The sequence below is a fragment of the Mesorhizobium sp. M0590 genome (assembly GCF_040320905.1).
Taxonomy (GTDB): Bacteria; Pseudomonadota; Alphaproteobacteria; order Rhizobiales; family Rhizobiaceae; genus Mesorhizobium.
In genome coordinates this window covers 111,211-168,881 of record NZ_JAMYQN010000014.1, presented here as the reverse complement: position 1 = coordinate 168,881, position 57,671 = coordinate 111,211, and the positions used below count along the sequence as shown (strand labels likewise).

At 57.4% G+C, this 57,671-nt stretch carries 42 protein-coding genes, 1 tRNA gene and 6 pseudogenes (1 of these 49 running past the window's edge); 14 read left to right on the top strand and 35 right to left on the bottom strand.

Annotation, left to right across the window (positions count from 1 at the left end; translation table 11 throughout):
* The 6 genes and pseudogenes from NKI52_RS22765 to NKI52_RS22740 form a co-directional block, all read left to right on the top strand.
* Positions 1-908 carry the 3' portion of a metallophosphoesterase gene (locus NKI52_RS22765; protein WP_502897789.1) on the top strand. It extends 4 nt beyond the left edge of the window, so the window shows 908 of its 912 coding nt (coding positions 5-912); the start codon falls outside the window, past its left edge; the stop codon is at positions 906-908.
* Between the two features lie 642 nt (positions 909-1,550).
* Positions 1,551-1,774, top strand: a pseudogene (locus NKI52_RS22760) (phosphomannomutase/phosphoglucomutase); the annotation flags it as partial.
* Positions 1,775-1,841: 67 nt separating this feature from the next.
* Positions 1,842-4,140 (top strand): annotated as a pseudogene (locus NKI52_RS22755) (AGE family epimerase/isomerase).
* 74 nt (positions 4,141-4,214) lie between these two features.
* Positions 4,215-4,529: a GYD domain-containing protein gene (locus NKI52_RS22750; protein WP_352699715.1), complete on the top strand. Its 315-nt coding sequence runs from the start codon at positions 4,215-4,217 to the stop codon at positions 4,527-4,529.
* Between the two features lie 425 nt (positions 4,530-4,954).
* Positions 4,955-5,899: a PA3715 family protein gene (locus NKI52_RS22745; RefSeq protein WP_352699713.1), complete on the top strand. Its 945-nt coding sequence runs from the start codon at positions 4,955-4,957 to the stop codon at positions 5,897-5,899.
* 124 nt (positions 5,900-6,023) lie between these two features.
* Positions 6,024-6,572 (top strand): class I SAM-dependent methyltransferase, encoded by a 549-nt coding sequence (locus NKI52_RS22740; protein ID WP_352692416.1) that lies wholly within the window; start codon positions 6,024-6,026, stop codon positions 6,570-6,572.
* A 299-nt stretch (positions 6,573-6,871) separates the two neighbouring features.
* Here NKI52_RS22740 and NKI52_RS22735 read toward each other — a convergent pair whose 3' ends face one another.
* Both NKI52_RS22735 and NKI52_RS22730 read right to left on the bottom strand, forming a co-directional pair.
* Positions 6,872-7,105: a DUF6429 family protein gene (locus NKI52_RS22735; RefSeq protein WP_352508779.1), complete on the bottom strand. Its 234-nt coding sequence runs from the start codon at positions 7,103-7,105 to the stop codon at positions 6,872-6,874.
* 166 nt (positions 7,106-7,271) lie between these two features.
* Positions 7,272-7,456: pseudogene (locus tag NKI52_RS22730) on the bottom strand (inositol monophosphatase family protein); the annotation flags it as partial.
* Between the two features lie 323 nt (positions 7,457-7,779).
* On the opposite strand from NKI52_RS22730, the gene NKI52_RS22725 reads away from it, so the two are divergent.
* Entirely contained in the window at positions 7,780-9,366 is a 1,587-nt protein-coding gene (locus tag NKI52_RS22725; protein ID WP_352699711.1) for an adenylate/guanylate cyclase domain-containing protein, read from the top strand.
* A 147-nt stretch (positions 9,367-9,513) separates the two neighbouring features.
* Here NKI52_RS22725 and NKI52_RS22720 read toward each other — a convergent pair whose 3' ends face one another.
* The gene (locus NKI52_RS22720; protein ID WP_254820584.1) at positions 9,514-9,759 is read right to left on the bottom strand and encodes a type II toxin-antitoxin system VapB family antitoxin; all 246 of its coding nucleotides are present in this window, start codon (positions 9,757-9,759) and stop codon (positions 9,514-9,516) included.
* Between the two features lie 445 nt (positions 9,760-10,204).
* On the opposite strand from NKI52_RS22720, the gene NKI52_RS22715 reads away from it, so the two are divergent.
* On the top strand, positions 10,205-11,026 hold the full coding sequence (locus NKI52_RS22715) for a class I SAM-dependent methyltransferase (RefSeq protein WP_352647288.1): 822 nt from the start codon (positions 10,205-10,207) through the stop codon (positions 11,024-11,026).
* 272 nt (positions 11,027-11,298) lie between these two features.
* Here NKI52_RS22715 and cysQ read toward each other — a convergent pair whose 3' ends face one another.
* The 11 genes from cysQ to NKI52_RS22660 all read right to left on the bottom strand — a co-directional run bounded on the left by cysQ (position 11,299) and on the right by NKI52_RS22660 (position 28,141).
* Positions 11,299-12,087: a 3'(2'),5'-bisphosphate nucleotidase CysQ gene (gene cysQ / locus NKI52_RS22710; RefSeq protein ID WP_352647368.1), complete on the bottom strand. Its 789-nt coding sequence runs from the start codon at positions 12,085-12,087 to the stop codon at positions 11,299-11,301.
* 10 nt (positions 12,088-12,097) lie between these two features.
* On the bottom strand, positions 12,098-14,035 hold the full coding sequence (gene cysN / locus NKI52_RS22705; RefSeq protein ID WP_352699709.1) for a sulfate adenylyltransferase subunit CysN: 1,938 nt from the start codon (positions 14,033-14,035) through the stop codon (positions 12,098-12,100).
* A gap of 2 nt (positions 14,036-14,037) precedes the next feature.
* Positions 14,038-14,943 carry a sulfate adenylyltransferase subunit CysD gene (gene cysD, locus NKI52_RS22700; protein WP_352464033.1) on the bottom strand — a complete coding sequence of 302 codons (906 nt, stop codon included), beginning with the start codon at positions 14,941-14,943 and terminating at the stop codon, positions 14,038-14,040.
* 796 nt (positions 14,944-15,739) lie between these two features.
* Positions 15,740-16,810, bottom strand: coding sequence for a dTDP-glucose 4,6-dehydratase (gene rfbB / locus NKI52_RS22695; RefSeq protein WP_352699707.1), 1,071 nt, complete (start codon positions 16,808-16,810; stop codon positions 15,740-15,742).
* A 605-nt stretch (positions 16,811-17,415) separates the two neighbouring features.
* Positions 17,416-18,723, bottom strand: coding sequence for an O-antigen ligase family protein (locus tag NKI52_RS22690; protein ID WP_352699705.1), 1,308 nt, complete (start codon positions 18,721-18,723; stop codon positions 17,416-17,418).
* A 50-nt stretch (positions 18,724-18,773) separates the two neighbouring features.
* Positions 18,774-19,955: a tetratricopeptide repeat protein gene (locus NKI52_RS22685; protein WP_352699703.1), complete on the bottom strand. Its 1,182-nt coding sequence runs from the start codon at positions 19,953-19,955 to the stop codon at positions 18,774-18,776.
* The gene (locus tag NKI52_RS22680; protein ID WP_352699701.1) at positions 19,921-22,305 is read right to left on the bottom strand and encodes a GumC family protein; all 2,385 of its coding nucleotides are present in this window, start codon (positions 22,303-22,305) and stop codon (positions 19,921-19,923) included. The genes NKI52_RS22685 and NKI52_RS22680 overlap by 35 nt, the downstream gene beginning before the upstream one ends.
* Before the next feature lie 46 nt (positions 22,306-22,351).
* The gene (locus NKI52_RS22675) at positions 22,352-23,134 is read right to left on the bottom strand and encodes a polysaccharide biosynthesis/export family protein (protein ID WP_352699699.1); all 783 of its coding nucleotides are present in this window, start codon (positions 23,132-23,134) and stop codon (positions 22,352-22,354) included.
* Entirely contained in the window at positions 23,134-23,943 is an 810-nt protein-coding gene (locus tag NKI52_RS22670; protein ID WP_352699697.1) for a tyrosine-protein phosphatase, read from the bottom strand. Before NKI52_RS22670 ends, NKI52_RS22675 begins: the two co-directional genes overlap by 1 nt.
* A gap of 561 nt (positions 23,944-24,504) precedes the next feature.
* Entirely contained in the window at positions 24,505-24,987 is a 483-nt protein-coding gene (locus NKI52_RS22665; RefSeq protein WP_352699752.1) for a hypothetical protein, read from the bottom strand.
* 820 nt (positions 24,988-25,807) lie between these two features.
* Positions 25,808-28,141 carry a ubiquitin-activating E1 FCCH domain-containing protein gene (locus NKI52_RS22660; RefSeq protein WP_352699695.1) on the bottom strand — a complete coding sequence of 778 codons (2,334 nt, stop codon included), beginning with the start codon at positions 28,139-28,141 and terminating at the stop codon, positions 25,808-25,810.
* A gap of 525 nt (positions 28,142-28,666) precedes the next feature.
* Here NKI52_RS22660 and NKI52_RS32765 point away from each other — a divergent pair.
* Positions 28,667-28,991, top strand: a pseudogene (locus NKI52_RS32765) (hypothetical protein); the annotation flags it as partial.
* Between the two features lie 359 nt (positions 28,992-29,350).
* Here the strand turns inward: NKI52_RS32765 and NKI52_RS32760 are convergent.
* The 16 genes and pseudogenes from NKI52_RS32760 to NKI52_RS22565 all read right to left on the bottom strand — a co-directional run.
* Positions 29,351-30,259: pseudogene (locus NKI52_RS32760) on the bottom strand (IS66 family transposase); the annotation flags it as partial.
* Positions 30,260-30,584: 325 nt separating this feature from the next.
* Positions 30,585-31,538: a UDP-glucuronic acid decarboxylase family protein gene (locus tag NKI52_RS22635; RefSeq protein WP_352699691.1), complete on the bottom strand. Its 954-nt coding sequence runs from the start codon at positions 31,536-31,538 to the stop codon at positions 30,585-30,587.
* 11 nt (positions 31,539-31,549) lie between these two features.
* Positions 31,550-32,383: a glycosyltransferase family 2 protein gene (locus NKI52_RS22630; protein ID WP_352699689.1), complete on the bottom strand. Its 834-nt coding sequence runs from the start codon at positions 32,381-32,383 to the stop codon at positions 31,550-31,552.
* Between the two features lie 544 nt (positions 32,384-32,927).
* Positions 32,928-34,088: a glycosyltransferase gene (locus NKI52_RS22625; RefSeq protein WP_352699687.1), complete on the bottom strand. Its 1,161-nt coding sequence runs from the start codon at positions 34,086-34,088 to the stop codon at positions 32,928-32,930.
* A gap of 121 nt (positions 34,089-34,209) precedes the next feature.
* A complete protein-coding gene (locus tag NKI52_RS22620; protein WP_352699685.1) occupies positions 34,210-35,064 on the bottom strand; it encodes a glycosyltransferase family 2 protein in 855 nt (284 codons plus the stop codon).
* Positions 35,061-36,422: a lipopolysaccharide biosynthesis protein gene (locus tag NKI52_RS22615; protein ID WP_352699683.1), complete on the bottom strand. Its 1,362-nt coding sequence runs from the start codon at positions 36,420-36,422 to the stop codon at positions 35,061-35,063. The genes NKI52_RS22620 and NKI52_RS22615 overlap by 4 nt, the downstream gene beginning before the upstream one ends.
* Positions 36,423-36,435: 13 nt before the next feature.
* The gene (locus NKI52_RS22610; RefSeq protein ID WP_352699681.1) at positions 36,436-37,326 is read right to left on the bottom strand and encodes an FkbM family methyltransferase; all 891 of its coding nucleotides are present in this window, start codon (positions 37,324-37,326) and stop codon (positions 36,436-36,438) included.
* A gap of 28 nt (positions 37,327-37,354) precedes the next feature.
* Positions 37,355-38,125: an FkbM family methyltransferase gene (locus NKI52_RS22605; protein WP_352699679.1), complete on the bottom strand. Its 771-nt coding sequence runs from the start codon at positions 38,123-38,125 to the stop codon at positions 37,355-37,357.
* Positions 38,126-38,180: 55 nt separating this feature from the next.
* Positions 38,181-39,647 carry a hypothetical protein gene (locus NKI52_RS22600; RefSeq protein ID WP_352699678.1) on the bottom strand — a complete coding sequence of 489 codons (1,467 nt, stop codon included), beginning with the start codon at positions 39,645-39,647 and terminating at the stop codon, positions 38,181-38,183.
* A gap of 9 nt (positions 39,648-39,656) precedes the next feature.
* Positions 39,657-40,610 (bottom strand): O-fucosyltransferase family protein, encoded by a 954-nt coding sequence (locus NKI52_RS22595; protein WP_352699676.1) that lies wholly within the window; start codon positions 40,608-40,610, stop codon positions 39,657-39,659.
* On the bottom strand, positions 40,607-41,365 hold the full coding sequence (locus NKI52_RS22590; RefSeq protein WP_352699675.1) for a glycosyltransferase family 2 protein: 759 nt from the start codon (positions 41,363-41,365) through the stop codon (positions 40,607-40,609). The genes NKI52_RS22595 and NKI52_RS22590 overlap by 4 nt, the downstream gene beginning before the upstream one ends.
* 20 nt (positions 41,366-41,385) lie before the next feature.
* Positions 41,386-42,480, bottom strand: a complete 1,095-nt coding sequence (gene gmd, locus NKI52_RS22585) for a GDP-mannose 4,6-dehydratase (protein ID WP_352699673.1) — start codon at positions 42,478-42,480, stop codon at positions 41,386-41,388.
* A 159-nt stretch (positions 42,481-42,639) separates the two neighbouring features.
* Positions 42,640-43,917, bottom strand: a complete 1,278-nt coding sequence (locus NKI52_RS22580; protein WP_352699671.1) for a sugar transferase — start codon at positions 43,915-43,917, stop codon at positions 42,640-42,642.
* 36 nt (positions 43,918-43,953) lie between these two features.
* The gene (locus tag NKI52_RS22575) at positions 43,954-45,285 is read right to left on the bottom strand and encodes a UDP-glucose dehydrogenase family protein (protein ID WP_352699670.1); all 1,332 of its coding nucleotides are present in this window, start codon (positions 45,283-45,285) and stop codon (positions 43,954-43,956) included.
* A gap of 147 nt (positions 45,286-45,432) precedes the next feature.
* Positions 45,433-45,996, bottom strand: a complete 564-nt coding sequence (gene nusG / locus NKI52_RS22570; protein ID WP_352699668.1) for a transcription termination/antitermination protein NusG — start codon at positions 45,994-45,996, stop codon at positions 45,433-45,435.
* 402 nt (positions 45,997-46,398) lie between these two features.
* A complete protein-coding gene (locus tag NKI52_RS22565; protein WP_352699666.1) occupies positions 46,399-46,989 on the bottom strand; it encodes a biotin transporter BioY in 591 nt (196 codons plus the stop codon).
* Positions 46,990-47,103: 114 nt separating this feature from the next.
* Between NKI52_RS22565 and NKI52_RS22560 the strand changes: the two genes are divergently transcribed.
* Positions 47,104-48,012 (top strand): MBL fold metallo-hydrolase, encoded by a 909-nt coding sequence (locus tag NKI52_RS22560; RefSeq protein ID WP_352699664.1) that lies wholly within the window; start codon positions 47,104-47,106, stop codon positions 48,010-48,012.
* 13 nt (positions 48,013-48,025) lie between these two features.
* Here the strand turns inward: NKI52_RS22560 and NKI52_RS22555 are convergent, their stop codons facing one another.
* Positions 48,026-48,811, bottom strand: a complete 786-nt coding sequence (locus tag NKI52_RS22555; protein WP_352699662.1) for a DUF1499 domain-containing protein — start codon at positions 48,809-48,811, stop codon at positions 48,026-48,028.
* A gap of 83 nt (positions 48,812-48,894) precedes the next feature.
* The gene (locus tag NKI52_RS22550; RefSeq protein WP_352699660.1) at positions 48,895-50,523 is read right to left on the bottom strand and encodes a fatty-acid--CoA ligase; all 1,629 of its coding nucleotides are present in this window, start codon (positions 50,521-50,523) and stop codon (positions 48,895-48,897) included.
* A gap of 176 nt (positions 50,524-50,699) precedes the next feature.
* Here NKI52_RS22550 and NKI52_RS22545 point away from each other — a divergent pair, with 176 nt between their 5' ends.
* Positions 50,700-51,086 carry a hypothetical protein gene (locus NKI52_RS22545; protein ID WP_352699658.1) on the top strand — a complete coding sequence of 129 codons (387 nt, stop codon included), beginning with the start codon at positions 50,700-50,702 and terminating at the stop codon, positions 51,084-51,086.
* A gap of 125 nt (positions 51,087-51,211) precedes the next feature.
* Positions 51,212-51,601 (top strand): DUF427 domain-containing protein, encoded by a 390-nt coding sequence (locus NKI52_RS22540; RefSeq protein ID WP_352699656.1) that lies wholly within the window; start codon positions 51,212-51,214, stop codon positions 51,599-51,601.
* Here NKI52_RS22540 and NKI52_RS22535 read toward each other — a convergent pair whose 3' ends face one another.
* From NKI52_RS22535 to ppdK, 3 genes are all read right to left on the bottom strand, one after another.
* A complete protein-coding gene (locus tag NKI52_RS22535; protein WP_352699655.1) occupies positions 51,602-52,339 on the bottom strand; it encodes a polysaccharide deacetylase family protein in 738 nt (245 codons plus the stop codon).
* A gap of 140 nt (positions 52,340-52,479) precedes the next feature.
* The gene (locus NKI52_RS22530; RefSeq protein WP_352699653.1) at positions 52,480-53,583 is read right to left on the bottom strand and encodes a glycosyltransferase family 9 protein; all 1,104 of its coding nucleotides are present in this window, start codon (positions 53,581-53,583) and stop codon (positions 52,480-52,482) included.
* A gap of 135 nt (positions 53,584-53,718) precedes the next feature.
* Entirely contained in the window at positions 53,719-56,397 is a 2,679-nt protein-coding gene (ppdK, locus tag NKI52_RS22525) for a pyruvate, phosphate dikinase (RefSeq protein WP_352699651.1), read from the bottom strand.
* Positions 56,398-56,583: 186 nt separating this feature from the next.
* Here ppdK and NKI52_RS22520 point away from each other — a divergent pair.
* Both NKI52_RS22520 and NKI52_RS22515 read left to right on the top strand, forming a co-directional pair.
* A pseudogene (locus NKI52_RS22520) lies at positions 56,584-56,929 on the top strand (VOC family protein).
* Between the two features lie 114 nt (positions 56,930-57,043).
* Positions 57,044-57,118, top strand: a tRNA-Gln gene (locus NKI52_RS22515).
* Positions 57,119-57,671: the final 553 nt, after the last annotated feature.

The window sequence follows — 57,671 nt, the reverse complement described above, 5'->3', positions numbered from 1 at the left end:
CGTCGCGGCGCTCATTCCTGAAGCTCTTTGGCGCCGTGTCGCTCGCGACATTCGGTCTGGTGAGTTATGCCCTCGCGATTGAGCCTCGGTTTCGACTGCGTGTCACTCACTACAAGCTCCTTCCGCCGCGCTGGCCGACGACTGCCAAGCCCCTGCGCATCGTCGTGGTCGCTGACATCCACGCCTGCGAGCCTTGGATGCCGGTTTCCAGGATCGATGAGATCGTCGCTGTTTCCAATAGCCTGCAGCCCAATATCATCCTTCTCCTTGGCGACTATGTGATGGGCGTGCTGCCGCGCTATGCCACCGGGATCGTGCCCGACACTGTTTGGGGCAATTCACTTTCGAAACTTTCCGCGCCACTCGGCTGCCACGCCATTCTCGGCAACCACGACTGGTGGCACGGTGTCGATAGCGTCCGCGCAGCCCTCGTCGACAATGGCATTCCGGTCCTCGAGAACACCGCCACGCTTATCCGTCAGCAGGATGGCCCAGCATTCTGGCTCGCCGGTCTTGGCGACCAGTGGGCCATGCAGTTTTCTCGCGGCGTGTACAAGGGCGTCGACGATCTGCCTGGAACAATGGCCGGAATACCCGACGACGGCAATCCGATATTGCTCCTTGCGCATGAACCGGACATCTTCATTACTGTCCCTGACCGTGTCAGCCTGACGTTATGCGGCCATACACATGGCGGACAGGTCCGCTTGCCATTCATCGGCCCCCCCATCATCAATTCAGCCTACGGACAGCGCTTCGCCTATGGGCATATCGTCGAGGGTGGGCGGCACATGATCGTATCCGGGGGTTTGGGCGTATCGTGGCTGCCGGTGCGCTTCGGCGTGTCGCCGGAGATCATGGTCGTCGATATCGGCCCCAAAACGTCCTCTCGTCCTGTCGACGAATGACATCTGCTGTCCCCAGAGAGACCTGCCGTCCGCGGACCGTTTCGCGTGAGGGTATTGATGGTCGTGTACATGCGGTCGGGGTTTCGCCGTGTTCCCATCGCCTCCAAGACGAACGCGGCGCAGTCCGTCATCCTTTCTCCGGCGGACGGAGTTCCGCTGATCCCTCTCGATTCCATTTGAATGCCATTGAGAAGGCGAGCCAGGCCCTCCGAAACGCCTTTCGTCGACATTCTCGGGACGGCCGTGCTTGGACGAAACCTCGTTTCGCGGATCGGCGGGCATGCTCCTATCGGGTGAGGCGGCGCGCGAACCAGCGTGTTAGGACTACCCCGAATTCCTGAAGGGGCCTGCGCCCGGCAGCGTGCTAGGACTGTTGCGCGCAATAGCGGATCAAAACCGTGACCCTGGACATACTCGGCCAGGCCAGGCCGAACACATTCGTTTTCGAAAACGGTGCTCTCATCAAAGCCACTGGCTTTCGGGAATACGACGCACGCTGGTGGTTTGGGCATCCAGACTGGGAGAAAGAGCCCGAACTCAACCTGATGCGCGTGCAGGCGATCGCATTGGGGCTTGGCACCATGATCCGACGAACGGGTGTAGCCCCAATCACCATCACTGGGCACTACCTCTGTAGCTCCCATCAAGAGGCGCGTTGCCGAACTCGTCAATGCCATAGCTGGCTTCGAGAAGTCGGGGCATTTCATCTTCAACCCGCCGATCGGGCGCGGCTAGGACGACGGCGCCTCACGGCGATAGCCGTTTGCGAGATGCTCGACCGCAGCTTGGGCAAGACACTCGCCGACCTTTACCGCGATCTGCCGCTGACCTTCAGCAGACCGACAATGTCGCCCCACTGCCCAGAGGGTGCCGTGCTGCGCCGCAATCCAGAGATCGGAGCCTACGACCAGACATTCTGAGAGGGACTGGACCATGTCGGACCGGATCATAAGTTTTGTCATGAGTGGCGGCGTCGGCTCACGGCTGTGGCCGCTCTCGCGCGAAGACAATCCCAAGCAATTTCACGATCTTTCGGGCGACGGTTCCATGCTCGCGAAGACTGTCGGACGCCTCAAGGCGCGGCCGGACGGCGAGCTGCCGATCTACCTGCTAGCTTCCGAACGGCATGCAGACCGCGTTCTATCGGATATCGGTCCGCTCGGTCTGAACGGCGGCAGGCCGATTTTCGAACCCGTCAGCCGCAATACCGCCGCTGCGGTGGCCATAGCCACCTTGCACACGATCTCCGAATATGGCGAGGACGCGCTTGTGCTCGTGGTCCCCTCCGACCATCAGATATCGACCGAAACGCAATTCTGGGAAACCGTCGAGGCGGGCATGCCTGCCGCCGATTCAGGAAGCATTGTCGTATTCGGCATCAAGCCGACGCACCCCGAAACCGGGTACGGTTACATCGAGGTTGCGGCAACTGGCGACGGAGTGGCCGCCGTTTCGCACTTTGTCGAAAAGCCCAATGCCGAGACGGCCCGCAACTATGTGTCTTCCGGAAGGTTCTACTGGAACGCCGGCATATTCCTGTTTCGTGCCGACACGATGCGGAAGGCATTTCTCGAGTTCCGGCCAGACATCTGGGACACCGCGGAACGGGCCCATAAGACTGCGCGGACCGACGTCTCGGGCATCTACCTGCCCCAGGGCCTCTACTCGGCTGTCCCGTCGACGTCGATTGACTACGCAGTCATGGAGCATGCACGTGGTATCGCCATGGTTACGGCTTCCTTCCGCTGGAACGACCTTGGATCGTGGCAATCGCTGCTCGAAGCCAGCCCGACGGACCGCGACGGCAATGTCGTAATGGGCGACGTTGTCGCCATGGATTGCGGCAACTCCTATCTCCGGAGCCAGGGCGGACTGCTGACAGTCGTCGGAATGAAAAATGTGGCGGTGGTGACGACACCGGACGCGGTTTTCGTCGCTCCTGTCAGCCACAGCCAGAATGTCAAGAAAGTCGTCGAACAACTCGAGATGAGCGGACGACTCGAGACGAAGTTCACGGCGTCGGAAGACCGGGTCATCATCAGCGGGTCATGGCGTAAGCGCGTCGAGCATTGGCTCTTCAACGAAACCCTGCCGCTGTGGTCCACTGCAGGTGTCGACGATGTGTATGGCGGCTTCCACGAGGCTCTCGGTCTCGATGCAAGGCCGCTGGGCAAACCCAAGCGCATGCGGACGATGGCTCGCCAGATTTACGCGTTCGCGGTGGCCAAAGAACGCGGCTGGGCTGGACCGGCCGACAAGCTCATCGACCACGGCATCGAGTTCATCGCCAAACACGGCCGCACCGAACGCGGTGGCTGGGTGCGCACCCTTAATTGCGACGGCAGCGTGGCTGACCCGACGGAGGACGCCTACGACCATTCCTGCGTGCTCCTGGCGCTTGCCCATGCTCACCGATGCGGCCATCAGGATGCCCTGCAGCTGGCACAAGAGACGTTCCATTTCATCGACACCCATCTCGAGGACGTCAGCCTGAACGGCTTCCTCGAGACCCCCGGCTGGAAGGGGGTGCGGTTCTCGAACCCGCACATGCACATGCTGGAATCCTTCCTTGCCTGGCATGGCGTCCGGCGAGCGTGCATATCTCCGTCGGGCGGCACGCGTCGTCGATCTCTTCCGGTGCCATTTCTTCGACCAGGAGAGCTGGACACTTGGGGAACATTTCGATGTCGATTGGCTACCGTTGCCGGGAGAGGAGGGACAGTGGACCGAACCAGGGCACCATTTCGAATGGGCTTCGCTCCTCGTCGAGTTCGCGCGGGCAAGCGGGCAGAAAGACTTGGCAGCCTATGCAAGGAAGCTCTATTCGTCGGCGATCGCCAGCGGATTGAACCGGGCCACGGGCCTGGCTTATGCAGCCGTGTCGCGGCAGGGAATGCCCTTCGACCGGCTCTCCCGCAGCTGGCCGCAATGCGAAGCCGTCAAGGCGGCCGTCGCCCTGGACGGCATCGGCGGGCCTGATCTGAAACCCGAGATCGAAGCTCGTGTCGCCCGCCTCTTCAAATGGCATATCGATCCCGCACCGCTAGGCTTGTGGATCGACAGAATTGACGAGCGCGAAAGGTCACTGGCGACGGAGGTGCCCGCGAGCATTTTCTACCACCTCGTGACGGCCTTGACGCAGTATCTGGACAAGACCGCAGGGCAGGTCGAACCTTTCCCGCTGCCAGCTTTGGATGTGAGCAAGAGCGTTGCGATGCAGGGTTACGGCTGACCCAACTGTCCGCCATAGCTCCGTGTTGGTGAAACGATCAATAACGAAACTAGTACTGATCGGGAGGAATACCCATGAAAGTGACAATCCTGGGAAACTGTCCGCCCCATGCCTACAAGGGATTGATAAAGGGCTCAGACCGGGAAGCTGCAATCAAGGCGGTTTTGGAAAGCGTTGGTGGCAAGGTATCCGGTATGATGTTTACTCGCGGCGCCTATGATATTGTCATCAATGCTGAGGTTCCGGACCAGGCCGATGGGATGGACCTAGCACTGGCGGTCCGGGCAAGCGGCTGGATAAACGACCTGGTTGTCCTCGAAGAACTCGACATGAAGGCGGCGCTCGCAGCTGCCAAAAAGGCTGCCGGCGTTTACAAGCTCGCCGGATGATTGGACTGGCTGTACATTGAAGGCAGCACGGTTCCGATTGAACGCGCCGTGCTGCCAAGTCTCAAGGAAAGACACGCTGGGGTTTCGGAAAGCCGAAGCAGGCGCGGCATTGGTTCTGCTTCAATACCGCGCCGACAGCGAACGCGCCCGGCTCAGGCGGTCAGAAACGGAGGTCATGCCGAGTTAATTTTGGAATGTACACCCTAGAAGGTGCGCTTGACGGATCGGCGAGGTCCGGTTTTGTAGAGGTTTCTTGTCGGAGCGCTTCTTTATCTAATCGGAGCGCGACAAGGCAATCGAGATCACATTGTCAGTATCTGTCTCAGGTAGCTCGAACAGCATTGGCAAAAATTGGCCGCTCGGGCGGCGTTCTCATGATCACCGTCCCTAAGGGAGCTCGGACTTTACGACTTTCCAGGATACCTATGGTCCTGACGCAGCGGGTGGAGCTAGCCGTCACGTCCCTACACCCTGTGCGCCGCCACCAATCTCGCGTAGAAGGGCCCTGGCCGAACCCGGCCCTGCGACGCGAGAACTCCATGCGAATAGTGTTGCCTGTCCTGTTGCTCGGCGCCGCCCTCGCCAGCCTGTCGCCCGCCCGGGCAGCGGCCGGCGATTGCGGCGATGCCGCCGCCCTGGTGCAGCAGGCCTATCCCGAGGCCCGAAAGAGCGCCGACGGCACCTCGTTCACGCTTGAACCTCATACTAGCATCACCTCAACGCTCCCGGAGAGCGATGCGCCGTTCGGCCTGGTCTGCAAGATTTGGCCCGCCGATGTCGACCTGCTGTTGGTCGCAGTGCCGCTGATTGACAGGGCTAACGGCGACCACCTGCATGTCGGCGATATCGAGCTACTGGTCGTCGATAGAAAGAGCCTGCGGGTGCGCCAGCGCCTGCTCCAGCCTGGACTGATGACCGATGACGCGATTGTCATCGAGAAGGTGGAATTCGACACCGGCCGTTATGCACTGGCCCCTGAGGTCACCGCCTTCGGCCTGCGCATCGAAATGGCAAACCATTCGCAGGCCACTCCCTTCACTGAAACCGACCTGCGGCTCTACGCCCTTGCCGACGATGCGCTTCGCTTGGTGCTCGACGGCCTCGTGGTGGCCGGCCATGGCGGCGATAGCGATGCCAGTTGCGCCGGATCGTTTCATTCCAGCCAGGTCAGCCTGGCGATGAGCCCGGCGCGCCATCATGGCTATCACGATATCACCGCGGTCGAGCGGACGGATACCGACAATCCCTCCCCCGACAAGGATGGCGAATGCCATTCCCATCCCGGCAAGGCTGTGAAGCGGACCTACCGGCTGCATTATGACGGCAGCCGCTATCCGGTTCCCGCGGCACTCAAGGTGATGGGGTTGTAACGCCGCCGCACACATCCCTGCCTTGGTTCGTCAATGTGATCAATTCCAGTTGAATGGGTATCGACCATTAATTCTCTCGTGGTAGGAGGCGCTCAAGGGGGCTCTTCCCAAAGGAGCTGATGATTTGTGGTGGTCAAGATTCAAAAGGGGTTTTGCAGGAACGTGGGACGACAGACTTGACGGGCTATTCTCCGCAAAGGTCGACTACGCCGGAAAATCCATTCTCGATGTTGGCTGCAATATGGGTGTTGTCGCCTATGAGATATCCAAGCTGAGACCCAGCTCGATCCATGGGATCGACATTGCCAAGCCGCATATCGAGACTGCAAAAATGTTATTGAGTGGCTCCCCGGTACATGCCAGGTTCGATCGCCTAAACCTCGGCAGCCGGCGCCTCGGCAATATCCTTCTACCGAAATACGATATCGTCCTGCTGCTGGCCGTCTACCAGCACATGCAGCGCAACATCGGCCCAGGCAAGGCGCGAAGGGTGCTTTCCAATATTGTGAGGCGCACCTCAAACGTTGTTGCCCGCGTTCCGCCTGGAACGGATGGCGAATTTATCGACACGCTTTCTGACGAGGGTTTCCAGGTTAGGAGCACTCACACGTCGCCTCTTGGTAGTCATGTGCTGGTGCTTGAGAAACCCACCCTAGGAAATCCGCAGCCATAAGATTTCGCATCGCCAGTGGGAATCTGCCCCACTAACATCCCATGTGTCAGCAGCGGCGCCGACCCGCTGCTGACTGCAACTCGGCCCGGGAACGCCCATTCGCCGGGAGAAGCATGTCGCGGCTGCGGTGTTCCCTGCCACTGCCTTAACAGACTGGCGCCCGTTGGCGTAGGTGACGAAGACGAGTTTGGCCGCCACGGCGAGAGCACTGCCCGTCCCGCCTGCGGTCAGCGCGCCGCCGGTGTTGAAATTCAGCCATGTGCGCTATCAGCTCGCAGGCGCCCGTCCAGCGCTCTGGCTCAGGGCGCCGGGCGAGTGAACAGGGTTCGGAATAGCTCCTCAGCACGCCGCAGTCCTTCATCTGTCAGAACCACTGACTTCGCCTTGTTTGCCGGATTCGCGATCAGCCCCTTCTCGTGCAAGCGATCCAGAGCATTCCAATCCAACCCCTTCCAGGCGCGCCTCTCTTCATGCAGCGTCAGCCAAAGCAGGCCCATAACGGCATCGTCGATCTTGTCGGTGTCGATCTCCATGCAAGCAGTTTAACACGCGAAAGCGCCGCTGCACGATCCACACCGGATGGTTGCTCCCTGCCACGAGCGTTCGCCTGAAAACAAGTGCCTCACTCAGGCGTCGCATCCGCGACGGCGTCATTGGGGGGCGACGAGCCGGGAACGGGATTGGAGTTCATCATGATGCCTAAGCGGCCGTAGCAGCGTTGCCGCTGGCAATGAAATGCGGATTGGCGAAATCCTCGTCGTCGCTCTGGTTGCGCTGCAGGCGAGCGGCTGACCGTCCAGCGTACGCGTCATGCCGCCGGCAGCGCGCAGTACCACGTCACCCGCCGTAGGGTCCCATTCCATAGTGCGGCCGAAGCGCGGATACGTTTTGCGGGACGCTTTCTTTTCCGACCCGCTCTCCGACCGCAGAAGTCTCAACCTTGCCAGAGGTGAATTTTTGACCCCTGAGCGGTTAATCGCGGAGCGCATTCCGGGCCACAACCGACTTTGCGACATCCCTTCACTGATTCACTGCCCGTCCAGCGCCAGAATGCGAAATCCGCTGTGAGGGTCGGGGCTTCGCAACAACCGCTCAAGGTCGTTCCGAATTGCAGGGCTGACGTGTTTTCATCGAGCCAAGACTGACTCTGGTACCTTGCCGGGAATGAGCTATAGTTCACATACTAAGACGGCCGGGCGCTTGCACAATGGCTGGACTGGGTGAACAGATTGCGCGTCAGCAGCGCACCATGGGACCGCTCCTGGTGGCGGCAGTGGTCATCGGCCTTGTCGGTCTGCCCGTCGCAGCCTGGCTCGACCTCCGAGACCTGTCGGAACGGATGCTGCGCAGGCAAGCCAGCGAAATCAGCCGCATCATCGACGAAATGCGCGGATTCTACGGCAGCGACGTCGTGGGACGCGTGCTGCAAGCTAACGGCGCCGTGACTGCGACGCACAACTACCGGGACGTCCCAGGCGCGATCCCTATTCCAGCAACCCTCTCGATCGAACTCGGCAAGCGCATCAGCGCTCACGACGGCTCGGTCAAATATCGGTTCGTCTCGGATCTGCCTTTCAAAGGTCGCGCGCCCCACCAGCTCGATGCGTTCGAGCGGAATGCAATCTTGGCTTTGCGCGCCAACCCGAAGGAGCCGATCATCGAGGTCTCGGGCTCACTGTTTGACCGGCAGGTCCGCGCCGCGGCCCCTGTTGTAATGGGACAAGTGTGCGTGACCTGCCATAACTCACACCCGGACAGCCCCAAGACGGACTGGAAGGTAGGGGATGTCCGAGGGATCCAGGAGATATCAATCAATCAGCCTATCGCTGCGAACGTGCTGACCTTCAAGTATCTGCTCCTATATTTCGGTTTCGCGGCGGCGGCGGGCCTGACGTTCATTCTCCTGCAGCGTCGGCAGTCCGCGTTGATTCAGGGCATCAACAAGGAGCTTTCGGAGGCAAACGACTTCCTGGCCGCGATTTCATTGAAGATCGCCAAATACCTTTCGCCTCAAATCTACAAAAGCATCTTCAGCGGCCAGAAGGACGTCACCATCGCGACCGAGCGCAAGAAGCTCACGATCTTTTTCTCCGACGTCAAGGATTTCACCGCGATCGTGGAACGGCTCCAGCCTGAGGACCTGACGCTTCTCCTCAACGAGTACTTCACCGAGATGTCGACGATCGCGCTCAAACACGGCGGCACCGTCGACAAGTTCATCGGCGACGCGCTTCTTGTGTTCTTCGGAGACCCCGAGACGCAAGGCGTCGAGGAAGACGCGAGAGCCTGCTTGCGCATGGCTGTCGACATGCAGCGTCGGCTGGAGCAGTTGAACAGGGTGTGGCATGACCGCGGAGTTGAACGGCCCTTCCGAGCTCGCATGGGCATCAACACGGGCTATTGCAATGTTGGGAACTTCGGTTCCGACGATCGGATGGACTACACGATCATTGGAGCCGAGGCGAACTTGGCGGCCCGGCTGCAGTCGATTGCCGAGCCCGGCGGCATCTGCCTCAGCTATGAGACTTACGCGCTCGTGCGCGACCTTGTCCGGGCGCGTCCATTAGCACCGATTGCCATGAAGGGGATCAGCCGGGAGGTTGTCCCCTACGAAGTCGAGGGCCTCCTGGGTGAACTCGCCCAGCGCCCTCAGGTCATCAGCGAGCATGCGACTGGTCTCGACTTGTTCCTCGATGTTGAGGCAATCGACGAGAACGGGGTGGAGCGGGCGAAGAAACGACTTTCGGAGGCGCTCCTGGCCTTAACCATCCGAAGCAAGCCCGCCGCATTTTAGGCTCTTGAACGTGATCCAATCTGGACCGTGGCCAGCCAAGTAAAGTCCGGTTCAACACCGTTCAGCCGCGCCGGGTCCCGGCCAGGAGTTCGCGCGCATCATCCTCGTTGGTCATCAGCGCCGTCAGGGCCGAGGCGTCGATGAACATCAGTCATTCTCGTACAGGCTGTCGCGAAACGCCTTGTCGGCGGGCCTGCCGTGATCAGGCTTGCCCCGGGCTCGCAGATCACGGCAGAACCTGACGCCGATCTCTACGAGGGACGGTCTAGCCTGTTCGCGCTCAAGCTCATGCTTGAGCGCGGCATGGACGGCCTCTGTCAGACCAGTCCTTTTAAGTGCGGCGACCCGGCGGGCCAGTGCGTCGGTCTCGGGATTTTTGATGTGGAACGCCATGACTCGCTCGTATAGCCGTTCAAGTGCATCGGTATATAGCACACCGTGTGAAGGTCCGGGGAGCGTCGACCGGAAGGGTCACCAACGGAATCGGCCACGCCAACCGACCGAGTTGGCGGCTGCGCCTCGCTTGCCGCAGGCTGGATGGGGACCGTAACCCTGTTGTTTACAGACCCCGAGCATATCTGATCGGTAAGCGATCGTTTCCGGATACCTTTCGGGAGTGGCCGCGATCTGTGAGGTTGCCGATCCTGTATTGGGATTGGAGATCGGCTTGGGTCTGGACTTGACCGGTGCTTGACGAGCCGCTGGCTGAGATCGCCGGTCTGCTCGATATCACGGTCGATGCCATGACGGGGCGAATCTCCTGCTGCTCCGCTGACTCGACGTTATATCAGGGGGCGCTAATTATCGGTCCTCGGGTCAAAAACCTTAGAAGGCCGACATGCTGAAACCATCGTGGAACAACGCTCGAGGAAGCCGACTTCTATCTCTTTTTCGCAGCTATGCTGATCGTATCACAACGCGGCGGGTCACACGCAAACTTGATTCGTACGGAGATTGGCTGAGAGCCCTCACCCTGACACTCCTCCCGACGAGGAAGGCTCATCACTGCAATGCTTGCGATCGCGGTGTGGCGGCTTTTTACCGTTTCGGGCGATACACGCTTATTTGCCCGCTTTGTCATGCCCTGGATCGTGAGCGGTTTTTGATTTGTGCTCTAGACCGTAAGCTTCTCGGGCTTCCGGCGGGACCGCTTAGAATTCTCCAGATTGCGCCGAGCGAGAAGGGGCTTTCAAAGAGACTATCTCAGGCGGGCAACCTCATTAAAGGCGATATCGAGCCCGGACGGTACGGCCCCGATACCGTGCAGGTTGACCTAATGAACATGAACGGCACCAGCGATCTCGATATTGTCGTCTTGTGTCATGTCATGGAGCACGTCCCTGACGATCGGCATGTTTTTCGGCAAGTTTGGTCATCCCTTAAGCCTCGAGGACAGGTCTGGATCCAAGTACCGCTTATCTATCGTCAAACGCTCGAAGCGACGCCATCCATGTCACGGAGCGAGCGCGACGAGCGCTTCGGCGGATCAGATCACGCGCGAGCCTACGGACCCGATATCAAGGAGCGTATCGAGGACGTGGGTTTTACGGTCGCTCGAATACATTCAGACCGTATACCTGCCGCCGATCGCGAGCGTCTTGGGCTTCTCCCCGATACTCTCTTTATCGCCGAACGGCCCGAGCAACACAATTCGGATTGAGAGCGCGAAGTTCCCGACGCCATCCTTGGTGGCGATCATCGCTACTGTGGGCAAGCGCATCGCGGATCGCGTCACGCTGCACATTCCGACAGCCAATTTCCCTATTCGATCATCGATCCGAGAAGCTCTGATCGCGGCCAGCAGTTAGTGTCACACCGTCACACCTGCGCTTTCACACCGGTCTGGAACTGCGCTTACCGGAGGCGATAGGTCGTGCATCCGAAGAACGCCGGTCAGGTCTGACGCGGTCCTTTGGTTTGCGCAACCAAGGTCTATGGGGATTGAGCAGCCTTGCCGCTGGCGATAAAATGCGGATTGGCGAAATCCTCGTCATCGCTCTGGTTGCGCTTGCCGTAAGCGAGCGGCTCGCCATCCAGCGTGCGCGTCATGCCGCCGGCAGCGCGTAGCACCGCATCGCCCGCGGCCGTATCCCACTCCATGGTGCGGCCGAAGCGTGGATACACGTCCGCCTCGGCGCCGGCGACGAGACAGAATTTCAGCGACGAGCCGACCGAGACGATCTCGGCGGCGCCAAGCGCGCGGATATAGGCGTCGGTTTCCGGCGTGTTGTGGGAGCGGCTGGCAACGACGGTCAGCGGCACCATACCGGCCCTTGCCGAAATCGGCTGGCGATCGACGATCTCGTAGTCGTCATTGATCTCGATCGTTTCCGCTTTGCCCGGCCGGCCGGAAAAGAAGCGGCCGGTGCAAGGCGCGAAGACGACGCCGATCTCGGGCACGCCATGGCGAACCAGCGCGATGTTGACAGTGAAATCGGTGCGGCGGTTGACGAATTCCTTGGTGCCGTCGAGCGGATCGATCAGGAAAAAGGCGTCGCCGAGATCCGGCGCCATGATGCCGGCAGAGGCTTCCTCCTCTGCCACGCATGGAATCTCTGGAAATGCGGCGCGTAGCCCGGCAAGGATGATCTTTTCGCTCTCGCGATCCGCCTCCGTCACTGGCGAACTGTCCGACTTGCTGTCGACCGCACAGCCGACACGAAAGACACGCATCACCTCGCGCCCTGCCGCCAAGGCAAGGTGCTCGAAGACGGCGAGCATCGCTTCGTCGTCAGATACCGCCGCCGCTATCATATTGGTCTTCGGCAATGTCGCGCTCTATCAGCCAGTGTTCCAGGGCGTCCACCATCTCCTCGGCGGATTTGCCGAGTGTCTTGAGATGGATTTCGGGCTTTTCCGGCACCTCATACGGTGAATCGACGCCGGTGAAATTCTTGATCTCGCCATTCAACGCCCGCGCATAAAGGCCCTTCGGATCGCGCCTGGCGCATTCCTCGAAGGGTGTGTCGACAAACACCTCGACGAATTCGCCGTCGGCCATCAATTCGCGCGCCATGCGCCGCTCGGCGCTGAACGGCGAAATGAACGACACGATGACGATCAGCCCGGCGTCGGCCATCAGGCGCGCGACTTCGGCGACGCGGCGAATGTTTTCGACACGATCGGCGTCGGTGAAGCCGAGATCGCGGTTGAGGCCGTGACGGACGTTGTCGCCATCCAGAATGTACGTATGGCGTCCAGTGGCGAACAGCTTCTTTTCGAACAGATTGGCGATGGTCGACTTGCCCGAGCCCGAAAGCCCGGTGAACCAGAACACGGCCGGCCGCTGGTTTTTCATATCGGCGCGGGCGCGCTTGCCGACATCGAGCGACTGCCAGTGGATGTTTTCGGCGCGGCGCAGCGAATGCAGGATCATGCCGGCGCCGACCGTGGCGTTGGTGATGCGGTCGATCAGGATGAAGGCGCCGGTGGTGCGGTTTTCGGCAAACGGATCGAAGGCGATCGGCGACCGCGTCGAGATGTTGCAGATGCCGACTTCGTTCATTTCAAGCGACTTGGCCGCCTCATGGGCAAAGTCGTTGACGTTGACGCGGTATTTCAGGTCGGTGACGGTGGCGCTGGTCTGGTCGGTTTCGGTGCGCAGGATGTAAGAGCGGCCAGGCAGCAGCGCATGTTCGTCGAACCACACGATGTTGGCGGTGAACTGGTCAGCGACCTGCGGCCGCGCTGCCGGCGATACCAGCATATTGCCGCGCGAGACTTCCACCTCGTCATCGAGGACAAGAGTGATGGCCTGGCCGGCAATAGCCTGCTGAAGATCGCCGCCATGCGAAACGATGCGCCTGACGTGCGAGGATTTGCCGGATTTCGCGACGACCACCTCGTCGCCCGGCGCAACCGATCCGGACGCTATGGTGCCGGCGAAGCCGCGAAAATCGAGGTTTGGACGGTTCACATATTGGACGGGAAACCGGAACGGCAGTTCGACCGCGGCCTCGTCGACCGAGACCGTTTCGAGATGTTCGATCAGCGTCGGGCCGGAATACCAGTCCGTCCTATCGGAACGGCCGGTAACATTGTCGCCATAACGGGCCGACATCGGAATGGGCACGATCGTCTGGAAGCCGAGTTCACGTGAGAACTGTGCGTAATCCGCGACGATCCGTTCAAAAACCGCCTCGTCGAAGCCGACAAGATCGATCTTGTTGACGGCGAGCACAATGTGGCGGATGCCAAGCAGCGAGGCAATGATCGAATGCCGCCTGGTCTGACGCAGCACGCCCTGGCGGGCATCGATCAGTACGATGGCGAGATCCGCCGTCGATGCACCCGTCGCCATGTTACGCGTGTATTGTTCGTGGCCGGGCGTGTCGGCGACGATGAACTTGCGCTTTGGCGTGGCGAAGAAGCGATAGGCGACGTCGATGGTGATGCCTTGCTCGCGCTCGGCCTCGAGGCCGTCGACCAGCAGCGCGAAGTCGACGTCGTCGCCGGTGGTGCCGTGCTTGCGCGAATCGCGCTCGAGCGTGGCCAGCTGGTCCTCGAAAATCTGCTTGGTATCGGAAAGCAGACGCCCGATCAGCGTCGACTTGCCGTCGTCGACCGAGCCGCAGGTCAGGAAGCGCAGCAGCGACTTTCGTTCCTGCGCCGCCAGATAGTCACGGACGCCGTCGGTTGGGGCGAGGCTCTTGGCCATGATGTGGCGCATACTCAGAAATACCCCTCGCGCTTCTTCTTTTCCATTGAGCCGGCTTCGTCGCGGTCGATCAGGCGACCTTGCCGCTCGGAAGTGCGCGCCGTGAGCATTTCGCCGACTATCGCTTCCAGAGTGTCGGCTTCCGAGTCGATCGCGCCGGTCAGCGGATAGCAGCCGAGCGTGCGGAACCGCACCATCCGGTTTTCCACTGTTTCGCCGGGCCGCAGCTGCATGCGCTCGTCATCCCTCAGGATGAGCATGCCGTCGCGCTCGACGACCGGCCGCTCCTTGGCCAGATACAGCGGCACGATCGGGATGTCTTCCTGGAGAATGTATTGCCAGATGTCGAGCTCGGTCCAGTTCGACAGTGGAAACACCCTGATCGATTCGCCGGCAGCGATGCGGGTGTTGAAAATCTTCCACATCTCCGGCCGCTGGTTCTTCGGATCCCAGACGTGCTGGGCATTGCGGAACGAAAAGATCCGCTCCTTGGCGCGCGACTTCTCCTCGTCGCGACGGGCGCCGCCGAAGGCTGCGTCAAACCCGTATTTGTCGAGCGCCTGGCGCAGCGCCACCGTCTTCATCACATGCGTGTGGGTGTTTGAGCCGTGGTCGAAAGGGTTGATGTTGTCGCGCACACCGTCTTCATTGACATGGACCAGGAGGTCGAAGCCGAGCTTTTGCTGCATCTGGTCGCGAAAGGCGATCATCTCGCGGAATTTCCAGGTCGTGTCGACATGGAGAAAGGGAAAGGGCGGCTTGGCCGGATAGAATGCTTTCATGGCCAGGTGCATGAGCACGGACGAATCCTTGCCGACCGAATAGAGCATCACCGGCTTGGCGAAAGCCGCGGCCACCTCGCGAAAAATATGGATGGATTCGGCCTCAAGCCGCTGAAGGTGCGTAAGTGCGATGTTCATGGACTGCGAGCGTTCTTTCGTACCGATCCACGGAAGGGCCTGCATCGGAGGCGACCTTCAGCCGCCCGATTCAAACTGCACTTCCGGACAATCTATTCTCGTGCGGGCGTTCTAGCAGATCGTTCCTGCCCAGAACAATGCAAGACAAGCCAGCGGCCGAATGGTTCGGGAATGAATTTTCCATGCAGATGGGTAAACTGGGAAATTTCTGCTCAGCGAGCCGGGGCATGCTGAAGGGGCGGGGAAATATTGCCTGGACCGTTGAAGGCGACTGTAAGGCCGCTGATCTGCTGATCTGGTTATGGCACGCTCCAAGAGCCAAGAGCCGGCACCGGCTTTGGTGTGTCGCCTTTGGCTCGGTCGAAACCATCCCAGCCGCTAATCTTCGCAAAGGCAGAGGGGGCGTGTCGAAAAGCGATTTCGCTGCCCCAATCTTCCAACACTGGCCCGCAATTGCGAATCTGATCTGCCGGTGGCCGCGATGAGAGTTGAGGATTACGCTTATTTGCGGGTCACTATCAGGCCGGTCGAGCCCTGCAGCAACTGGGGTAGCAGCGGGCGATTAATGATTAATGATTAATGGCTAGGGCAAGCTCGAGTTCACCTTCGGCCTGATCGAGGCGGGTCAGGTCAGGAGGAACGACGAGATCGGATGGCCGCCAGCGCCGGAGCGATCGTTCCGAATTCGCCAGACCGGATCACCGGGGCGACTGCAGTGAGCTTGAATTCTGCATGCAGCTGGGCAGGCTCGACCAAGCTTCTGACTACTTGGGCCGTCGCCTTACAACGACATGCCTCACGCAGCCCCCTTGCGCACTTCGCCAAGTCGCTCGCCGGCATAGCGGTCGTGACGGATCGGCCCCCACCACCATTCGTTCTGGAGATACCAATCGACCGTCCTGGCGAGACTGCCATCGAAGCTTTCGCGCGGCGCCCAGCCGAGATCGCCCCGGATCTTTGAGACGTCGATCGCATAGCGACGGTCATGGCCCGGACGGTCAGGGACGAAGGCAATCAGGTCACTATGCCGCCGGCCGCCGGGCCGTGGCCGTCTGTTGTCGAGAATGTCACAAATCGCCTCGACCACCGCGAGGTTGGTGCGCTCCGAGCCACCTCCGACATTGTAGCTCTCGCCCACTGAACCTCGCGTCGCGACCATGTCCAAGGCTCGTGCATGATCGTCGACGAAAAGCCAGTCGCGCACACTGCTGCCCCTGCCGTAGATCGGCAGCGTTTTCTCGTCGATCGCATTCAAAATTACGAGCGGGATCAATTTTTCGGGAAACTGGAAAGGACCGTAATTGTTCGAGCAGTTCGACACCAAGACTGGCAGGCCGTAAGTTTTGTACCATGCGCGCACCAGGTGATCGGATGCAGCTTTTGACGCCGAATAGGGCGAGGATGGTGCATAGGGTGTCTGTTCGGTGAAGACACTGCCGTCGAAGGGTAGATCGCCGAACACTTCATCGGTCGAAACCTGGAGGAAGCGAAACCGGCGTCTTTTCTCGCTGGGGAGTCCGCGCCAATATTCCAGCGCCGAATTCAGCGTTTGATAGGTTCCAACTATGTTGGTCTCGATGAAGGCAGCAGGTCCAACGATCGACCGGTCGACGTGGCTTTCGGCGGCCAGATGTATGACAATGTCGATTTCATCGCGATTTAGTACGTCTAGAATCGCCCTCGCGTCACAAATGTCGGCGTATTCGAATCTGTAATTATAGGCGTTTTCTATCGATCTAAGTGAAGCGAGATTTCCAGCATAGGTAAGCTTGTCGAGATTGGTCACACGATGGGCCGGATTGCTGCACAAATGCCGGCAGACTGCCGAGCCGATAAAGCCGGCCCCCCCGGTTACGAGAAAGTTCATGCCACCCTCCTAATGCAATCGCAAGCCGCTCATGCGAACAGCTCGGTGAATACCGTCGACGCCTCGACGTCATTCAAAATTAGAACTCCGCCAGCCATCACGGGCCATCCGACGCGGATGGCAGGGTCCTCGATGAAACAGCTTGCTCGCAATGCTTCGGCAAATAGGTATCGGCGACATCCATAGGGCGAGGGCGAGGGCGAGGGCGAGGAAACCGTGCGCAAAGAGTTTCCGCACCCAGGATTTGATTGCCCTTTCCGCGGAAATCTGTCGTGCCATCCGTTTTCCGAATGTTTTGAGCTGCGTCCATACCGACCGCACGGTCAAGCACATCGCTTCGGACGACACGCGACTGCATGTCCTGAGCATGTGGTGGAAATTGATGGCAAAGCTCCCTCAACACATCTGTGGTGGCGAACAGGAGTGATGGGCCTAGACCAAACAGCGTTCAGGCCCAAGTCTGAAAACCGTTCTCGTTGTACGTTTTGGCGAAGAAGCCCCGAGCACCCCGAATCATTTCTGCACGATTTCCAGCATGCCTTCGAGACCGAGTGGTCTGATCCCAAGCAGCGAGGAAACCGACGGCTGACTGCAGTCGAGCATCGCTAAAGCGATGCGGCCGTAGGTGGTGACATCCTCGAAGGTGGTGACATCCTCGAACCTTCTAAAGGAACAAACAGCTTGTCACCATTGTGGTCGATCTCGATCACCTCACTTTTGCGGCTCAAACGTTCCGCAAAACCTTTGTGGAAGATGATGGCGTTCATATAGGCAAAGGTCATCGCCAGCGCCTCGGTTCGCAGCGGGTAGTCAACCAACGAGTGAATGAGAAGAAAAGATACTGAGAGAAATGCCGCCTTCTGAAGAGAATCGCGGCGAGCCCTAATCAATGCTGCCAAAAGCAAGATAAAGTATCCTATCATCAGAGCAATAGCAGGCATCCCACCTTCAAAGGCTATCTCAAGGTAATCGTTGTGGGCATGGTTCACATAGTTCTTGAAAATCATGCCTTCCCTCTCGTATATTTGATAAGCCTGCTGAAAGTTGCCGAAACCGACACCTGTCGCCCAATTTCCCTTGATTCCCTCTATTGTGGTGCGGGCAAATTCTCCTCGCCCGAATGCCGGATCGACCACTTCTGCATCGATCTTAGTCCAAGCGCCTATCGTGTAGGCCGAAAGCCCTATGAAAATCAGGAGAATACTAAATCCACTCACTCTGGAACGAGCTGAAAGAAAGATGACGGACAATACGGTTATCGCCAGTCCAATCAGAACACCAGCGCGGGAGCCGGCTGCCAAAAGAAGCAGCAAAAGCGCTATCAAGCCGAAGGATCCGGACAGAAGATGTCCGCGGAACAGACCGTAGTAGACAACGAAGGGAATAGTCACAAAAAGCAAAGCCGAAAAATGATTCACATTGGCAAAAAGCCCGGCATTAATCGTAAAGGGCAACAGCCCGACAATAGCGATGTCATCAGAGAGCGAATATTGAATCGCCCCAGCCAAACCATTGCAGACGACGCCTGTGAAAAAGAACGGAAGAAGCGCGCCGACCTGGTCAGCACGCAGACGCAATATGGCTAGAAAAAACGCCACTGCGGCCAAAAGGTAAAGCAGACATTCAACCGTGCGGCCAACCCCTAGGCTAATGAAGCGAAATCGGTTTTCTCCAACCCAAGGATCTCCGAGCAGCGGCTCTGGCCGCAACCCGTCGAATATGGCCGCAGGCAGTGGCACGATTTGTAGAACAGTCAACCCCACGGCGAAAGCCAACATCCACAGAACCGAACGGGGGCTTTTTTGGCCAGCGGTTTGGGTGAAGACGGCCGCCGCCGCGATAATTGCAGCGACTTCCATCAGAGTGTCCGTGTAAAGGCCGCTCGCAGTCCCACCGCCGATCAGCAGTGACATGCACAACACCGATCCGAGAAGATATTTATCCCATTCCGACGACCGGTCGTTCAAGATGGAACTCTCTCGATGCTCAACTGGTGCATTATCAATGTACCGACATATCGAAACCGCCAGCTCTCGGCAATGGCGGCAGTCTGCAGCCTCAGCAACTGCAATGGGCACGCAGCCGGTCCGACCGAGAAATCCCGGCTCAGCTTTTGACGATTATACGTTCCCTCCGGAATGTTGAATCGCGCTATTTCTCCCGCCGGGTCAACACATCTGATCGACCAGAACAAATCCTTTGGAAGCTTAAGATTCCTTGCCGAGGCAGTCAGCGAAATCTTGTAGGAGCCGGGCGGCAGCGCAACGTATTGCTCAAGAGCTATGCCCTTGACCGGCGTATTCAAGAAGCGGACCGTCGCCCCGCCCTCACCCTCCACAGCATGTTGGGATGTCGCAAATGTAACTTCCAACCCCGACTGATCGCGGAGTTGCCAGTCGAAAGGCCTGCCGCTCGCCAGCGGTTCGAACGTGCCATTGAAAATGTACCCCCCCAACTTCCGCTCTTGATCAGAGAGGCTGAATAAAAACAGCCGATAAGCTGGTTCATATTTCTTTTGAAGGATGTAGCCACTGATCACAGTGGACAGTTCGCTCGGCTTCGGCGGTGCCGTTGACCCGAGCAAATCGAGCAGAAGCCGATTTGCGAAATCGAGTCCCTCGGGAGTTTTGCTAAGAGTCGCGAATAGCCTGGCTCTCCAGGGCGCCTCGGCCCGAATGGCCGTCAGCACGGCTTGGTATCCATCAGGATCTGAGAGAATTGCCGGCAAGGCATCAGCGACCGCTGAAAACTGGTCCGGCCATCGCCGCAGCAAAATATCGATCTCGCCAACGGCCTTTGACAAGTCAGCCGTTTCGACCGCGCGGGTAATGGATCTCTGCAGCGCATGGATTTCTGTCTTGGACAGTTTTCTTGCTTGGTCAAAGAGTGCATAGGCCCCGTCTTTTTCGCCTTGCCGGTATTTGATTTCACCGATCAGGCTGTACAGACGCGCATCCGCCAGATTAAAAGCGAGCGCGCCTCTGGCCCTGTCAAGCGATGAATCAAGATCGGAAGCGTTTTTCGTATCGTTCAGGTCACTGGTGATTTCAGCTATCAATGCGTCGACGTTGAACGGATCCAGCGCAAGAGAAAGAGCCGGTGTTTCTGTTTCAAGAAATCGACTTAGCCCGATCGAGGAAGCCACCAACACTAGAACGGACGCGACGAACCAAACGACTGAATGTCGGAGACTTTGCATAAGCGGGCTGGCTTGCTCCATCATCGACTTTGCCCTCAATCTTTGGAGTACTCGTCTCCGTGCCGTAGTTGTAATACTGATAGTTCATGTATTTGTAGGCGTAGTTGTAGTCGAACTTGTTCACCGCAAACTTTGACATCGCGGCTCCGACCACGTTCGCGCCAGCAGCCCGCAGGCGCTTCAACGCGGTCTTGGCCGACTTGCGCGTCACCTGATTTGTCGAGATGACCATCAACGTGCCCTCGGCGAGCCGGCTCAGAATAGGAGCATCCGAAAGGCCGACGATCGGCGGCGCGTCGATGATGACAAGATCGAAGCGCTTACCGAGATTGGTTATGATCAGAGCCATCTTCGGTGAAGAGAGCAGATCCGCAGGATTTGGAGGGATCGTTCCAGAAGTTAGAACGGTCACATTGGGGTATTTCGTCGCCCTGAAGATGCTAGCGAGATCGTCCTTGCGAACGGTGTTTGTCAGCAGATTGCTCAGCCCAATCGTGTTGTCCAGACCAAATAGGCGATGAAGGTTCGGTTTTCGAAGATCGCCGTCGACAATGAGAACTCTTGCGCCGAGCGATGCAAAATCCTGCCCGAGCTTGAACGACGTGGTCGACTTACCTTCCGAAGGCTCAGAACTCGTGACGACCAGCGACCGTGGCGCGCCTTCCGCGCCGGAGAATTGCAACGAGGTCCGAAGCGAGCGGTAGGCCTCCGACAGTCCGGATTTCTGATCGGCGATACTGGCCATGAGTTCCCGCTCATCGACGAGCGGCAAGATGCCGAGCATCGCTAGGCCCAGCTCCTTTTCAACCTGCTCGGGATTGGTGAAGGTGTTATTCATCAGCTCGATGACATAGATAACGGAGGCGCTCAAAACCATGAAAAGTGCGAGGGCGATCGCAACGTTTATGGTCAAGCGCGGAGAATAAGGGCGATCAGGTACGGTTGCGAAATCTACGATCGCGGCACTTTGCGTCTTGAGCTCAGAGCTGACACCAACCTCATTCAGCTTGGCAATAAGATTGTCATATTGCGACCGGTTCGAATCGACCTCGCGCTTCAGGATTGTATATTTGATGTTCTTGTCGTTGAAGATAACCTGCTGTTTTTCCATCTCAGCAAGTTTGGCCTTCAGATCGGCCTCCTTGTTCTGCGCCTCCTGATATTTCAGCCGCAGTGAATCCGTTATGGCAAGCACGCCGTTGTTATAGAGGCGTTGCAACTCCTTGATCTGTGACTGAAGCTGCTGCATTTCGGGAAAGCCGGGCTTAAGAATGCCCAGCTTCTGCTGGTACTGGCTGGTCAAATCTGCCAGCTTTTCACTGAGTTTCTGCAGACCTTCGCTTTCCAGAACGGGCGCCAAGCTCGAACCGCGGCCTTTATCTACCTGGTCCACTACCCGCCCTGCATCGAGACGGTCCTGGATCGCAGTCGCTAGGGCGGTGTTCAGCGCCTCGATGTTCGACCCTATCAGCGACTTGTCGTCACCGGTTATTGTGATGCCGGCATCCTTCGCATAAGCGACCAGATCCTCTTCCGATTTCTGGAGCTTTTGCTTCACCTGCAGAACCTGCTCCTGGATGAATTGCCTTGCCAGATCAGAGGTCTCGCCGGTTTGATCGAGGCGTTGATCAATAAAGCTTTGGGCGACCTGGTTGGCGACATCGCTCGCATATTTTGCATTTTGATCGACGAACGTGATCGACAGCAGACTTGTGTTGGTGACTAGACTAACCGTGAGGTCATCAAGAACGCGTTTGATTGCGATGTTCTCACGTTTCTCCGGCGTCGTTTCTTCAACAGAAGGCGTCTTTGAGATTCCGAAAGCACGATAGAAAATATTGCTGAGCGAGAAACTCGGCGTCGGAAAGAGGAAGTCTGGCTTTTCGCCAAGTCCCAATTGAAACACCACACGCTGCGCCAGTGCGCGGCTCTTCAACTTCTCACGGGCAGTCAGAAATGCCCGTATGTCGGCGTTTTCAGAAACCACCTCGATGTCCTGGAAGACCTTGGCCGAGGGAACCACTACCTCCAACTGCGTTGTTGCCTGATATTTCGGCGTCTGCATCATCGTAACAATGACGCCGGCAATTAGTCCGGCTGCCGCCATCATTGCGATCAGCCAGCGGTATTGGACGACGTAAAAGAGCAGCTTGAGCGGATTGAAGCCCTGTTCCTGCTCCGAATAGTCGCGACCGTAAGGGCTATAATTCTGCGCACCGTCATAATACAGGTCGGCGGAGAGGGCCTGACCGTGTCCTGGACCTGCTATTTGATGCTGCCTGTTGCGATCGAGCATGGTCGGAGGTTATCCTAAATTCGTCTAGATTTTGACTGGCCGTGAATCACAAGCCTGGAACCACAGCAAGCCGAGCTGCACTTGACGCGACACCGAGGGCGTCCTTGAGATTGTTCATCGCAATTTTCGATTTCGAGGCGAAGACCACAATCTTGTCGCCGCCATAGATGCGTGGATTGCGGCTTTTGCCACCACGAATCTCCTCAACGTTGTAGTTAGCAACCAATGTGTTTGGGCCGATATTGCGATAGATAAAGACCTTTTTTGCATCCCCAACGGTGTTGAATCCTCCAGCAAGTGCGATCGCATCGATGAGAGAAGAATTGCTCGTCACCGGATAAATACCGGCTTTGTTGACTTCGCCGTCGACGGTTATGCGTTGTCCAATCGATTCCTTTACGAAAATCGTCACGTCAGGTGACTGCAGGTATTTGGCGCCATAGGTGGTCTCGATCTCCTGCTCCAGCTGACGGACGGTCTTTCCTGCCGCGGTAATGGTGCCGATAAGCGGAAGCGATATCTGGCCACCAGAGTCGACTTGAACCGTTCTGTTTAAATTGTCGACCTGAAACACATTTACCTCGAGCACATCGTTCGGAGACAGAGGCTGCTCGCTGCCGTTCTGTGTGTTTTGCGGCGCAGGCAGTTCCTTCACCACCCGCAGAGCGCCGCCGCCTGAAAGTGGCGTGGACGACGATGTCAGTTGAAGCGCATCAACGGACGAGGATGGTGTTGTCGCCGAAGTGCTCGTGCATGCCGACGTTGCGAGTGAAACGAGCAAGACGAATACCGCACCCATATGGCTTCGTGCAAAACGAAAAATGCCCATCACGCTGTCCCGCCTTTGAACAACCGGCCAAATCCGCCAAACCGGCCGCCGTTGCCGGCGTTTGGCTTTGTCGGACGTGCTTTTCCGACCGGCTCGATGGGCCGGTTCGCCAATATTTCGGTCGGACGTTTCAACACCATATTGCGGGCCTCGTCTTCCCCACATCGCTTGGCAGCAGCAGCAACCGCCTGCGAAAGCCCAGGACGCCGGCGGGTAGCGCTATGCGTATCGGATGCGATAATATCCACCCTGCCCTCGTCAATCAGCTTTTCCGAATAATAAAGCGCCGTGCGTCCAAAAGCACCAACAATCGAGTCTGCGGTAAGCTGGATAAGGCAGCCGACTGCATTCAACCTCTCGATAACGTCGTAATTCGTTTTGATCCAGGTCAAACGCTCAGGGTGAGTAAGAATCGGAATGAAACCGGCGGTTATGAGGCGCAGAGCAAGATCTTCCATCCGTGGCGGTAAGACATGATGCGGCGGTTCGAACAGAAAATAGCGCGACCTGTTCAAAGTCGGCACACTGCCGGCCGCCAACCGGTCCGGAAGATCCGGCGCTATGTGAACATCGGCGCCGACGTAAAGAGCTAGCGGTATGGCCGCGTGGCGCAGCGCCCGGTGCAACTCCTGAACCGCCCGAACAATGTTCGATGTTTCGTTTTCGTATACGCCGGGGGTCACGTGCGGCGTGCACACCATGTGGGTCGTTCCGTCGGCCACCGCCAGTCGTGCCATTTCCAGCGACTCGGCAAGACTGGGTGAGCCGTCGTCGACGCCGGGCAAAATATGGGAATGCAGATCGATCATGAGCGTTTGTGACTACAACGAAGCAACATGGCGACGTCATCGCAAAAAACCAGAAATGCGTCGCCCGCAGGACGGCGAGTGACGCGTTCGTCAAGCTCATGCAATAAGATGAATGCCCGGGCCCAGCTACTGGCTGACAGAGTTGTCATCATACAGGCCGATGACCAGCGCCGCACCCACAACAGCGCCCAATAGAATTGGGGGCAAGGAGAGAGCCCACGCCCAATGTATCCAGCGCTCTGTGTATCCAGCGCTCTGTTCATCTCGCCTTCTATGGGATCGAATTTGATCGTCACCGGAATGTCGAAACCGCAATTCGCACCGACACGCAGCAAAGCCGAAGATTTCGATCCAGTCGGGACACAAGCGCCGGGATGGACCGGCGCTCCAGTCCTCATCCCGATATAGCCGCCAGCCCCAGACATCCGCACGTCGCCTTAGGCTTGAGCGATCCGACCGATACACCAGCGTATAAGCCATGGCACTCCTGTCACCGACAACAAGCACATAACAGAAGCGCACCGCGCCTCTGCTGCCATTATCCTGTTGTCTACAGCCAGCTCAGTCGCTGACGCCGTGATGTTTGTCCGCCGTCGCTGCCAGAATACCGGCCCCAAGAGCCATGCCGCCAAAAATGAAGAGCGGCGTGTTGTTGCTTGTGTTGGTATTGCCCGTCTGGGCGGTGTGCTCAGAACCGAGGACATTGAGGCAAATCTTGTTCTCGACGCGGGAGATATCGAGGGTCGAGTTCGCCGGGACGCTCAGATTGCAGCCACCGACATTAACCGAAGCGGAGCCCTTGGCGCCAACCACGACACGGCTGCCGAAATCGAGCGCACCGCCCGCTTGCGCCGGGCCATAGCCAGCCACCTGCGAGATCATCACGTCGCCATTGACGCTGCCGAGCGATCCAATCGGATTTACGCCGTTATAGGCGGTTGCACAGGTGCACGACCCATCCTGCGCGAAAGACGACACCGGGGCGAAGCCGGCCAACACAACAACTCCGGCCAACGCACTTTTCAAAACTAGGTTCATCCGCATCAATCCTTCTGTCCCACGTTACCTGAGGCCCACCCAACCGCTAAGGTACTCAAAAGCGCGTAACAGCTTTCTGCGCCAATTCCAACCCGTTTCGCATCTGCGAGATAATTTTTGGTTTCGGTGTGGTTGATTGAACACACTATTAGAATATCGTAACGAGTCATCTTTACAGCCGGCTAATAGCAGGCTACGGGCGGGCCGATCTGCCATTCCTTGTGGCCGGTAACGCTACAGTCGCTCCGACGCGTTACACAAAATCTTGTAATCGACCGTGTCCTTATATCGCCCACCCTTTCGTCCGAAACGGGAGATGAACCTTGCGCGCAAGACCTGTAGGTCGAGCCCGCCTGAGTGGGGTGTCCAAACAGGGTCTCGCGTCTCGCTTCGATAACCACCACACACACAGATGCATGCCGCGGGAGGTGAGGCGTTGCCCAACGACGCGATCACGAGGATTTGCGTGGATGTTGAGGCTTGGCAAATGCGGCACCGGACAGCACGACGTTGAGGCCGCGACGCGCAATCATCAACTGCCTGGATGGCGCTTAGACTCGAAGCGCTCAGCGTGCACCGACCCGTCTAGGATGTTGCAGGTGAACGAGGAATCGTGGATTTCGCACGTGCCAGGTCTGACGGGTCGTCAGGTGAGTCCCAATGCGCGATCAGCACAGGTGAGGAAAATCGTTGTGATGATACTCGTGCCCGACAGACAACGGCTGTTACGGCGCGCCGAAGAAAGGTCACCCGACTTCGGTCGAGCCCCAACACACTGGTTTCGGGAAACCGCCGCCGCTAGTGTGCTGTAGGCAACCGGTGGACGTCAAATGCCCATTCGACGTTCGACAACCTCAAGCTCGACAAGGTCTACTATGTCGGTTGATCTAGCAATGTTGATCACAGCGTCAGCAGTTACGTAGAATTGGTCATAGTCCAAGCCGGGATCTCCGCCCTCATCCACAATTTGCGTGGAAAAGTGCGGCGCTGAGTTGCTTATTGTGGCCCTCAAGCCCCCCGTTCTCCCCAGGTCAACCCCTGAACCAACTGCAAGCACACTCGCGCTTCCCTGGCAGACGAATAAAGGGTACTTGATAACCGCCATGCCACACCCTTGCGAAAAGGCTCGCAACGTCAGCTCGATTTGTCGATATCCGTTTCCAATTTCTTGGACGCCATAATTATGCTTCAACTTAAAGGGGATCACGATACTTTTTGCCCCCGCATGAGCATTCGATGAATGCAGAACCACTTTGTAGTGAAGTACTGGTGACCAACCTAGGTAAGGAACCTGCTTTACTGACGCGGTTTTCATTCTGACGCCAGGCGCCAGTTTTCCGCCTGACGAGTAATCGCGATAGATGCTGCTGTCCAGACCTGACAATTCAAAACCGTCAGTTGTTACATTAATCACTGTAAATGTTAACTTATTGACTTGCGTCATTCCCTCAACGCCATCGATTCTGACTACGTCACCGTTTGAAAGATCATGTGATGGGGCGGTTACAACCGCTGGGTTAGCCCTGGTTATGCCCGTGATCGCAATCGCTGAACCCCTCGCGCCCCACTCATCAGTTGCGATTAGCAGAATCGGCTCTGCTCGCTGTGCAGTTCTTTGGATTGTCCTGCGAACATTAGCGGCTGCGACTGACTGTTCATCAACCTCCACAAACCCTATGAAGCTTGTCCTGGCATCGACGTCAATGGTCGGAACCTTGCACCGTGTGATGTACAAGCCACGCACGTTCGTAGCGCCAAGACCACCATGAAGGCTTTCGACGTCCTCGTAAACCCGATCGTAAAGTTGGCCCAGATACCGGTACGCAGGGAGGAGCAGAACGCCGCCGCCGCCGGCCACGAGCGCCCCGGAGGGATCAGTCGCCTTCACCCGTTTGGCGTGGCCACCCACGCAGCGAAGCCCTACTGACGGCGCTTCTTGGCGAGGGAGCATCGTCTCGGTGATGTCCTCGAATTTGGTTTCAAAGGACGGATGACATTCAACGCTGGCTACATTGTTGAGGCCCTCCAATCGTTGAACAAGAGTGTTTCGAGCCCAGGAATTTGCGTCTATGGGATGTCTGCATCCCTCCGCATAGATGTCTCGGAATGTGCTATTCGCTGAAGCACTGGAAACATTGATTGCGTAGCGGCTATTGAGAAGCCGCAGCCGCTCGCCGAGCACGCCCTCACACTTACTGACTATAAGGCAATCGATCCCGCCCGGTTCTCCCTGTGCGCTGTCACCTTCTAGCGTTGCGCCACAGAAATATGGCGCTCGGAGATTTGTGAAGTCTAAACGAGTACCGGCCACGCACCTCCAACTGACCCTTTCAAGTGTGAGGTAACCTGAGCGGTACACAGAGATTGAAGTCTCAGTCAGAGCGAAATCAAAATTGCTCGGTTCGGCCAGAGAGACCTTGTTCCCTGAAATCAATCCGACCACGCCGAGCATCTGCTTATGGTAGCCATACGACGACTCAACTGGTGTATCGGTGTCGAGATAGATTAGGTCGCCAATTTGGATGCCGGCGGCGCTGGAAATCCCTATCGTTCGATCGCCCCACTCCACAGGCGACGTCAACGCCAAGTCAGTTGCGACGGTCGTTCCATGAAAATTCACGCACGGATTGCCGCTGTTGATCAGCAGCCGCGCGCCCCCTTGCGAGAAGATGCGCAGAACCTTCCCGGCGGCGATTTCAAACGAGACCGCGTTAGCAATATTTATGTCCCGGCCAGCCGGCAACTCCAATGAGCTATTGAGCAGCAGAGCCAAGTTGACAGCGGCTGAAAAGGAACTCGCGTCATTCGTCACACCGTCGCAGACCGCTCCAAGCATCTGAATATTGAGGTTTGACTCTGCGATCTCCCACCATGCCCCATCGAGCGACTGGAATTTTCCCGCGTGAAGAGGTTGAGAAACAACTCTCCTATACAGTGCCGCGCCACCGTCTCCCACGGCTGAATACCCTTCGACCCGAAGCAGCTTGGTCCCCACAGGAATACTAAGACCCGACGCCACAGTCTTCGCTGCGTAGGTGGGGATGTTGCCTTGCTTCGCCGAATGTGACGCATCGCCGACGCCGGACACAGCAAATGCTTCGGCCGCCGACGAGGTGGGAGCACGTGAGGCAAATGCGACGATCGGAGCGGCTTTCAACAATGAACGACGATTCGTTATTCGCTTTCCCAACTAACAGCCTTTTTTTCGATTGAGTGTGCAAGACAGATAGGAAACCATTTTGCAGTTGGCGAGACAAAAGCACGTGACGAAGGAAGCCAATGACGGACTAGTGCTTCCGCTATTGCCGTCGCACGAAAAGCGCCTGCCATTCTCGCTTTTTGACTTCGTGACAGGGTCGCTACCTCCTCCAGATAAGAAGGAGCAGCGCCGCTGTGTCCAATTCTCTTAAGAGTTGCCGTCCTCGGCTTGGAAGAACGGCCTGTCAGATCTCGCCAACCGGGCACCGCAAAGAGCCGTAGCGCGGTCGGCGCGGAAATCTGACAGAGCTGCCTGCGGCACCTGAGAAAGGTGACCTCTATGAACGTCTGCCGATCGTGCAATTTCGGAAACACTGGCCCGAGGCTCAAAACGGCGCCGCGACCAGCCGGTTCTTCTCTTCCCGAGACCAGCGCCCATGCCTCCATGCCTCTGCCGATTGATCACTTCAATCTGATCGACATGAGGAGTCGGGCTCCGATCCTGATCCAGGTCGAAGCGAACGCGCGATGGCCGGTGGATTTCGCCGACGACCAGTTCGCCTGCGGCCGGAGGTTCCGCGCACTCAACATCGTCGAGCGCGAATGCCTGGCGGCGATCCGGATACGTCGATCTCCGGGGCGCCGGGGTGGCGTGTGAATTGACGGAACTAATCGCCCGCAGCGGGGGCCCGGCATTGTCGTCTGTGCACCGAGTTCACCTCGAACGCCATCTTCGCCTTGTGAAGGATCATCAGGTGGAACGGCAATACATCGCGCCGGACGAGCCGATGCAGAGCGGCTATGTCGAGTCGACCATCCGGGTGGACCGCGGCAGGCGTCTTTTCCCGTGTTAGACTGCCGGCATGGAGATCGGCTGCGGCGCGGCGATCAGGATGAGATTCTCCCAGATCGCCGCGCTATAGATCGGCACCGACAGGATCGACTATGCTTTCTGGGCCTGCTTTGGCTGACGCCACATGACGAGAGGCGCGCCTGGAAGGGAGGGTCGATTGGTATGCTTCGGATCGCGTTCACCAGAAGGGGCTAATCACGACTCCAGCAAACAAGGCGAAGTCAAATGGCTTGCAGCATGCGGAGGAGCTGTTCTGACCCTGGTTCACGCGGCTGGCACCATGAGCGCTCACGCCAAGAGTTGCGCAGTGCTCTTGGTTTATGAGGCCCAGCAGCCAGCTTTATCTGCTGCGATTGTCAAGGGGCTCCGATTCCATCGAAGCAAGTCATCGAGCCGCGTGATTGGGGTGTCGGCGATGCGGGCGAGGACGTCTGTAAGCCAGGCTTGCAGAGGACGTCGTTGAGCTGGCGGTTTGATCAGTGTCGCCATTAACGCGGCCCGATCGGCGCCTCAATCGGAGCCTGCAAACAACAAGCTTTCCTGCCGAGAGCAAACCACGCAGCGCCCGTTCGGCGGCGTCATTCGTGAGACAAATTTGGCCCCGTCGCTGGAGTGGGCCCCTCGGGCCGGACAGGATGGTTTTCGGTAATTTGACCGGGCAGCCGGGCTTTCAGAGGATGAAGGCCCATGGCAAAGCACCGAACCCACAGCGTCGAGTTCAAGCGGCAGGTTTCGCAGGAGTATTTCGGCCGCGAGACCCTGCATGGGCCCGGCACAGCGCCTGGATCAGCGGACCGGGGCCACGATTTGCCTTGAAGAGTGGATCGTAGCCGCTGCAGGGCTGCAGGCGTCCGCCTGCAGGATGCTGCCAAAGGTCTTCATGACGCTCTGGATGTTCCCAGCCGCCGATCGCACGAGGAACAGTAAAGTGCTGCCGGCGGCGATTACCCGCCGGTCGGCCGGTCGGCCCTGACATAGGTCCAAAAACGGCCTGTATCGGTATCGCCGCGGGCCAAAATCGGAACTGTCATCTCCATGAAGCCGATCGGCGGCAAGCTCATCGTCTCGATTAACGCGTGCACCGGCTTCGGCAGCGGCACAGGCTCCGATCTGATCGGTCAGTGTGGAGAGGCTGATGCCCTCGCGAGCATAGCACTCGCTTTGCCGATTCAGTGGCCGGTGCTCGGCGAAATTCTCGCACAGGATCATCGGCAAAGGGTCCGGTCCAGCCGCGTAGCGCTCGAGCTTCTTGGCACACTGGCAGGCGCCCTGGCCGTGATGCCAGATGACCTTGATCAGACCACCCTGTCACCACTGTGACCGGGGTCCGACACAGCGCTGATCGAAGGCTCCGCGTCGTCGCCGATTGCTCAACCTGTGGCCCAACAGCTCAACAGAGACGGTCGAGTTCTAATCTCATTCGATGAAAGTTCAACGGCGAGCAACAGTTGGAAAAGCATTGGCCGGGAGACAGGTCGTATATTGATTATTTAGATCATCGTTGACGCAGATCAGCAAACAGCATGAAGGAAGCTATCCACTCCAGCCTCAATCACACAACTTCCCTAAAATACTCAATTGTGCGACGGAGTCCCTCTTCCAACTCTATCTTTGGTTCCCACCTCAGCACCTCCTTGGCCTTGGTGATGTCGGGCCGCCGCTGCCGCGGGTCGTCCTGAGGTAGAGCCATCTTAACGATTGGAACAGAAGAGCCGGTCATACGCAGCGTTCTTTCGGCTAACTCGCTAATGGTAAATTCCGTCGGATTCCCAATATTAATCGGTCCGGTCACCGAAGTATCTGAGTCCATGAGTCTTATCAGGCCGTCAACCAGATCATCCACATAACAGAACGAGCGAGTTTGACCTCCGTCTCCATAGATCGTAATAGGGCGACCGCTAAGTGCCTGGACTATAAAATTCGAAACCACCCGTCCGTCCGCCAAATGCATTCGCGGACCGTAAGTGTTGAATATCCTGGCCACTTTTATTTCGAGCCCTAATTGTCTATGGTAATCAAAAAATAGAGTCTCTGCACACCGCTTGCCCTCATCATAACATGATCGCGGCCCTATTGGATTTACGTGCCCCCAGTACTCCTCAGGTTGCGGGTGAACTACCGGATCACCATAGACTTCGCTAGTTGACGCCTGGAGAATCCTACAACGAAGACGTTTGGCCAGACCGAGCATGTTGATCGCGCCGTGTACAGATGTTTTTGTCGTCTGAATGGGATCGTGCTGATAATGAATAGGCGAAGCTGGACAAGCAAGATTATAGATCTCATCGACTTCCACGTATAGTGGGAGCGTTACATCGTGCCGGAGAAATTCAAAACGTGGATTGTTATGCAAGTGATCGACATTTCTCTTCGTGCCGGTAAAAAGATTGTCGACACACAAAATCTCATGTCCCGCGTCAATTAACCGGTCTATCAGATGCGAGCCTAGGAATCCGGCTCCCCCTGTAACAAGAATTCGTTTGCGATTGCCATAGGTTCTCGTCATGTTTCGTTCCTTTATGCCCAGGTAGGGGCATGCCCGTTTCGATTTTCGGCAATCAGATCTCTCGTCATAAAGAAGTACCAGGATTTATAGAACGCGTACGCAAATCCGGCTGATCCATCTAGAAAGCCAAGCCGAATTAAATAGCTATATAGAAAATAAAAGAGTGGATACCACCACCGCCCAATGTTTCGATACTTAAATTTCTGCCGGGCGGTCAGGTGACTTACGCCTTTCTCCCACTCGATGGCTAGGTATCGCTTGGCTTCCCATTTGGCGTAGTCCTGATGTTTGTCGACGAACTTCTCGACTCCCCGAAAATCTTGATGATCTATCTTCGAATATATCTCCCCGACTTTGCCGATCAAAATCGGATGTTCATGAATCTCCATGTCGAGCTTACTCCAACGGTCCTCTTCGATCCGTTCATAGTAGGCAGAACCGACCCTAAACAGCGCAAGTTTTCTCTGAGGAACACCAAATCGCAGGGGCCTGCCGAGAAAGTAGTTTGTGTAATTCAACCAGAAGCCATCTTCCACAGCGCCATCAAGAATGCGTTCAATTTCGTCGCAAAATTCACTAGATATGATCTCATCCGCGTCCAAGAATAACACCCAAGGAGTGGTGAATTTGTAGTTCATAAGCATCCAATTTCTCTTCTTTGGGTAACTCCCATTCCATGAGAAATTCACAAGTTCGACACCAAAATTGGCGACAATTTCTCCGGTAGCATCTGTGCTCCCAGAATCAACAACGACGATCTTTGTGAATCGCTGTAACGCCGATAGGCATCTTCTTATACTCGCCTCTTCGTTCTTTACTGGTATGACTACGGTAACAGGAATCACGACATTACGGCCTTTCAGCGTTGGCCAACTATTCTTGCTGGGTTTCCGACTACAATCGAGTTTTCGTCAACATTCCTCATCACGACGGCCCTAGCGCCAGCAATCGCTCCGGCACCTATCGTCACACCAGGACCAATGAATGCATCAGCACAAATCCATGCCCCCGCCCCGATGACTATCGGCTGCTTTTCAAGCGGCATACGCGGATCCCGAAAGGTGTGCGTTCCGGCACACAAATGCGCCAGTTGTGATACGACAGCGCCCTCGCCGACCTCAATCCTACCAAGCGCGTATAGAATAACATTGTCCCCTATCGCCGCACCTCTTCTTAGATGCAAATTCCACGGGATGGTAATTTTGACAGTAGGATAAACATGTACGTGGTCTTCGACGGTCGCGCCAAAGAGCCGCATTAGCATCCTGCGCCATCCCCAAAACGGCCTTGGGCTTAGTACAAATAGCGGATGAGCCAAAGTCCATAATACGCGTTTTACCTGGTCGCGCTTACTCCACTTGACCATACGGCGGTTCTCTTCAAAGTCTACTATTCGAGCACCCGAATCCATTCCGGCCTAGCTTTCCGATTACCAACTAGCCACTGGTAAGATTCCCTCATTCGAGTTGCAATGGAAGGCCATGAGAAGTCCTGCAGCATCCATTCTCGCCCTCGACGGCCCATAGCGATGCGTTCGTTTGGAGAAATCGACATAGCTAACCGCAGACAGGACGCCAGTGGCTCGACCCCATGATCAATCCACCATCCGCAGCGTTTCGTTTCCAACATTTGCCAAGGGGCGCCTTTGGAGGAAATCACAGGCGTGGCGGCCGCAAGGCTTTCCGCAACGGTCATGCCAAAGTTTTCGCTGAGTGTCGGCAAAACGAAGAGCTCCGCCAGAGAAAGCAATTCTCGCTTCTGGTTCCCGTACACCGCCTCGCGGATCTGGACACTCGTCAACGACAAACTGGCGGCGAGCCGCTTGAGTTCGTCCGCGTGTCCGCCTTCGCTGGGGCCAAGGACGAGCAACTGCCAATCAGAAAAATCTGCCTCAAGCAAGGACCAAGCGCGAATGAGGCGGTCTAATCCCTTCTTGGGGTGAATTCGACCAAGCGAAATCACGATTTTTTCCTTGGGCTTGGCGGCGGAGCCACGCGGCAGCACGTCAATCCCGTTTGGTACAATTGCTACCGGCCCCAGCAGGCCAAAGGCCCGAATATCCTCGTACTCCTGCTCGCTGGTTGCGTGGAAGAGATCGACTGATGACAAGGCTCGATTTTGGAAAAGCGCACCAAACGCCTTCTTGCGCGCGGTCGAGAAACGAAGGGCGACAGGAGAAAGCATACCACGCGGAGCAAATACAAGCTTCGCTTCTGATCCATTCCTTGCCCATGCAGCGTAGACATTTGGCATTAACCAAAGCCCGTGATTGTGTATGATGTCCGGCATTGCAACTCTCAGAGACTGTAGCATCGAACTGGACACTGCCATCCGCCCCAAAACCGGATATCCTTGAAAGTCAGATTTGAAGCGCCGGTGACAGAACCCATCGCGCAGATATTCGCCAGGGTCGCCGATCGAGTAGACGGAAACATCCTCGTTCTGAAGGGCCTGATTGGCAGCCAATGCGGGTACTGAGTAGGATGGACCAGAGGCCTCCTCCTCAATCGACGCGATAGTATGAACAATCCGCAGCGAACGAGCTGTCAAGCCACCTCCTCGGCGATTAACCAGTCGCAACCGGATCTGGCCACACGGGCATAACCCTCCCGTTCGAAATTGATCGCTGGCACGCTGCTTCTATCGGCCGACCAGACGGTCACCTTCCACGTCATCGCATCTGCTCTAGGAACATACTCAGAGACCGCCCCCGCCAACGCCAACTATCCAAATATGACCAGATGTAGCCTGGTGAAGCCGCTTTGAGCGCAATTCGGAACGGTGCCATCAAAGGTCCCGATCGAACCTCGTTCGCGCCTTTAATCCCCGCGATGTGTTCTCTTTCTTGAGCTTTAGCGGTCTCAATGCGCAACTGGTTCGGGTCATTTGGATCAGAAAACATGTGGCTCGACGTCTTTGCGCTTTCGTGGAGCCGCAGGGCCCACGTATATCGGGGCAAACGGACGTAATTCGAGCCGCAAAGCGAGAAGCGCCACCACAACTCCGTATCCATCATGTAGTGGAGTTGCCGATTAATTCCACCAACGCGCTCATATAAGCTGCGACTAAAAAACGCAGACGGCCCGCATGCTGTCATCATACCGAGAAACACTGCCGTCTTCCCCCATACCTCCCCTTTACGACATCGCAAAATTTTGTCGGCGGCATCGACCCATATTACGTTTCCGAATGCCCACTCAGCTGTGGGGTTATTGTCGAACACTCGTGCAGCGTCCGCGAGCGCTCCCGGCAGGAGCACGTCGTCGGTGTTCAACCATGTTAGAATTTGACCCGTCGCACGCGCGAACCCCTTTGCGAGCGCATCGCTCTGGCCGCTATCCTTTTCACTAATACAAACGGCAAGTTGGCTTCGATACGGTTCAATTATTTCCATCGTGCCGTCAGTCGAGCCCCCATCCAAAAACAAAACCTCTTTTTCTGCATAGTCTTGCTCCAGGACAGAGACTAGAGCTTCTTTCACAAATGAAGCCTGATTATAGGACGGTATGACAACTGATATTTTCACAATACACCTGACGTTGACACTTTCCGATTCCCTCTATTGTCATCCGAATCTTCTCGCTGCGAAAGCAACGGAGGGATTATCTTTACAAATGGTATCACTAGACAAACAATATACGAAATATTCGTTCCCCAGATCGCACCAGGTGATCCAATTAAATATATAAATGCGATCGACAGTGGAATATTTAGCAACATCATTGCAACCAGCGCTCGCGTCAGAACAGTGGTCATTTCCATGGATCGAAGCAACGTAGCAGTTGTGTGTACGACCATCGTAAGTACTATGTAGACTGCCATACCAAACAGTAGAAGCGGATCCGTCTCAACGCGCGTTCCGAGCCAGAGGCGCGTCAAGGGCTCATACAGGAACCAGATACCGATACCTGCTGTCATAGACGTCAACGCCATGGTGATTAGCGTATATAGATAGGCGCGACGGACCCAACGGCTTTCGCCGTTCGCATCAGCTTTCGCGAGCGCAGGCCAAAGCGCGTCGTTGCCCATCGACAAGAACATGATGGGAACGCCAAAAACTCGTTGAGCAACACCGTAAGGTGCTGCAGCAGCGGCACCAACGACGACACTGATCAAAGTCAGATCTGTATGAGACGCGATCGCGAACGAAGCTTGCCCGAGCGCCAGTTTCCAGCCCTCGTGGAGCATTACAAGAAATTTGTCTCTCACAAAATAGGCTCGAGAAAAAATGGGCACTTCGTTCAGATATAACTTAAATCCTCCGCCCACTATCATCAAAAAATACTGCGGTCCCAGAAAGGCGACTGCCAACACTGCGAGAGATTGCTGTAGATGAATTGCAACAAGTAATGACACTGCGGCCACAGCTATACCTACCAGTTCAATGCTGTAGGCTGTTTGCCCCTGCATCATCCCTATAAGCACGAACTTAGGAACATTCGCGGGGAATCCGAACCCCAGCAGGATCGACAAAGCAAGCAGCAGCGAATTTACCTCGGCTCTTGGCACTGCTGCCTCAAGCCCAAAAATGCGAGCGAAATCCAACTGCCAGCAAGCGATCGATCCAACTATGGCACAGATCGAGCCGAAGACGAGAGCAATGGCAGTCGCGTTCGTTGCCGCCAATCGTACAGATCTTTTGGATGGATCTTGGAGCGACCGGCTAACCTCCGTGATTGTCGCCCCAGCGGTGCCAGAAAACGCAAATCCCAAAAGCCCCATAAGTGACAGCGACAACAGCCAAAGTCCAAAACGTTCTTGCCCAAGGTAGGAGAGAAGGGAGGGAAACGTTACCAGCGTCGCCAGTACCCTTATTACCCCTGACACGCTGCCAAGCGCGGCCGTCGAAGCAATCTGTCGAATTCTTGAGCTTGAAGTCGGCAAACCCGTCTCATTTCTATGCGACATCTAGATTAGCTGCGACGGACTTATGCACGAACCAAACATCGAATAGGGAGACGTCTTCGAAGACTGGAACGTATCCATGTTGGCCGAGAAAGCTCTTAATATTATCGCACTTTCTAGGTTCGAAATTATGTTCAACTGTGAAAACGTTCACTCGTCGTTTAGCCAAGGAGAGGCCAGATAACACATCCATCTCATTGCCTTCGGTATCGAGCGAGACATAATCAATAACATCAGGCGCATTGTGCGTATCCAAGATGCTGTCGAGCGACGCCGTTTCGACTTGATACTTTTTGACTTCACCCGTCGCTGCAGCACTACTTGTTCCAGCAAGCCGCGAGTGCATCCCCTCGCCTTCCATCTCTTCGAACGTCAAAAAATCGCCGGAGCGAGACGTAGCGGCTCTGACGTCTAAAATTGCGGAACGTTCCGATCGGATACCCTTATGGTACGATGTATTGGGCTCTACCAAAATTCCGCTCCAACCGAACTTCTTTTCCAACAAGTGCGTATTCGACAGGTCGACCCCGTTCCCGACACCAACTTCGACAAAAAAACCATTCGTCTTTCCGGCGGTGGCCGCAAGACAAAACGCATCCTGAAGAAGCTGCGATTTAGAAAACGAAACGGCCTCTTTCAATATTGCACCACTCCGGACATTCACTCTAGCCACCAGCTTTGCGGCTATTAAAAGTTGCGAAAAAAGAAGTCTGTTCTCCGCCGGTGTCCCGAGGCTTGCTGCCATTACACGAAAATTTTCAGGATCAAAGCGAAGCGCAAGCTTTGCGGCAGCCCGTGACTTAGTAGCAGCCGATAAAAGCGAAAACAGCGGCGATGCTACAATACCACTCGCCAACGTCACCTTTTGTAGTTTTGTTTTCATATTAACTCCAATTGTTTTAACGGCCATCTCACCCTAGCGCGCTCGGGCCAGCGTTTACCGACGCATCATCTGGTCGAACATATACTATATCCATCCCCTCAAGCCTGCCGTGAACTCCTCTAAGGAAAGGGTGAACGTCCCACAAACGCAGTCCGTTTGACGTCATGATGTCGTCCAACTGCTTCCAGGTCGGCTGCCCCTCATAATAGTCGACTAGGTGAACCTCCAAAAGCACCCCAACCGAGCGCTTTATGATTTCAGGCGCGCCCGCAAGAACGAGGTGCTCTGCACCTTGAACATCCATCTTCAGGAAGAAGGACTCGTCGACCAGCCCGAGCGTGCTGACCAAATTGTCTAGGCGCCTAGTGGGAACCTCAATGGTCTCTAAAATCGTGAGTGGCTCGCCCTTCCCCAGCATGTAACTGGTTGGCTGAAGTAGGGAACTGCTCGCGAAGTTCTTGGTCACATTAAAATTGACGTGGCCCTCTGAGTCGCTAAGTGCAGCCCGAGGGGCAACCACCCACCGTTTCCCGAAAGCAGCGGCTGAGGCTGACAGCTCTTGGTAGACGTGAGGTAAGGCCTCAAATGACACAACGGTTCCGCCATACCCGGACTTCAAAATCTCAGTGGCAAATTGGCCGCGGTTCGCGCCCACGTCGAGCAAGACCGTTGCTTGTTTTGCGTTCAGAAGTTCCACAAGCCTAAGGTCGAATCGCGAATGGAGATTGCTTGGCTTAATCTCAAGTCCAACACGACGAGCAGCATTTCGGGCTCGTAACTTCAATGAATCCAGTCGCACTTTTTCTCTCCGGTGTTTTTGCCGCGGGCGACCTCGCGTTGTCGGTGCCAGCGCGTTAAATAGAGGTCGGTGCAGACTCTCGCCTGCTACGATTGGCCCATGAAAAATGTATCTGGCTACGGGTGTTTATAGTTTGACGAAGGCTCAGTGTAAGGATCGCGCCAATTAACAGCGACAGTTCGAACACGTAAATACGTATCATTGCGAGAAACATGAGCGGAATGACAGTATTCTGAATCAAAGTGAGATGCCGCCATAGGTTCTTTCCCAAAAGCTCATTTTTGTCTCGAGGTGCAGGTGTAAGATTCGCCATCAATAATACAAACAACAGAACCGAAGCAACCCCTCCGTTCGCAAGAAAGAAAGTCAATCCTGTCTTAGGAAATATGACTCGATCTTGTACATAGTATCTCCACACTTCGGGAACGTAATTGTTTGTAAAAAGATGGGCAAGGCCCATCCCTCTGCCGACCACAATTGACAAGGGATCGTCGAGCATTGACTTGAGAATTATGACGTCGAAATCCTCGACTTCCAGTCTATCCAGAGTTCGACTTTTCATGAGAGAAATAAAACTGTCCGGAGCGTCCATGTTGGTCACAGATAGCCCAATGGTGTCAATCCCCGCAACCCTCCCGAAGAACACAGATAGGATAACAACCGCTGCAATGGCGTATAGCGATATTATCTCTGGAGTACGAAGGGGACGCCCTATAGTTCTCAAAGCATAGTAAATAGCCAATCCTAGACCTAACGACACAAAGGCCGAGGTAGACTGGGTGAGAAGGATCGTCAATAAGCCCATCGCGGAGGCAACATACCTGATCAACTTGGAACGAAAAATCTGACTGCCCATCGTAATTAACATCAACAAGAGCACGGAAGCGATAATTCCAAGGCTCTTAGGCTCTCCGGCAAGAGCGGCAGGTCTCATGTACTGAAAGCCGCCGACAGCTACCAAACCCGTTCGCAGTTCTTCGGCTCCCATAAAAAGCCCCAGCGGCAAAATGTCGATCCCGGTAGCTACAAAAACCGCGAACTGAACAATCCCAATCAGGCACAATGTGAGCAAAGAAATGCATATCCACCGAATTAAAAAACGGGCAGGTATTTCGATCCCTTTTGCCAAAAGCAGGAATATAGGCGCAAAGCCTAATGTCAGGCTTATTACCGCTATTAATACGCGAAGCCAGCCATTACGAAACGCGCCGCCTACAAATTCAACGCCTGAGCCTGTCACAGACAGCGAAATGAATGCGGCTACCAATCCGGACGCCAACAATAGAATATAGATTAGGAAAGGTGACGACCTTACAGGATCGAAGCGCCCGTGGATGAGATATTTTAAAATGAGAAGCCCAAACAGAAGCTTGCTGAGCGGAAGATTTATGCCTATGTTTGGAGTTAGCGCGAACCATGCATGCAGAAATGCTGGTACCGCAAGGTCCTTTCCGAGCGGCAAAAGCATTGCAATCACGGCGGCCATCGCCAATACGACGAATGGTACGATTTCCGCTGTCATGTCTGGAAGTTAACCAATGTCACGCAGCCATGGGGTCCTATCTTCGCCACCAATTTCCAAACTTAGGTCTTTAAACTTTAGCTCCGGATTTACACATAGTGTGTAACAAGTTACTCTTGAGTGGCAACGGATAAGATAATCACAACGCGCAAGAATTAATGCCTCGATAAGAACATCCTTTCCCTTCTGGAAGGGGCTCCCCACAACGCCAGGATCATAGTGGCCATGCAACGAAGTCCCATCGGTTGATCGTAGACTCTGACGAACAACCAGTCGCCTACCGTAATGTCTGCCAAACTCGCTCACAATTCGTTCCTCGTCAGTGGCGAGAAACACAGCGCCTCCCGGATTAGCTCTGACCCATTTGTCAATATGATATTTGTAAAGATCCAGAGCAGCGACTTTTCGGCTCTCCGCGCCGGTTGCTGCATCGGTCATCCTAACGTGGACACCAAGCACTTTTCCTTTAAAGTTGCCGCAGACAAACTCCTCAACCTCTTGTGCGATTTCCTTTCGCACTACGCAATATTTGGCAATGGCTTGGCTAAGGGACACCCGGACGGATTTCCCGTCGTATCGCCGAAATGTATCCGCGGTCGGTCGATATTTAAGGTTCAAAAGCCGACGCGATCCTGTCTCTTCAAAGCTAAACTCGGCCTGTTCAAAAAAGTAGCGATAAGCATTCTGGCCAGCGTCTGCATCAAAATAGAGACTGGCGCTTCCCCACTCCACTGACGCACTCGCCCGGCACAACTCTGCGAACCTAAGCCCGTTGAGCGTCATGAAAAGGTCGCCAAAGAAGCCACAGCCGCTCGATGGAATACGAAGCCGGACTGGCAATACGGCAGCGCAAACGGACAAAGCGAAATCTTGAAGGCCGTAGACGTTCGCAGCAAGTTCCCCCTTGAGGCTTGCACTCAGTAGGCGCGTGGCCTCGAACGAAAGGATCCGGTCCTGTTTCATGGCTTATGACGGCCCACGAGAAACTGACCAATCTTGCGCGTTGGCTTCGCGACAAGAGCATAGTCGATGGGACCTGATCCTAGCCAACGCCGTCTAGAACGCAGCGCCTCAAGATTGTGCCCGACGTGTGAAAGAAAGCTTCTTGTACTGGCGCCTCCGATCATCATGTCGACAAGCACCTGATCGATGGTCGCGACGCTGAACCCGTAACCTTCAACTGCCCTCAACATCCAATCATAATCGGAGGAGACTTTGAGGCTCACGTCGAACATGCCGACAGTTTCCGCCACCTTCCGCTTGACGTAGAAGGTCGGATGGGACGGCATCCAGCCGGTCCGAAAACCTTTGACTGGTCGGGGAACAGCACGCCAACGTCGTACAACCCGCTTTGTCACATGATCTTCGACAAAATCCAGAGCGCCATGCACGATATCGGCTTGGTTAAGTCCTGAGGAAATCAGCCGCAGCGCTGTGTTGTCGTGAAAGCAATCATCCGAATTCAGCACGCCTACCGCGTCTCCAGTATAGAGGCGCAACCCCTTATTGAGCGCATCATACATTCCGCTGTCCGGCTCACTGATCAGCTGGATCCGGTCCTGTGAGTAGGACCTGACTATTGTCAGCGTCTCGTCCGACGAACCGCCATCGACGACCACGAGTTCCTTGTCCGCATGGTCTTGGGCAAAGAAACTGTCAATCGTATGCTTGATGGTCCTGGCAGAATTCCTACAGACCGTCAGAACCGAGATCTTCATATCAAACGATCCAATGACGCTTACTGGGCTGCAACGCGCATCCGATCTTCGTCCAGGCGCCGGTGCTCGGATTCCCGCTTTACTGTCTGGAGGTCGGATTGGACCATTTCCTGGACCATTGTCGCCAGCGACGTGGTTGCCTTCCACCCGAGAACGCGCTCCGCTTTCGCAGGGTCGCCGATCAGAAGCTCAACTTCGGTCGGTCTGAAATAGCGCGGATCCACCTCGACCAAAACGGCGCCGGATTTTGCGTCGATGCCTTTTTCTGCGATGCCGGAACCAACCCATCGGATCTCGGTCCCGACTTCGTTGAACGCAAGCTCGACAAAGCGGCGGACCGAGTTCTTCACTCCGGTTGCAAGGACATAATCGTCGGGCACCTCATGCTGGAGAATTCTCCACATGCCTTCGACATAATCGCGGGCATGCCCCCAATCCCGTTCAGCCGACAGATTGCCGAGATAGAGCTTGTCCTGAAGGCCGAGGCTTATCGCGGCAGCCGCGCGCGTGATCTTGCGGGTGACGAACGTCTCGCCGCGCATCGGGCTCTCGTGATTGAATAGAATGCCGTTGGAAGCATGGAGATCATACGCTTCGCGGTAATTCACCGTGATCCAGTAGGCATAGATTTTTGCCGCCGCATAGGGCGAGCGAGGATAGAAAGGCGTCGTCTCGCGTTGCGGGATCTCCTGCACCTTGCCGTAGAGCTCGGAAGTCGATGCCTGATAGAAACGTGTTTTTTTTGTCAGGCCAAGCAGCCGGATGGCTTCGAGGAGACGCAATGTGCCGATCGCGTCGGCATTCGCCGTATATTCTGCGGTCTCGAAGCTCACCTGGACATGGGATTGCGCCGCAAGATTGTAAATCTCGTCGGGCTGCACTTCCTGCACAATGCGGATGAGGTTGGTGGCATCGGTCATGTCACCATAGTGCAGCGAGAGCCTTACGTTCTTTTCATGCGGATCCTGGTAGAGATTATCGATACGGCCCGTATTGAACGACGACGACCGCCGCTTAATGCCGTGGACATCATAGCCCTTTGCCAAGAGAAGTTCCGCCAGATAGGCGCCATCCTGGCCGGTGATGCCGGTAATAAGCGCGGTCTTCCTAATCATTGTGCTTCTCCGAGGTCGATAGGACGGCATATTCAACGCTGATCAGCGTAACTTTTGACATTACAAATACCTATTTTCACAAAGCTGGTGGTTGTCCCCACCCTGCGAGGCTCGTGAGTGGTGGCTTGGCTGCATTGACTATCGATCTTTGTCGCGGTGTCAACGCGCGCCAAATCCTGTCAGCATGGTTCGGACGGTACGAAACACAATCAGCACGTCGAGCCAAGGGGAGAAATTCTTGATGTAGTAGAAGTCGTAGTGAAGCTTTTCCAGGACATCGTCGACGGCCGCAACGTGGCCCTGGTTAACTTGCGCCCATCCGGTAATGCCAGGCCGAACGATGTGCCGGTAACGATAGAACGGCAGCTCCGCTTCATACCATTTCGAGAGCACGAGTGCTTCCGGCCGCGGACCGATCCAGCTCATCTCCCCGCGCAGGATGTTGAAGGCCTGCGGCAACTCGTCGATCCTGGATTTTCTTAAGAACTGTCCCATGCGGGTAATGCGTGCGTCGCCGGCCTTTGTGATGGCCGCTTCCTTCTCGTCGGCAGCCGCGTCGCTGAGCTTCATCGTTCGAAACTTGTAGACCTCGTAGGGATGCCCTCCGTAGCCCATTCGCTTCTGTCTAAATAGTGCGGGTCCCGCCGAATCGATCTTTACGGCAATCGCCACAAACAACAGCAATGGCGAGAAAGCCACAAGAACAAACAATGCAGAAGTCCAGTCTATTGCCTGCTTTATTTTCAGATAAGCCTGGTTTGGATTCAAGGAACCCAGGGTATTTTCAGAAAGATGCTCGATCTCTACCCTGCCTGTGAGCGATTCGCTGATTTGTTTGACATGATAGACCGGCGTTCCTGAGAGCGCGCGATCGGCAATATACCGCTCCCACTCATCTGATAGATCAGCTCGAAGATCAGCCACCACACCGTTCGCATACTCGACGACCGTGCCAGGTGAATAAATCCTATGCCAACTCACACCCGGTATGTTCTCGAGTCTGTCGACATCTCCGCCGGGAATTATCGCCAGCCGGTATGTGTTGAGCCGTCGCGTGGCTAGGCTCAGACCGAAATACCACAAGGTTGACTGGATGAAACTCGCTGCCGCCTGGAAGCGGCTGTAGTCGAATCGAAAAAAGAAGATGGCTGCGAATACAAGTCCGTATGTCAGTGCAAAGGTTGGGAGAATGTAACCGGTCGCTGCGACGCCAGGGAAATTGCCGATCCGCTTATAAAGCAGGTAACCTGCGGTATGAGCGATAAACGCAGCCACAATCGTGACTTGCATGTTGGAGGAGAAGATCGCGCCGAAGCCAAACGACATCCGAATTAGCGCAGGAATCAAAATAGCGAACGTTAACCCACCAAGAAGCTGGAAACGCATGCGAAGCAGAAGATGTCTTGCCTTGGGCAGGTTTATGGTGGAAGTGTTCAAGTTGAATCCCGTAAACTCGATCGATCAGAACTTTGACTATCGGCGTTCCTCTGACGAGATGTCGCTCCCTCTTCCGACGCTGGAGTAGGCAATGCCTTCTTTTCGAACATCCTCTCCGCGATAGACGTTTCGAAGGTCAACCATGACTGGCGTCGCCATAAGTGCATGAAGTTGTTTTAGATCCAGTGACCGAAACACATTCCACTCTGTCACGATGACGATCGCGTCGGAACCGTCGGCCACGGCGTAAGCGTTTTCCCCAAACTCAATGCCCTCGATCATCTTGCGCGCTTGGTCCATGCCGACCGGATCATAGGCCTTGATCGAAGCGCCCGCATCCTTGAGTGCCTGAATGATGGCCAATGAGGGGGCATCGCGCATATCGTCGGTGTTCGGCTTGAACGTAAGGCCGAGGATACCGATGGTCTTGCCGCGAACCGAGCCGCCACAGGCCTCGACCACCTTACGCGCCATCGCCCGTTTGCGCTGGTCATTTATCGAGACCGTCGTTTCAATAAGCCGCACTGGGCTTGCCGCGTCCTGCGCGGTCTTGACCAGCGCCAGCGTATCTTTCGGGAAACAGGAGCCGCCGTAGCCCGGCCCGGCGTGAAGAAACTTTGCACCGATGCGGTTGTCCATGCCGATGCCGCGCGCGACGTCCTGCACATCGGCCCCCAACCGCTCGCAGAGATCGGCAATTTCGTTGATGAAGGTGATCTTCATGGCCAGAAATGCGTTGCCAGCATATTTGGTAAGCTCAGCCGTACGCCGGCTCGTATAGAATATCGGCGCGACATTCAACGAGAGTGGACGGTAGATCTCGCCCATGACCGCCTTGGCCCTTTCGGCCTCGGTCCCGACAATGATGCGGTCGGGCCGCTTGAAATCCTCGATGGCCGATCCTTCGCGAAGAAATTCCGGATTGGAGACCACCGCAAAATCGGCGGCGGAATTTTGCTCGCGGATGATCCGTTCCACCTCATCGCCGGTACCGACAGGGACGGTCGATTTCGTCACCACGACCGTAAATCCTTTGAGCGCGCGGCCAACTTCGGCGGCCGCATCGTAAACGAAGGACAGATCGGCGTGCCCATCGCCACGCCGTGACGGCGTGCCGACGGCTATGAAGACGACATCCGATTGAGAAACGGCATCGGCCAGATTGTCGTCGAAACGCAAGCGACCTTGCGCGGTATTCGTGGTGACGAGGTCGTCGAGCCCTGGCTCATAGATCGGTATCTTGCCAAGTTTGAGCATGGCAAGCTTTTCCGCATCCCGGTCGACGCAGCAGACCTGATGGCCAAAGTCGGCGAAGCAGGCGCCCGAGACGAGCCCTACATAGCCGGCACCAATCATTGTTATTCGCATAGCGCGTACTCTCATTAGCGCCGACGAGACGATCTCGTCAGACAGCGCCTAGTCCCACCGAAGAACGGCTACCGCACTCCCGGGTGAAAACCCGAGAGCCGATCCTACAACAATTTGCATCGCCTCGCCGCACCTCGATGCTTACGACTATGCGATGGCGACGAGATCCCTGGTATCAAGGTCGACAGGTATCTCGCCATTCATGATCGCAACCAGAACCCGAGCCCTTCCGGCTGGATCGAGCCGGTCAAGGCGACCGATCATTTCCGCGAACGGGCCGGAAAGAATCCGGACCGAAGCACCGGCTGCGAGGCCGCCGCTGAAATCGAGCAGGCCGTGCCTGCCGGTTAGCGCAATAAAGCGCTCTACCAGACCGGAGGGGACAGGCAAAGGCCGGTCCCCTTGCATGACGAGGGAGCGCACACCGAACGTTCCATTGACCGAGCGCCAACGTTGCAGCCCGAGGTCAAGGGCGATGAACATATAACCCGGGAAATATGCGGCCGACCGGGTTTCGAGGCGCCGGGCGTGACGCACGGTTTTCTCGCAGCGAGGCACAAAGGGCTGAAATCCCTGGATCCGGAGATGCCGCTCTGCGACATGCTCCTTCCCGGGAAAGACGCTGGCCGCATACCAGCGCGTTGCCGGCGCGGCGGTCGGCTCAGGCGACAGGGCTGTTGCCTTGCTCGTTGTTTTTTCCGCGCTACTCACGTGTCTCCCTTCGGCGGTCGGCGGCATGATCTCAGGTCAACGGTTACGACAGTGTGTGGATACCAGCAAGCAACCAAGCCACTAGAGTCAAGGCGGTTGGGTTAAGAATTTCCTACACATTGTCCAGAAATTTAGCTGTGCCTAAATAATCACCGAGCCGCTTTCTTTTTCAGCTGGCTGAGATGCTATGTCGAGCAATTTATTTCCATACGTAGGTGCTTGGTTACGCGGGTCGTGACGAATCGCCCGTTGGTTCTGGTACTTAGTCCGTCGACTTGAAGCTAATGTGACGGATGGCGTCGCGCACACGCCTGCCGCCAGCGACAAAGATCCTGCACGGCCACACCAACTACGGCGAAAAATCACTGTCGCGCAGAACAGGTTATCACCGCTCGACCGGCTTCATGAACGCTTCAACAGCGACCAGACAGCCGGCACCAAGCTCGCGGCCAGCGCAACCTTGATCAGATCACCGACGATAAAGGGCAACACCCCGAACTGCCAGGATTTTTCCGGGCCGATCAACAGCGCCAGCCAGGCAAAGCCCATTGCCATCATGACGATCTCGGCCACCAGCATGGCATTGAAGAGCTTGATAGGATGGCGATCCCAGCCACGGTCGGCAGCCCAGCCGACGATCGCCGCCATGACGACGAAGCCGGCTAGATAACCGCCGGTCGAACCGAGCATGTAAGCGATACCGATACCCTTTTCGGGCGTGCTCTGGAAGACCGGAAGGCCCAACGCGCCCTCGGCCATGTAGAGAAGCAGCGTGGCGACGCCAAGGCGCATGCCGAAGGCGGCGGCAATCAGCAAGACGGCGAGCGTCTGCATCGAAATATCGACCGGTCCGAGCATGACCTTGGTCTTGGCAGACAAGATCAGCAGCAACGTTCCGGCGATCGCCAGCAAAAGCTGTCCTGCCAGCCGGGCCGCGCCCTTTTCAGGCAAAGCGAGAGAAATGAGCGGACGCATCGTCGTTGTAATTGCCATAGTCTTCCCCGTTCCGGATTGCCGCCGAACGCGGCCTTGCGTTTTCCTATATTGGCTTCCGTGCTATGCGGCAATCGGTTTTGCCCTCGCCCCAAAAAAGGTCGCGACGTTCGCATGGCGCTGAAATTCGATACACGCTTCGATCCGGCCTATGGCCAGGGCGTAGCCGTTGCGCCTGGTATTCAACGCATCACCGCCAGGAACCCAAGCCCGTTCACCTTTCACGGAACCAACAGCTATATCGTCGGGCGCGAGACGCTGGCGGTGATCGATCCCGGACCGGATGACGAGGCACATCTTCGAACACTGCTCGAAGCGATCGGGACCAGGCCGGTCAGCCATATCTTCATCAGCCACACGCATCGCGACCATTCGCCGCTGGCGGCTCGGTTAAAGCAGCATACGGGTGCGGTGGTTCTGGCGGAGGGCCGGCATCGCCCGGCGCGGCCGTTGCGCACCGGCGAGGTCAATCCACTCGATGCCAGCGCCGACACCGACTTTGTTCCTGATATCGCGCTGCCGGATGATATGGTGATCGACGGCGACGGCTGGGCGATCCGGACGGTGCTGACGCCCGGCCATACCGCCAATCACGCGGGCTTCGCGCTGGAGGGAACCGGCATCCTTTTCTCAGCCGATCACGTCATGGCGTGGGCAACCACGATCGTCGCACCGCCGGATGGCGCGATGGCCGAGTACATGACATCGCTCGATCGGCTGATCGAACGTGACGACCGGCTGCTGCTGCCCGGTCATGGTGGGCCGGTGACCGAGCCGCGCAGCTTCATGCGCGGATTGAAAACGCATCGAAAAATGCGCGAACGCGCAATTCTGGAGCGGATCAACAACGGCGACCGGACAATCAAGGACATGGTGGACGCGATCTATCGCGACACCGACCCGCGCCTGCATGGCGCGGCCGGCCTGTCGGTGCTTGCCCATCTGGAAGACCTGGTGGCGCAGGGCCTGGTCCACACCGACGGCGCGCCGGCTATCGACGGCATCTATTCGCCGGCAACGTAGCACACTTCGGATATCATTCCGCCGGCGCCACGCCCACCTGGCCGGCGACTTCCTGGTCGAGTTCGGAAAGGAAATCGGTGATGCGCGCTGCATTGTCGCCAAGGTCATGGCGGCCGTAACGCGAGGCCGAGCGCATATCGACGATGACCACATCGCCGTCGTCGGTCACGCGGATGGCGACATCGGCGGGAAGACCAAGCAGCAAGCTCTTGGCCAGCGCATCGACCGTCACGTCGCTTTGCCCTGCTGCGTCTGGAAACGGCGCCGTGAGCTGCCAGCCGCGCCGATCGAGCACCGTTTTGACCGCCTCCAGAACGCGATCGAAAGGCAAGGTGTAGCTGCGTGCGGTAACGAGCGGGTAAGCTTCGATTTGCAGGCGCTGCTCGCCGGGTGTCGGCGGCAAAAGCCCGTTCATATCCTTTGTCCGGGTAGAAATATCGAGCGCCGGCGGGTCGTCGAAATCCGTCGAGATGTCGCGCAGCGGCGGATAGGTCGCCGCCCAATAGGCCCCGACAGCGTAAGGGATGAGCACCAGAAACGCCAGCAAGGCGCCGGCGGTCAGGTCTTGGCCGCCACGATCACCGAAGTTCCACAATCGCGCGAAGGCAAACCCGGCAAACAAAAGCGCAAACGCGGCCAGCAAGGCGACAATGCCAAGCACCCATAGGAAAGCTTGGGTCTCGACGAGGTCATAGCGATGGCCGATGAGAGCGGTCAGCAGCAGGACTGCCGAAAACGCGCCGGCGCGCCGCGACCAACCGGCAGCCCTCGACGTTTGTCGCTCGGGAATTCCCGTCATTGCTTTCCGCGCTGCCCCAACCCGAACACAGGCATAGTGCCTTTCAGCGGCGGCTTGAAGACGCAAAGACGCCGCATCTCCGGTCAGTCCGTCGGCAGGTGATAATCCCGGAACTGCTGGCGCAAGGTAATCTTCTGGATCTTGCCGGCAGCGGTGTGTGGGATTTCGCCGACAAAAGCGACGTCGTCCGGCATCCACCACTTCGCCACCTTGCCGTCCATGAAAGCGAGAATATCCGTCTTGGTCGGCTCCCTGCCCGGCTTGCGCACGACCACAAGCAAAGGCCGCTCGCCCCATTTCGAATGCGGAATGCCGATGGCGGCGGCCTCCGCCACATCGGGATGGCCGACCGCGAGGTTCTCGAGCTCGATGGTCGAGATCCATTCGCCGCCCGACTTGATCACGTCCTTGGCGCGGTCGGTGATCTGCATATAGCCTCCGGGGTCGATATGCGCGACGTCACCGGTATCGAACCAGCCGTCTTGATCGAACTGTTCGGATCCGATGCCGCCATAATAGGCGCGCGCGATGGCCGGCCCGCGGACCTTGAGCCGGCCGAAGGTCTTGCCGTCCCATGGCAGTTCGTTGCCGGCGTCGTCCGTCACCTTCATTTCGATGCCGAACGGTGTAAAGCCTTGTTTCTGCTGGACGCCGAGGCGGGCCTCGCCCTTCAGCCCGGCGTAATCCGGCTTCAGGGTGCACAGCGTGCCGAGCGGCGACATCTCGGTCATGCCCCAGGCGTGGACGACCTGGACATCGTAACTGTCCTGGAACTTCGTCGTGAGCGCGCGTGGACAGGACGAGCCGCCGATGACGACTTTCTGCAGATAGGGCAGTTTCTTGCCGGTCTCTTCCAGATACTGGAGGAGCATCATCCACACCGTCGGCACGGCGGCGCTGAAGGTCACCTGCTCGGTGTCGAGCAGCTCGTAGAGCGAAGCGCCATCCATCTTGCAACCGGGCATGACCAGCTTGGCGCCGACCATCGGCGCGCTCTGGGCAAGGCCCCAGGCATTGGCGTGGAACATCGGCACGACCGGCAATATGGTATCGCGCGACGACAGGCCCATGGCGTCGGGCATGGCGGCGATCATTGCGTGCAGCACGTTCGAACGATGACTGTAGAGGACGCCTTTCGGGTCGCCCGTGGTGCCCGAGGTGTAGCACATACCGGCGGCGGTGTTTTCGTCGTATGTCTTCCAGGCGAAGTTGCCGTCGGCTTCAGCAAGCCATTCTTCGTACGCAACCACATTGGGCAGCGCAGTCTCCGGCATATGCGCGTTGTCGGTCAGCACGATAACCTGCTTCAGCGACTTGACCGCGCCGGCGATCTTTTCGAGCAGCGGCAGGAAGGTCAGGTCGACGAAGATCGCCTTGTCCCCGGCATTGTTCATGATCCAGGTGATCTGCTCGGGAAAGAGCCGCGGGTTGAGCGTGTGATAGATGGCGCCGACACCCATGATGCCGTACCAGGCCTCGATGTGGCGCGCGGTGTTCCAGGCCAGGGTCGCGATGCGGTCGCCAAGCCCGAAACCGTCACGCTCGAGCCGCTCGGCGACCTTCAGGGCACGATCATGGATTTCGGCATATGTGCTGCGCACGATCGGCCCCTCGATCGAACGCGACACGATTTCGCGGCTGCCGTGCTGCCGCTCGGCATTGTCGATCAGCTTATGGCAAAGCAGCGGCCATTCCTGCATCAGCCCGAGCATCTTGTTCCTCCCGTTATTTTTTCGCCATTGTGGGACGAACCGGCGGATTGTCCAGCCGTGACCGGGCTGGAGCGGCGAACAGAGCGAAATGAGCCGGAATTCGCCACAATCCGGCCATGCTCGGCGTTAACGTTGATTAACAGGCGGGGTGTGATTGGCGAATGAAAGAGGTTCGCATGGACGCGCAGCTCGATGACAAAGCCCTCGAAAATACGCTTGCCGAGAGTCTGGCCGATCTGGTGGCGGCCGACGTCGCGCAGGCAGATCTGGTGCCTGACGCCAAAGCCGTTTCCGAAGATGAATTCGTCGAGGTCGTCGGTGGCGCCCTCGAAGCGGTCGGCGGCACGCTCTTGTTCAAGATGTGCGTCGAGAACGAGGGCGAAGCCCAGCACGTCGCTGCCGCCTGCGTCGGCGACGGCGGCAATCGCCAGTTCCTGCTGCTCACCTTGCCGACCAGCGGTGGTGCGCTGAAGGTCGAGACCACCTCGAAAAGCACCAATCCGGTGGCCGGCATTGCCGCCGCGTATGCCGGGCTGATGGACGCTTTCCAGGCCGCCGCCTGAGTTTTCGGGGAAGCGGAAGAAAGAGGCGAGACTTGTCTCCGCGGGCGACGTCCGCCTGGTGGCAGGCAGCTCTTGCGCAAGGCGCTTGCCAGACACATCTTGGGGTTGAGGCAAGGAGATCCGATATGGACCAGATCGCAAATCCGTCACCCGGCTTTCAGCGCAATCCCGGCAAGGTCATCACAGTCGAGCCTTACAAGGGCACCGTGACGGTGCGCGCTGGCGATGTCATCATCGCTTCGTCCAAGAAGGTCAAGGTGCTGACCGAACCTCCCTATCCGCCTGTTTTCTACATTCCGTTCGGCGACATCGACTTCAAACAGCTTGGCAAGACCGAACACTCGACCCATTGCCCCTATAAGGGCGATGCCAGCTATTGGAGCGTGCTGCCCGCCGGCGATGCAGGCAAGGATGCGATGTGGGCCTATGAGCGGCCGTTCGACGAGATGGCCGATATCCGCGATCACGGCGCGTTCTATCCGAACAAGGTGACCATCGAGGCGACGCCCGACTGATCAGTCGGTGGTGCCTTCATCGCCGACGCCGTCGGCATCGTCGAGACGCACGAAGGTGAGGCCCTTGGCCTTCAGCGCCAGAAGTCCCTGCACCACGCCTTCGCCGGCTGCATGGGTCGGCTGATTGATGTGAGCGATGATGACGTCGCCGTCCTTGGCCGCGGCGACGCGCCGGGCGGTCTCTTTTGCGCCGAGCAATGAGCCGCCATCGCCGTTGATTGAGAATCCGGCGATCTTGAAACCAAGCTTGCGTATCATCGCGATTGCCGACGGGCTGTATTCGGCGGTTGCGCCGCGAAACCATTTCGGCGCCGGTTCGCCGGTCACGGCAAGCGCGGCAGCACCCGATTCGACCTCGGCCAGCACGGCCTGCGGGCTGCCGGCACTGCGAATGCCGTAGATCTTTTGCGGCGTGTCGACGGCGGGGACATGACGGCCGCCATGGTTTTCCAATTCAAACAGTTCGGGATGCGCCCGCATGATCTCGACGGCGGCGGCGTTGTGCTTCAGCCAGATGCCGGTGACGAAAATGGTGGCAGGAATCTTGTTTTCCACCAGCGCCGAGAGAATCCGTGTGTCGGTCCTTCCGCCGCACGCATCGAGCGTCAGCGCGACGCGGCCGCCGCCCGCCTCGGCCTTGATGTGCAGCGTCGGTGCGACGAGCAACTGGGCGTTGCCAGGAGAAACAGCCCACAGCGATATCGCAATGGCGCAAAAATACTTTTGGAACGGGCGCATCGATTATTTCCAGGTCGGCCGGATCAAAGTTGAAGCGGCGACCCCAAGACCGCCATCAAGGCGGAAATCGGGACGATGCCCCTGCAAAAGCGTCGGCAGCGGCAATTTGACCGCCGGCCTGACCTTTGGCAAGCGCGAGGTCACAATGCGTGCTCCACGTCCTTAACCTTACGTGAAAGGATCGCGAGCACCGCGTCGACCACCGCTTTGACCTCAAGTCGCCAGACGCAGCAAGCCTTGCTCGGATCGGGTCGGCGGCACAGGTCCCTGGCTATGCACTCGCAAGGCATGGAGGGCCGCGGCGTAACACTGGCCACGCCGACAGGCCCCCAGACGGCCGGGTCGGTCAGGCCGAAGAGGCCGACAACCGGCGTGCCGGCGGCGGCGGCCATGTGCATCGGGCCACTCTCGTTTCCCAGAAACAGGCGTGCCTGGCCGAGGACCGCCAGCAGCGTTGCCAGCGACAGCGCCCCGACCACGTTGACGACCGGCGAAGCGGCCTTGGCGACGATGCGCTCGGCAGATGCCCGTTCATCGGGGCCGCCGACAAGCAGGAAGTCCAACCCGGTCTGCCGCGAGATCTCGTCGATCGCCAGCGCAAAACGTTCCGGCTGCCATTGCCGCCCCCGGAAGCTCGCTCCTGCATGAACGGCTATGAAGGCGTTACGCCGAAGATGATGCCGGTCGAGAAGCGCCAATGCCCTGGCGGTCTCCAGCGGCAGCGGCTCAATCGTCGGGACAGGCGCACGCAACTCCACGCCAAGCGCCTCAAGCGGCGAAAGATAGCGGTAGAGATAGTGCTGGCGACCAAAGCCAAACGGCTTGGCTGCGACGTTTGCGGGCTGACTTTCCAGCCAGCGCAACGGTTTTTCGGGAGGATCGTATCCGACGCGGGTCTTGGCATTGACGAGCCTGACGATGATGCGTGAGGTTTTGGAATCGGCCAGGTCGATGCTCAGGTCAAACCCGAACCGGCGCAGAGCGCGCACCATCGCGTAAAGCTCGCGACCACGCTGCACAGGGGTGCCACGCATCCGTACGCGCCGGAACGCCACCACGTCCGAGGCGATGCCATGAGCCAACAGGAAACTGGCAAAGTTCGCCTCGCAAAGGAACACTATCCTGGCCTTTGGATATTGGAGGCGCAGGTTTCTGGCGAGCGCGGAAGCGAGGACAAGATCGCCGATGAATTTCGTCTGGAGGATGAGAATCGAGCGGACGTGCGTGGGCGGGTTCTGCAACATCTGTTTCTGGCACCGGGGCGGGTTCGAGGGCCGGAAACTGGGCAGAAACGATGTCGGGATTTGGAGCCGACACACGCACGTTCGCGTGAATTCGGTTACAAATCGGTAAGGTCAGATGCCGGTGGACTCCACCTCCTATCCGCGGCCGTTCTTTGCAGCCTGCACCGCCGCTTGCGCCGCGGCCAGCCTGGCGATCGGCACCCGGTATGGCGAGCACGAGACGTAGTCGAGGCCGACCTTTTCGCAGAAATGGATCGAGGCCGGGTCGCCGCCATGCTCGCCGCAAATACCGAGCTTGATGTCGGGCCGCGTCGCCCTGCCCTTTTCGGCCGCCATCCGCACCAGCTCGCCGACGCCGTCTATGTCAAGCGACACGAACGGATCCTGCTCGATGATGCGTTTTTTCCGGTAGGTCTCGAGGAACGAGGCCGCATCGTCGCGCGAGATGCCGAAGGTGGTCTGGGTCAAATCGTTGGTGCCGAAAGAGAAGAATTCGGCCGCCTCGGCAATGACATGAGCGCGGATCGCGGCGCGCGGCAGTTCGATCATCGTGCCGGTAAGATAGTCGATCTTGACGCCGGTTTCCTGCATCACGCTTTTGGCGACGGCATCGATCCGCGCCTTGACGTAGTCGAGCTCCTTCACCAGACCGACCAGCGGCACCATGATCTCCGGCACCACCAGCGCGCCGGCCTTCCTGCCGGCCTCGACGGCCGCCTCGAAAATGGCGCGCGCCTGCATCTCCGCGATCTCCGGATAGGAGACGGCAAGCCGGCAACCGCGATGGCCGAGCATCGGATTAAACTCGTGCAACGCTTCGGTGCGCCGCCGGAGCTTGTCCGGCGACACATTCATGGCGGCGGCGACCTCGGCCACCTCCTCCTCGGTCTTGGGCAGGAATTCGTGCAGCGGCGGATCGAGCAGGCGGATCGTCACCGGCAGCCCGGCCATGATCTCGAACAGTTCGAGGAAATCCGAGCGCTGCATCGGCAACAGCTTGGCCAGCGCCGTTCGCCGGTCCTTTTCGGTATCGGCCAGGATCATCTCGCGCATGGCAATGATGCGGTCGCCGTCGAAGAACATGTGCTCGGTGCGGCAAAGCCCGATGCCTTCGGCGCCGAAGGACCGCGCCATGCGCGCATCGAGCGGCGTCTCGGCATTGGTGCGCACCTTCATGCGGCGCGCGCCGTCGGCCCATTCCATGATGGCGGCGAAATCGCCCGAGAGTTCCGGCTGCAGCATCGGTACCGCGCCTTTCAGCACCTGGCCGTTGGCGCCGTCGATGGTGATGATGTCGCCCTTGCGGAACGTCGATCCCATCGCCATCAGCGTGCCGGCCTTGTAGTCGACGCGCAGCGAGCCTGCGCCCGAAACGCAAGGCTTACCCATGCCGCGCGCCACAACAGCGGCGTGGCTGGTCATGCCGCCGCGCGTCGTCAGGATGCCTTCGGCCGCATGCATGCCATGGATGTCTTCGGGGCTGGTCTCGATGCGCACCAGGATCGCCTTGCGGCCTTGTGTCTTGGCCTCCTCGGCGTCGTTCGAGGAAAACACGATTTCGCCGGTGGCAGCGCCCGGCGAGGCCGGCAGGCCGACGCCGATGATGTCGCGCGCCGCCTTCGGATCGATGGTCGGATGCAACAACTGGTCGAGCGAGGCCGGATCGATGCGGGCGACGGCCTCCTCCTTCGAAATCAGTCCATCCCTGGCCATGTCGACGGCAATCTTCAGCGCCGCCTTGGCGGTGCGCTTGCCGGACCTGGTCTGCAGCATCCACAATTTGCCGCGCTCGATGGTGAATTCGAGATCCTGCATGTCGCGGTAGTGCTTTTCCAGGCGGTCGGAGATGCTGACGAAAGCCTGGAAGGCGTCAGGCATCAGCTTCTGCAGCGACGGCTTGTCGGAACCGGCGGCAATGCGCGCCGCCTCGGTGATGTTCTGCGGCGTACGGATGCCGGCAACGACATCCTCGCCCTGGGCGTTGACCAGGAACTCGCCATAAAGCTGCTTTTCGCCGGTCGACGGATTGCGGGTGAAGGCGACGCCGGTGGCCGAGGTGTCGCCCATATTGCCGAAGACCATGGCCTGGACATTGACCGCCGTGCCCCAGCTTTCGGGAATGTCGTGCAGGCGCCGATAGGTGATCGCGCGGTTGTTCATCCAGCTGGAAAACACCGCACCGATGGCGCCCCACAGCTGCTCGTTTGGATCCTGCGGAAACGGCTTGCCGAGCTCCTCCTCGACCTTGGCCTTGTAGAGTGCGATTACGCCTTGCCATTCGATGGCTGTCAGCTCGGTGTCGAGCTCATGGCCGAGCCCACCCTTCTGGTCTTCGAGGATCTCCTCGAAGACCTCATGGTCGAGGCCCATGACGACGTCGGAATACATCTGGATGAAACGGCGATAGCTGTCATAGGCAAAGCGCGGATCGCCTGAATCGGCGGCCAAGGCTTCGACCGTCTCGTCGTTGAGGCCGAGATTGAGCACGGTGTCCATCATGCCGGGCATGGAAGCGCGGGCACCGGAGCGCACCGACACCAAAAGCAGTTTCGACGGATCGCCGAAACGCCGCCCGGTCAGCCGACCGATGTGATCGAGGGCGACCGCCACATCCGCTTCCAGCGAGGCCGGATAGGCGTGGCCGTTGGCGTAATAAGCGTTGCAGACCTCGGTGGTGATGGTGAAGCCTGGCGGCACCGGCAGGCCCAGGCTGCACATTTCGGCCAGGTTGGCGCCCTTGCCGCCGAGCAGATTGCGGTCGCCGGCACGGCCTTCCGCGGCGCCGTCGCCAAAGGTGTACACCCATTTGGTCATGCTTGCTCCCCGGTTGCAGAAGATTGGAAATATTGGCAAATCGAGCGATATGATGCTGCAGTGCGAAAGGCAAGGCATCGACCAAGCCGGCCGGCCTCTACAATCGATTAAGGAAAAGCGGCGTCGAAAAGACTTGCTTTTTGGAAAGCTTTGTTGTAGAACATAACGAGAACAAAAGGTAGAGCGATGAGAATGACCGGAAAGCCCGATTATCTGGAAATGCCGGCGACGGGCGGAACGCTGGACAGCGTGAAGGCTTTCTACAGCGCGGCCTTCTCATGGTCGTTCACCGATTACGGGCCGACCTATTCAGCTTTTGCCGAAGGGCTGGACGGCGGTTTTCGAGCGGATGGCCAAGATGCGCCGGCCAAGCCGCTGCCCGTGCTCTATTCCGAAAGGCTGGAGGAAACATTGAGCGCCGTCGAAAATGCCGGCGGCACCATCGTCAAGCCGATCTTTTCATTCCCCGGCGGCAGGCGGTGCCATTTCGTCGATCCGGCCGGCAATGAAAATGGCGGTGTGGGGTGAATAGATCCGTTCAAAGTAGCGATTGCAAAACTGGTGGATCGGTCGCGCATAGTCGGCATTGAGCTTTCTCCCGGCTCGTCCTATAAGGCCGCGCGCACAGCGGGCAGGCTCCGGCTGTTGGGGCGTCGCCAAGTGGTAAGGCATCGGTTTTTGGTACCGACATTCCCAGGTTCGAATCCTGGCGCCCCAGCCAGTTCTCCAAATTCTGACGATCTCCCGAGTCGTAATCTCAGTTGCAGACACCTTGGTCGCGGACTGGTATCTGCGGTATCTGTCCACAACAAATTGGTGTCTCCGGCAGAGAGCGCGATGCGGCTGGCATCTTAGTTTAATGTCGGCTCAATTGGCCGGCAGTCAAATGCATCTTGTGGAGAAAAGCAGTTTTTCTGCCACGGCTTGACGTTCGATCTTATAGTTTGAGACTTTTATAATCCAAAACATCGGATTTTTTTGTCGCTTTTCTTCAGATAAGTCAGCGCCTCCAACGCCTCTCTAGTAGTAACCGGCGCAATCATCAAACTAATTTTAATAAAATTCAATTTCGTTTTTAACGACGGTGATCATGGTATCTTGTGCTGTCAGCAACAAGTAGAATGTCGTAGAAATATCAATAAGCATCGCTCGGAAAACAACGTGGGCACCTCTGAAGTTAAATTTGCTTTTATCGCACAATGTCGACTATCCCTAAGTATATTTTTCGCCGCAACGTGAGAACCCTGCCACCGATCAACCATTCTATCAGGGCG

Bases quoted from the DNA above. Each gene is read 5' to 3' on its own strand.
- NKI52_RS22750 (WP_352699715.1), top strand. From the start codon at position 4,215: ATGAAAGTGACAATCCTGGGAAACTGTCCGCCCCATGCCTACAAGGGA.
- NKI52_RS22745 (WP_352699713.1), top strand. From the start codon at position 4,955: ATGGTCCTGACGCAGCGGGTGGAGCTAGCCGTCACGTCCCTACACCCT.
- NKI52_RS22735 (WP_352508779.1), bottom strand. From the start codon at position 7,105: ATGGAGATCGACACCGACAAGATCGACGATGCCGTTATGGGCCTGCTT.
- NKI52_RS22725 (WP_352699711.1), top strand. From the start codon at position 7,780: ATGGCTGGACTGGGTGAACAGATTGCGCGTCAGCAGCGCACCATGGGA.
- NKI52_RS22720 (WP_254820584.1), bottom strand. From the start codon at position 9,759: ATGGCGTTCCACATCAAAAATCCCGAGACCGACGCACTGGCCCGCCGG.
- NKI52_RS22715 (WP_352647288.1), top strand. From the start codon at position 10,205: ATGCTGAAACCATCGTGGAACAACGCTCGAGGAAGCCGACTTCTATCT.
- cysQ (WP_352647368.1), bottom strand. From the start codon at position 12,087: ATGCTCGCCGTCTTCGAGCACCTTGCCTTGGCGGCAGGGCGCGAGGTG.
- cysN (WP_352699709.1), bottom strand. From the start codon at position 14,035: ATGCGCCACATCATGGCCAAGAGCCTCGCCCCAACCGACGGCGTCCGT.
- cysD (WP_352464033.1), bottom strand. From the start codon at position 14,943: ATGAACATCGCACTTACGCACCTTCAGCGGCTTGAGGCCGAATCCATC.
- rfbB (WP_352699707.1), bottom strand. From the start codon at position 16,810: ATGAACTTTCTCGTAACCGGGGGGGCCGGCTTTATCGGCTCGGCAGTC.
- NKI52_RS22690 (WP_352699705.1), bottom strand. From the start codon at position 18,723: ATGTCACTGCTGATCGGCGGTGGGACTGCGAGCGGCCTTTACACGGAC.
- NKI52_RS22680 (WP_352699701.1), bottom strand. From the start codon at position 22,305: ATGCTCGATCGCAACAGGCAGCATCAAATAGCAGGTCCAGGACACGGT.
- NKI52_RS22675 (WP_352699699.1), bottom strand. From the start codon at position 23,134: ATGGGCATTTTTCGTTTTGCACGAAGCCATATGGGTGCGGTATTCGTC.
- NKI52_RS22670 (WP_352699697.1), bottom strand. From the start codon at position 23,943: ATGATCGATCTGCATTCCCATATTTTGCCCGGCGTCGACGACGGCTCA.
- NKI52_RS22665 (WP_352699752.1), bottom strand. From the start codon at position 24,987: ATGCGGATGAACCTAGTTTTGAAAAGTGCGTTGGCCGGAGTTGTTGTG.
- NKI52_RS22635 (WP_352699691.1), bottom strand. From the start codon at position 31,538: ATGACGAGAACCTATGGCAATCGCAAACGAATTCTTGTTACAGGGGGA.
- NKI52_RS22610 (WP_352699681.1), bottom strand. From the start codon at position 37,326: ATGAAAACAAAACTACAAAAGGTGACGTTGGCGAGTGGTATTGTAGCA.
- NKI52_RS22600 (WP_352699678.1), bottom strand. From the start codon at position 39,647: ATGACAGCGGAAATCGTACCATTCGTCGTATTGGCGATGGCCGCCGTG.
- NKI52_RS22595 (WP_352699676.1), bottom strand. From the start codon at position 40,610: ATGAAACAGGACCGGATCCTTTCGTTCGAGGCCACGCGCCTACTGAGT.
- NKI52_RS22590 (WP_352699675.1), bottom strand. From the start codon at position 41,365: ATGAAGATCTCGGTTCTGACGGTCTGTAGGAATTCTGCCAGGACCATC.
- gmd (WP_352699673.1), bottom strand. From the start codon at position 42,480: ATGATTAGGAAGACCGCGCTTATTACCGGCATCACCGGCCAGGATGGC.
- NKI52_RS22575 (WP_352699670.1), bottom strand. From the start codon at position 45,285: ATGCGAATAACAATGATTGGTGCCGGCTATGTAGGGCTCGTCTCGGGC.
- NKI52_RS22565 (WP_352699666.1), bottom strand. From the start codon at position 46,989: ATGGCAATTACAACGACGATGCGTCCGCTCATTTCTCTCGCTTTGCCT.
- NKI52_RS22560 (WP_352699664.1), top strand. From the start codon at position 47,104: ATGGCGCTGAAATTCGATACACGCTTCGATCCGGCCTATGGCCAGGGC.
- NKI52_RS22555 (WP_352699662.1), bottom strand. From the start codon at position 48,811: ATGACGGGAATTCCCGAGCGACAAACGTCGAGGGCTGCCGGTTGGTCG.
- NKI52_RS22550 (WP_352699660.1), bottom strand. From the start codon at position 50,523: ATGCTCGGGCTGATGCAGGAATGGCCGCTGCTTTGCCATAAGCTGATC.
- NKI52_RS22545 (WP_352699658.1), top strand. From the start codon at position 50,700: ATGGACGCGCAGCTCGATGACAAAGCCCTCGAAAATACGCTTGCCGAG.
- NKI52_RS22540 (WP_352699656.1), top strand. From the start codon at position 51,212: ATGGACCAGATCGCAAATCCGTCACCCGGCTTTCAGCGCAATCCCGGC.
- NKI52_RS22535 (WP_352699655.1), bottom strand. From the start codon at position 52,339: ATGCGCCCGTTCCAAAAGTATTTTTGCGCCATTGCGATATCGCTGTGG.
- NKI52_RS22530 (WP_352699653.1), bottom strand. From the start codon at position 53,583: ATGTTGCAGAACCCGCCCACGCACGTCCGCTCGATTCTCATCCTCCAG.
- ppdK (WP_352699651.1), bottom strand. From the start codon at position 56,397: ATGACCAAATGGGTGTACACCTTTGGCGACGGCGCCGCGGAAGGCCGT.